This is a genomic window from Streptomyces sp. NPDC107517 (genome assembly GCF_055582645.1).
Genome location: NZ_JBVJPM010000035.1, coordinates 1 through 52,082 on the forward strand (window position 1 = coordinate 1; position 52,082 = coordinate 52,082).

52 protein-coding genes and 7 pseudogenes are annotated in these 52,082 nt (G+C 69.3%); 29 read left to right on the forward strand and 30 right to left on the reverse strand.

The window, feature by feature from the left end:
* Positions 1-189: 189 nt before the first annotated feature.
* The 3 genes and pseudogenes from ACZ67T_RS40370 to ACZ67T_RS40380 form a co-directional block, all read right to left on the reverse strand.
* Positions 190-447: pseudogene (locus ACZ67T_RS40370) on the reverse strand (IS481 family transposase); the annotation flags it as partial.
* Positions 448-533: 86 nt separating this feature from the next.
* Positions 534-905: a MerR family transcriptional regulator gene (locus tag ACZ67T_RS40375; protein WP_469991260.1), complete on the reverse strand. Its 372-nt coding sequence runs from the start codon at positions 903-905 to the stop codon at positions 534-536.
* A 26-nt stretch (positions 906-931) separates the two neighbouring features.
* Positions 932-1,699, reverse strand: a complete 768-nt coding sequence (locus ACZ67T_RS40380) for an SDR family NAD(P)-dependent oxidoreductase (protein WP_469991262.1) — start codon at positions 1,697-1,699, stop codon at positions 932-934.
* Between the two features lie 147 nt (positions 1,700-1,846).
* Here ACZ67T_RS40380 and ACZ67T_RS40385 point away from each other — a divergent pair.
* Positions 1,847-2,490: pseudogene (locus tag ACZ67T_RS40385) on the forward strand (transposase); the annotation flags it as partial.
* Between the two features lie 5 nt (positions 2,491-2,495).
* Here the strand turns inward: ACZ67T_RS40385 and ACZ67T_RS40390 are convergent.
* Together ACZ67T_RS40390 and ACZ67T_RS40395 are read right to left on the reverse strand one after the other, a co-directional pair.
* The gene (locus ACZ67T_RS40390; protein ID WP_469991264.1) at positions 2,496-2,897 is read right to left on the reverse strand and encodes a hypothetical protein; all 402 of its coding nucleotides are present in this window, start codon (positions 2,895-2,897) and stop codon (positions 2,496-2,498) included.
* Positions 2,894-3,747 (reverse strand): annotated as a pseudogene (locus ACZ67T_RS40395) (IS5 family transposase). Before ACZ67T_RS40395 ends, ACZ67T_RS40390 begins: the two are co-directional and overlap by 4 nt.
* A gap of 121 nt (positions 3,748-3,868) precedes the next feature.
* Here ACZ67T_RS40395 and ACZ67T_RS40400 point away from each other — a divergent pair.
* Positions 3,869-4,243, forward strand: a pseudogene (locus ACZ67T_RS40400) (transposase); the annotation flags it as partial.
* Entirely contained in the window at positions 4,240-4,608 is a 369-nt protein-coding gene (locus tag ACZ67T_RS40405; RefSeq protein ID WP_469991265.1) for a hypothetical protein, read from the forward strand. The pseudogene ACZ67T_RS40400 and the gene ACZ67T_RS40405, both read left to right, overlap by 4 nt.
* Before the next feature lie 538 nt (positions 4,609-5,146).
* On the opposite strand, the gene ACZ67T_RS40410 is transcribed toward ACZ67T_RS40405, so the two are convergent.
* Both ACZ67T_RS40410 and ACZ67T_RS40415 read right to left on the reverse strand, forming a co-directional pair.
* Positions 5,147-5,467: a hypothetical protein gene (locus ACZ67T_RS40410; RefSeq protein ID WP_469991267.1), complete on the reverse strand. Its 321-nt coding sequence runs from the start codon at positions 5,465-5,467 to the stop codon at positions 5,147-5,149.
* A gap of 444 nt (positions 5,468-5,911) precedes the next feature.
* A complete protein-coding gene (locus tag ACZ67T_RS40415) occupies positions 5,912-6,301 on the reverse strand; it encodes a cofilin family protein (protein WP_469991269.1) in 390 nt (129 codons plus the stop codon).
* A 206-nt stretch (positions 6,302-6,507) separates the two neighbouring features.
* Here ACZ67T_RS40415 and ACZ67T_RS40420 point away from each other — a divergent pair, with 206 nt between their 5' ends.
* The 5 genes from ACZ67T_RS40420 to ACZ67T_RS40440 all read left to right on the forward strand — a co-directional run bounded on the left by ACZ67T_RS40420 (position 6,508) and on the right by ACZ67T_RS40440 (position 9,004).
* The gene (locus ACZ67T_RS40420; RefSeq protein ID WP_469991270.1) at positions 6,508-7,128 is read left to right on the forward strand and encodes a hypothetical protein; all 621 of its coding nucleotides are present in this window, start codon (positions 6,508-6,510) and stop codon (positions 7,126-7,128) included.
* Between the two features lie 309 nt (positions 7,129-7,437).
* Positions 7,438-7,725, forward strand: coding sequence for a hypothetical protein (locus tag ACZ67T_RS40425; RefSeq protein WP_469991272.1), 288 nt, complete (start codon positions 7,438-7,440; stop codon positions 7,723-7,725).
* Positions 7,726-7,901: 176 nt separating this feature from the next.
* Positions 7,902-8,111 (forward strand): helix-turn-helix domain-containing protein, encoded by a 210-nt coding sequence (locus tag ACZ67T_RS40430; RefSeq protein ID WP_469991273.1) that lies wholly within the window; start codon positions 7,902-7,904, stop codon positions 8,109-8,111.
* A gap of 231 nt (positions 8,112-8,342) precedes the next feature.
* Positions 8,343-8,621: a hypothetical protein gene (locus ACZ67T_RS40435; protein ID WP_469991274.1), complete on the forward strand. Its 279-nt coding sequence runs from the start codon at positions 8,343-8,345 to the stop codon at positions 8,619-8,621.
* Positions 8,618-9,004, forward strand: coding sequence for a PIN domain-containing protein (locus ACZ67T_RS40440; RefSeq protein WP_469991276.1), 387 nt, complete (start codon positions 8,618-8,620; stop codon positions 9,002-9,004). Before ACZ67T_RS40435 ends, ACZ67T_RS40440 begins: the two co-directional genes overlap by 4 nt.
* Positions 9,005-9,194: 190 nt before the next feature.
* On the opposite strand, the gene ACZ67T_RS40445 is transcribed toward ACZ67T_RS40440, so the two are convergent.
* A complete protein-coding gene (locus ACZ67T_RS40445) occupies positions 9,195-9,290 on the reverse strand; it encodes a hypothetical protein (protein ID WP_469991350.1) in 96 nt (31 codons plus the stop codon).
* Here ACZ67T_RS40445 and ACZ67T_RS40450 point away from each other — a divergent pair.
* Positions 9,246-9,446 (forward strand): hypothetical protein, encoded by a 201-nt coding sequence (locus ACZ67T_RS40450; protein ID WP_469991352.1) that lies wholly within the window; start codon positions 9,246-9,248, stop codon positions 9,444-9,446. The two genes, ACZ67T_RS40445 and ACZ67T_RS40450, sit on opposite strands and share 45 nt — an antisense overlap.
* Before the next feature lie 311 nt (positions 9,447-9,757).
* The gene (locus tag ACZ67T_RS40455) at positions 9,758-9,943 is read left to right on the forward strand and encodes a DUF6381 family protein (RefSeq protein ID WP_469991278.1); all 186 of its coding nucleotides are present in this window, start codon (positions 9,758-9,760) and stop codon (positions 9,941-9,943) included.
* A 171-nt stretch (positions 9,944-10,114) separates the two neighbouring features.
* Here the strand turns inward: ACZ67T_RS40455 and ku are convergent, their stop codons facing one another.
* From ku to ACZ67T_RS40475, 4 genes and pseudogenes are all read right to left on the reverse strand, one after another.
* On the reverse strand, positions 10,115-10,789 hold the full coding sequence (ku, locus tag ACZ67T_RS40460) for a non-homologous end joining protein Ku (RefSeq protein ID WP_469991280.1): 675 nt from the start codon (positions 10,787-10,789) through the stop codon (positions 10,115-10,117).
* 314 nt (positions 10,790-11,103) lie between these two features.
* Positions 11,104-11,396: pseudogene (locus ACZ67T_RS40465) on the reverse strand (CoA transferase); the annotation flags it as partial.
* Between the two features lie 29 nt (positions 11,397-11,425).
* A complete protein-coding gene (locus ACZ67T_RS40470) occupies positions 11,426-12,622 on the reverse strand; it encodes an acyl-CoA dehydrogenase family protein (protein ID WP_469991282.1) in 1,197 nt (398 codons plus the stop codon).
* 22 nt (positions 12,623-12,644) lie between these two features.
* Complete coding sequence (locus ACZ67T_RS40475; RefSeq protein WP_469991283.1) at positions 12,645-14,210, reverse strand: class I adenylate-forming enzyme family protein; 1,566 nt, start codon at positions 14,208-14,210, stop codon at positions 12,645-12,647.
* 175 nt (positions 14,211-14,385) lie between these two features.
* Here ACZ67T_RS40475 and ACZ67T_RS40480 point away from each other — a divergent pair, with 175 nt between their 5' ends.
* On the forward strand, positions 14,386-14,982 hold the full coding sequence (locus ACZ67T_RS40480) for a TetR/AcrR family transcriptional regulator (protein ID WP_469991285.1): 597 nt from the start codon (positions 14,386-14,388) through the stop codon (positions 14,980-14,982).
* Between the two features lie 48 nt (positions 14,983-15,030).
* On the opposite strand, the gene ACZ67T_RS40485 is transcribed toward ACZ67T_RS40480, so the two are convergent.
* Positions 15,031-16,362 carry an MFS transporter gene (locus tag ACZ67T_RS40485; protein WP_469991287.1) on the reverse strand — a complete coding sequence of 444 codons (1,332 nt, stop codon included), beginning with the start codon at positions 16,360-16,362 and terminating at the stop codon, positions 15,031-15,033.
* 198 nt (positions 16,363-16,560) lie between these two features.
* Here ACZ67T_RS40485 and ACZ67T_RS40490 point away from each other — a divergent pair, with 198 nt between their 5' ends.
* From ACZ67T_RS40490 to ACZ67T_RS40515, 6 genes and pseudogenes are all read left to right on the forward strand, one after another.
* Complete coding sequence (locus ACZ67T_RS40490) at positions 16,561-17,748, forward strand: serine hydrolase domain-containing protein (RefSeq protein WP_469991289.1); 1,188 nt, start codon at positions 16,561-16,563, stop codon at positions 17,746-17,748.
* A gap of 176 nt (positions 17,749-17,924) precedes the next feature.
* A complete protein-coding gene (locus tag ACZ67T_RS40495) occupies positions 17,925-20,162 on the forward strand; it encodes an MMPL family transporter (protein ID WP_469991291.1) in 2,238 nt (745 codons plus the stop codon).
* Positions 20,163-20,277: 115 nt separating this feature from the next.
* Positions 20,278-21,771, forward strand: a complete 1,494-nt coding sequence (locus tag ACZ67T_RS40500; RefSeq protein ID WP_469991293.1) for a streptophobe family protein — start codon at positions 20,278-20,280, stop codon at positions 21,769-21,771.
* Between the two features lie 70 nt (positions 21,772-21,841).
* Entirely contained in the window at positions 21,842-22,582 is a 741-nt protein-coding gene (locus ACZ67T_RS40505; protein WP_469991295.1) for a response regulator transcription factor, read from the forward strand.
* A complete protein-coding gene (locus ACZ67T_RS40510) occupies positions 22,579-24,132 on the forward strand; it encodes a sensor histidine kinase (protein ID WP_469991297.1) in 1,554 nt (517 codons plus the stop codon). Before ACZ67T_RS40505 ends, ACZ67T_RS40510 begins: the two co-directional genes overlap by 4 nt.
* 430 nt (positions 24,133-24,562) lie before the next feature.
* Positions 24,563-25,495 (forward strand): annotated as a pseudogene (locus ACZ67T_RS40515) (L-threonylcarbamoyladenylate synthase).
* A gap of 160 nt (positions 25,496-25,655) precedes the next feature.
* Here the strand turns inward: ACZ67T_RS40515 and ACZ67T_RS40520 are convergent.
* From ACZ67T_RS40520 to ACZ67T_RS40535, 4 genes are all read right to left on the reverse strand, one after another.
* Positions 25,656-26,297, reverse strand: coding sequence for a carbonic anhydrase (locus tag ACZ67T_RS40520; protein WP_469991299.1), 642 nt, complete (start codon positions 26,295-26,297; stop codon positions 25,656-25,658).
* 528 nt (positions 26,298-26,825) lie between these two features.
* Positions 26,826-27,107, reverse strand: coding sequence for a hypothetical protein (locus ACZ67T_RS40525; protein WP_469991301.1), 282 nt, complete (start codon positions 27,105-27,107; stop codon positions 26,826-26,828).
* A 404-nt stretch (positions 27,108-27,511) separates the two neighbouring features.
* A complete protein-coding gene (locus ACZ67T_RS40530; protein WP_469991303.1) occupies positions 27,512-28,540 on the reverse strand; it encodes a nitronate monooxygenase in 1,029 nt (342 codons plus the stop codon).
* Positions 28,541-28,567: 27 nt separating this feature from the next.
* Positions 28,568-29,806: a YbfB/YjiJ family MFS transporter gene (locus ACZ67T_RS40535; RefSeq protein ID WP_469991305.1), complete on the reverse strand. Its 1,239-nt coding sequence runs from the start codon at positions 29,804-29,806 to the stop codon at positions 28,568-28,570.
* Between the two features lie 130 nt (positions 29,807-29,936).
* On the opposite strand from ACZ67T_RS40535, the gene ACZ67T_RS40540 reads away from it, so the two are divergent.
* The 4 genes from ACZ67T_RS40540 to ACZ67T_RS40555 all read left to right on the forward strand — a co-directional run bounded on the left by ACZ67T_RS40540 (position 29,937) and on the right by ACZ67T_RS40555 (position 33,143).
* Entirely contained in the window at positions 29,937-30,788 is an 852-nt protein-coding gene (locus tag ACZ67T_RS40540) for a LysR family transcriptional regulator (RefSeq protein WP_469991307.1), read from the forward strand.
* A 142-nt stretch (positions 30,789-30,930) separates the two neighbouring features.
* Positions 30,931-31,737: an MBL fold metallo-hydrolase gene (locus ACZ67T_RS40545; RefSeq protein WP_469991309.1), complete on the forward strand. Its 807-nt coding sequence runs from the start codon at positions 30,931-30,933 to the stop codon at positions 31,735-31,737.
* 33 nt (positions 31,738-31,770) lie between these two features.
* Entirely contained in the window at positions 31,771-32,175 is a 405-nt protein-coding gene (locus ACZ67T_RS40550) for a tautomerase family protein (RefSeq protein WP_469991310.1), read from the forward strand.
* Between the two features lie 62 nt (positions 32,176-32,237).
* Positions 32,238-33,143 carry a LysR family transcriptional regulator gene (locus ACZ67T_RS40555; protein ID WP_469991312.1) on the forward strand — a complete coding sequence of 302 codons (906 nt, stop codon included), beginning with the start codon at positions 32,238-32,240 and terminating at the stop codon, positions 33,141-33,143.
* Here the strand turns inward: ACZ67T_RS40555 and ACZ67T_RS40560 are convergent.
* Positions 33,140-33,613, reverse strand: coding sequence for a hypothetical protein (locus ACZ67T_RS40560; protein ID WP_469991313.1), 474 nt, complete (start codon positions 33,611-33,613; stop codon positions 33,140-33,142). The genes ACZ67T_RS40555 and ACZ67T_RS40560 overlap by 4 nt on opposite strands.
* 560 nt (positions 33,614-34,173) lie before the next feature.
* Between ACZ67T_RS40560 and ACZ67T_RS40565 the strand changes: the two genes are divergently transcribed.
* From ACZ67T_RS40565 to ACZ67T_RS40575, 3 genes are all read left to right on the forward strand, one after another.
* The gene (locus tag ACZ67T_RS40565; RefSeq protein WP_469991315.1) at positions 34,174-35,517 is read left to right on the forward strand and encodes an MFS transporter; all 1,344 of its coding nucleotides are present in this window, start codon (positions 34,174-34,176) and stop codon (positions 35,515-35,517) included.
* Between the two features lie 50 nt (positions 35,518-35,567).
* Positions 35,568-36,518 (forward strand): alpha/beta hydrolase, encoded by a 951-nt coding sequence (locus ACZ67T_RS40570; RefSeq protein ID WP_469991317.1) that lies wholly within the window; start codon positions 35,568-35,570, stop codon positions 36,516-36,518.
* A gap of 82 nt (positions 36,519-36,600) precedes the next feature.
* On the forward strand, positions 36,601-37,560 hold the full coding sequence (locus tag ACZ67T_RS40575; protein WP_469991319.1) for an NAD(P)H-dependent flavin oxidoreductase: 960 nt from the start codon (positions 36,601-36,603) through the stop codon (positions 37,558-37,560).
* A 4-nt stretch (positions 37,561-37,564) separates the two neighbouring features.
* Here ACZ67T_RS40575 and ACZ67T_RS40580 read toward each other — a convergent pair whose 3' ends face one another.
* The 3 genes from ACZ67T_RS40580 to ACZ67T_RS40590 are packed head-to-tail and all read right to left on the reverse strand — an operon-like array spanning position 37,565 to position 39,842.
* Positions 37,565-38,272, reverse strand: a complete 708-nt coding sequence (locus tag ACZ67T_RS40580; protein WP_469991321.1) for a B3/B4 domain-containing protein — start codon at positions 38,270-38,272, stop codon at positions 37,565-37,567.
* Positions 38,273-38,321: 49 nt separating this feature from the next.
* The gene (locus ACZ67T_RS40585) at positions 38,322-38,969 is read right to left on the reverse strand and encodes an FMN-binding negative transcriptional regulator (RefSeq protein ID WP_469991323.1); all 648 of its coding nucleotides are present in this window, start codon (positions 38,967-38,969) and stop codon (positions 38,322-38,324) included.
* Positions 38,970-39,005: 36 nt separating this feature from the next.
* Positions 39,006-39,842: an EamA family transporter gene (locus ACZ67T_RS40590; RefSeq protein WP_469991325.1), complete on the reverse strand. Its 837-nt coding sequence runs from the start codon at positions 39,840-39,842 to the stop codon at positions 39,006-39,008.
* A gap of 117 nt (positions 39,843-39,959) precedes the next feature.
* Between ACZ67T_RS40590 and ACZ67T_RS40595 the strand changes: the two genes are divergently transcribed.
* On the forward strand, positions 39,960-40,544 hold the full coding sequence (locus ACZ67T_RS40595) for a helix-turn-helix domain-containing protein (RefSeq protein WP_469991326.1): 585 nt from the start codon (positions 39,960-39,962) through the stop codon (positions 40,542-40,544).
* Positions 40,545-40,815: 271 nt separating this feature from the next.
* Here the strand turns inward: ACZ67T_RS40595 and ACZ67T_RS40600 are convergent, their stop codons facing one another.
* From ACZ67T_RS40600 to ACZ67T_RS40630, 7 genes are all read right to left on the reverse strand, one after another.
* Complete coding sequence (locus ACZ67T_RS40600) at positions 40,816-41,067, reverse strand: hypothetical protein (RefSeq protein WP_469991328.1); 252 nt, start codon at positions 41,065-41,067, stop codon at positions 40,816-40,818.
* A gap of 75 nt (positions 41,068-41,142) precedes the next feature.
* Positions 41,143-41,628 (reverse strand): DNA/RNA helicase domain-containing protein, encoded by a 486-nt coding sequence (locus ACZ67T_RS40605; protein WP_469991330.1) that lies wholly within the window; start codon positions 41,626-41,628, stop codon positions 41,143-41,145.
* A complete protein-coding gene (locus tag ACZ67T_RS40610) occupies positions 41,577-43,073 on the reverse strand; it encodes a DNA/RNA helicase domain-containing protein (RefSeq protein WP_469991332.1) in 1,497 nt (498 codons plus the stop codon). Before ACZ67T_RS40610 ends, ACZ67T_RS40605 begins: the two co-directional genes overlap by 52 nt.
* A 293-nt stretch (positions 43,074-43,366) precedes the next feature.
* Complete coding sequence (locus tag ACZ67T_RS40615) at positions 43,367-43,795, reverse strand: hypothetical protein (RefSeq protein ID WP_469991334.1); 429 nt, start codon at positions 43,793-43,795, stop codon at positions 43,367-43,369.
* Between the two features lie 628 nt (positions 43,796-44,423).
* Positions 44,424-44,921, reverse strand: coding sequence for a hypothetical protein (locus ACZ67T_RS40620; RefSeq protein ID WP_469991336.1), 498 nt, complete (start codon positions 44,919-44,921; stop codon positions 44,424-44,426).
* A gap of 329 nt (positions 44,922-45,250) precedes the next feature.
* Entirely contained in the window at positions 45,251-45,613 is a 363-nt protein-coding gene (locus ACZ67T_RS40625) for a transposase (protein WP_469991338.1), read from the reverse strand.
* The gene (locus ACZ67T_RS40630) at positions 45,525-46,904 is read right to left on the reverse strand and encodes an ISL3 family transposase (RefSeq protein ID WP_469991340.1); all 1,380 of its coding nucleotides are present in this window, start codon (positions 46,902-46,904) and stop codon (positions 45,525-45,527) included. The genes ACZ67T_RS40625 and ACZ67T_RS40630 overlap by 89 nt, the downstream gene beginning before the upstream one ends.
* Between ACZ67T_RS40630 and ACZ67T_RS40635 the strand changes: the two genes are divergently transcribed.
* Both ACZ67T_RS40635 and ACZ67T_RS40640 read left to right on the forward strand, forming a co-directional pair.
* Positions 46,883-47,242: a hypothetical protein gene (locus tag ACZ67T_RS40635; RefSeq protein WP_469991341.1), complete on the forward strand. Its 360-nt coding sequence runs from the start codon at positions 46,883-46,885 to the stop codon at positions 47,240-47,242. The genes ACZ67T_RS40630 and ACZ67T_RS40635 overlap by 22 nt on opposite strands.
* A gap of 205 nt (positions 47,243-47,447) precedes the next feature.
* Positions 47,448-48,074 carry a DUF1349 domain-containing protein gene (locus ACZ67T_RS40640; protein ID WP_469991343.1) on the forward strand — a complete coding sequence of 209 codons (627 nt, stop codon included), beginning with the start codon at positions 47,448-47,450 and terminating at the stop codon, positions 48,072-48,074.
* Between the two features lie 19 nt (positions 48,075-48,093).
* Here ACZ67T_RS40640 and ACZ67T_RS40645 read toward each other — a convergent pair.
* Positions 48,094-48,455, reverse strand: a pseudogene (locus ACZ67T_RS40645) (SAM-dependent methyltransferase); the annotation flags it as partial.
* A gap of 402 nt (positions 48,456-48,857) precedes the next feature.
* Complete coding sequence (locus ACZ67T_RS40650) at positions 48,858-49,391, reverse strand: COG4315 family predicted lipoprotein (protein ID WP_469991344.1); 534 nt, start codon at positions 49,389-49,391, stop codon at positions 48,858-48,860.
* A gap of 147 nt (positions 49,392-49,538) precedes the next feature.
* On the opposite strand from ACZ67T_RS40650, the gene ACZ67T_RS40655 reads away from it, so the two are divergent.
* Together ACZ67T_RS40655 and ACZ67T_RS40660 are read left to right on the forward strand one after the other, a co-directional pair.
* Complete coding sequence (locus ACZ67T_RS40655) at positions 49,539-50,138, forward strand: RNA polymerase sigma factor (RefSeq protein WP_469991346.1); 600 nt, start codon at positions 49,539-49,541, stop codon at positions 50,136-50,138.
* The gene (locus tag ACZ67T_RS40660; RefSeq protein ID WP_469991348.1) at positions 50,122-50,871 is read left to right on the forward strand and encodes a hypothetical protein; all 750 of its coding nucleotides are present in this window, start codon (positions 50,122-50,124) and stop codon (positions 50,869-50,871) included. Before ACZ67T_RS40655 ends, ACZ67T_RS40660 begins: the two co-directional genes overlap by 17 nt.
* Positions 50,872-52,082: the final 1,211 nt, after the last annotated feature.

A 52,082-nucleotide genomic window follows, 5' to 3' on the forward strand; every position in this document is an offset into this window, starting at 1 on the left:
CGAGGACGCCTCGCGAGTGCGCACCGGCACCGCACCCCGCGCCATGGCCACGCTGCGGAACCTGGCTATCGGACTCATGCGCCAAGCAGGCTGGACCAACATCGCCGCCGCAGTCGATTACTACCGGTCACGCCCCCCAGCACGCAACCGCCACGCTCGGACTCACAGTTTGAGAACGCATCGCCCCAGGGAGGCGAGGGGTTCGATGAACTTCACGTCGATCTGGACGCGGTGGCCGGGGAGTTGCTTCTTGTACCGCTTCCATCGGCGGTCGTGTCGCTTGTACCGCTGTGAGGCCGGCAGGCGGCCCATGTCGAGGCGGTTGAGGATCCGCCAGACGCCGGACTTGCTGATCGCGACGTCGTAGTACCGCTTGAGGTACATCGAGATCTTCTCGGGTCCGAAGTGGTAGTTCTGCCGCAGATAGATGATCTTTCCGACTACCTCACGCGCTCGACGAGGCCGGCGCGGCACGTGCCGCCCTGCTGCCGTTGTCCCGTCGGGTCCTCCGGCTTCTGCGACGAGAAGGGAGTTCAGGCCACTGGGCGGATCCGGTCATCGGTTGTCTGCCGCAACGCGGCTTCCAGCCGGTCGCGGGCCTCGGTCTGGGCAGCGATCCGTTCGTTGAGGACCGCCAGCCGTTCCAACGCGACCCGCAGGCCCTTGTCCGAGGGTGGTGCGGCGGCCACATCGCCGTCTAGGCACGGCAGGAACACCCGCACGTCGTCCAGGGTGAGCCCGGCGGCCAGCAGGTAGCGGATATTGCGGACCCGCACCACCGCCCGCTCGTCGTAGATGCGGTAGCCGTTAGGGGCCCGTTGCGAGGAGATCAGCCCGGCCTGCTCGTAGTGCCGCAGCGCACGGGCGGTTGTCCCGGTCGCCTTGGCCAGCTCACCGATCCGCACCCATCCCACCTCCCGGGCTACTCCTATCACGCCACGACCGCTCCGCCGTCGACTGGGAGTACCACTCCGGTGACGAACGACGCGGCTGGTGCGGCAAGCTGGGTGACTGCCCAGGCCACCTCCTCGGGGCGGCCGATCCGGGCCAGTGGGGTGTGCGCCAGCTGCCACTCCCGCACTGCAGCCATTCGCTCCGGCGTCAGGCCCTGGTGCTCGCCGATGGGGGTGTCGATCGCGCCGGGGGCGACCGCCACCACTCGGATCCCGCGGGGTGCCAGCTCGACCGCCCAGCTGCGGGTCAGCAGTTCCAGAGCGGTCTTGGTAGCCGCATAGACCGAGCTGCCGGGCCAGGCCCGCTGCCCCACCGACGTACTGACATTGACGATCACCCCGCCCGACTTCTCCAGGAGTGGCAGCGCGACCTGGGCCAGCAGGATAGGGGCGACGAGGTTGGTGGCAAGCTGAGCTGTGATCATCTCCGGCGTCAGCGTGCCGAGGGCGCCGCTGCGGACGATGCCTGCGTTGTTGACCAGCACGTCCAGCCGGCCATGTGTCTCCAGCACGGCCCGGATGATCTGATCCGGCTCGCCCTCGGTGGTGATGTCGGCGGTCAGCGGCGTGATCCGGTCGTGCCCGGCTGCGGTCTCCTTGAGGGGCTCGGCCCGCCGCCCGATCGCGACCACATGGGCGCCCTCAGCGGCGAAGGCGCGGGCGGTGGCCCGGCCGATCCCGGTTCCGGCTCCGGTGATGGCGACGATCCTGCTGCTCTGCAGTGCGGTGCTGTTCATGCCGGTCATCGTGCAACCCTGCCGCCAGCGGCAAGGTCAAGCAGCTCTTGATAGGCGGTAGTCACCGCCGGTGGCCACCGGGGGCATGGTGACGCCAAGTCCGGGTCTGTGTAGCGATCGGCCCTGTCTCACTTGCGGTGGTGACGGAGAGTCGTGAGGGTCGTTGTGCTGCCCGGCCGCACGGCCGAGGCCCTCGAGACGTGGCTGCGTGAGCATCCGGGCGTCGAGGTCGTGTGCCGCGACGGCTCGGCGACCTATGCGGAGGCCATCCGTCGCGCACTGCCCGACGCGGTCCAGGTCGCAGACCGATGGCATCTGTGGCACAACCTGTGCGAAGCCGCCCTGAGCGAAGTCAAAGCGCACAGCACCTGCTGAGCCGGCGTACTGGACGCCCCATCTACGACGGGCCCCGCGCCAAGACCACCCTGGAGCGCTGGCAACAGATCCACGACCTGCTCGACCAGTGCGTGGGCCTGCTCGAATGCGTCCGCGGCCTGCAACTGGCCCTGAACACTGTCAAACGCTATGCCCGCGCCGACCGGCCCGAGCGTATGCTCCGCGTCCCCAAGTACCCTGCCAGCCTGGTTGATCCATACCGTGAGCACCTGCGTAAACGTCGGTCCGAGATCCCTGGCGTCCCCGTCAAGTACCTCTTCGAAGAGATCAAGTCTCTCGGCGTCACGGGCTGCCTGAACGTGCCGCACAAGTACATCAACCAAGCCCGCGCGGACGCCGACCGCAGTCACATCTCCCCGCGCCGGCTCGCCCGGATACTCCTGACCAAGCCCGACAACCTCAGAGGGCGTTAAGTCCGTTTCTGGTAGCGGCCTCGTCCGGGCTGGGCGAGGAAGCCTTGGCGGAGGAGACGTCCGAGGCGGGCGCGGGTGACATTGACCGATGCCTCGTCGGTGGGCATGCCGAGGAGTTCATGCAGCTCACGGGCCCGGAACTGCTGGTCGGGGTGTTGGTTGAAGGCGTTCACGATGGCCTGGTAGGCGGTGTTCGTCTCGGACGGTTCGCTTTCGCTTCCTCCGGCCGGTGCGAGTTCGGCGATGACCTTCCGGGTAGTGGCCAGGTCCGCGAGCCGCGCTTCGGTCTCGGCCAGGGCGGCGGTCAAGTGCTCTATCTGGTCGCGTAGTTCACCGACCTGCGCCGTTGCCTTGTCGTGCTGGTCCTGGAGATCGGCGAGGAGCTCGGTGATGTTCATACGGCCAGCTCGAGGGTGTCGCGCCAGGCCGGACTCGGGGTGGTGAGGCGGCGAGTCATGTTCGCAATCGACGCCCAGTAGACGCGCGAGGCGGAGGTGTCGGGCCGGTGGTCGTACTCACGGGCCAGTCGGCGGTGCAGCATCAACGTGCCGTTGACCTGCTCCGCGATCCACCGTTTCGGCTGCGGGACGGAGCCTTTGCCCTGGTCGTCGGGGTTGCGGCGGACGACCTCAACGTCGATGTCCAACAGGGCGCCGTGAATGAGGACTTCGTCCTTAAAGCCCTGGTCGACCAGGGCCTTCTCCAGACGGTTGCCGCACCGCTCGGCCACCTGGTCGAGCAGGGCGGTGCCGGCGGCGTTGTCGTGAACGGAGGCGGCTAACACCACGACGCCGATGATCAGGCCGAGAACGTCGACGGCCAGCCCTCGCTTGCGGCCCGACACCTTCTTGTTGGCGTCCAGTCCCGTCGTGCCCTTGGGACACCCGTGGCCGCGCGGACCGACTGGGTGTCGATGATCACGAGGGACGGGTCCTCTAATCGCTTCGTTCTCTCCCGCACCTGGCAGCGCAGAAGTTCCTGGATGCGCTGGTCAAGCCCGTCCTGGCGCCACAGGCCGAAGTAGTAGAACACCGCTGACCAGCACGGCAGATCATGCGGGAGGTAGCGCCATTGGCAGCCCGTCCGGTTCTGATAGAAGATCGCGTTCACGACCTCCCGCAGGTCACAGGACCCCGGATCTCCGGTCGCCGACCGCTTCACCCGGTCCTGCTTCCAGGCCGTGATCATCGGCTCGATCAACGCCCACTGCTCGTCCGCTAAGTCGCTCGGGTACGGATCTCTCTTCACGCCCGCATCTCAGCATGAACATGCCGACCAGATGCTCCGCGCGACGATCAGTCCCACGATCGAGCGATCACGAACCGAGGAAGATCGGACTTAACGCCCTCTCAGGACTGAGCAACACGAGCTCCTGGCCAAACTCACCGGCAGCTGCCCCGAAATGACCCAACTGGCCACACGCATTAGGGACTTCGCTCCGCTCCTTGCGCCTCACGCGGACAACGCCCACTCACTCACGTGCTGGATCGCCCAAGTCCGAGCAGCCGACCTGCCTCATCTGCATGCCTTCACCCGGGGCTTGGACCGAGACCTCGACGCCGTGATCGCCAGGCTCACCCTTCCGTACAGCAACGGCCCCACCGAAGGCGTCAACACGAAGACCAAGCGGATCGCGCGCCAGATGCTCGCCGTGGTGACCTGCTCGTCGTGCTCACGCATCGTCGGCAAGTGCGGCCAGGGTCCCGCACCGGCGGGTGCCGGGCAGGGAGCATGGCCTGCATGACCACTGAGCATCCCGCCGAGCGGGGCGGCACCGGGCGCGACGTGTTCGCCGCCTTCTCCGAGCGGGCATCGAACGTCACCAGTTCGCCGCTGTTCTTTGTCCTGTGCGTGCTCCTGGTCCTCGGCGTGGTCGCCATACACCTTGCGCACCTGCCGCTGCCCTGGCTGGTCTTCGCGGGGGAGGTCCTGGCGGCCGTCAATCTGCTCTTGCTCGCTCTGCTGACGAACACTGAACGGCGTGACGTGCACGCGGTTCAGCGCAAGCTGGACGCCATCGCGGCGGCGATGCTGGAGCAGCGCGAGGGCGCGAGTCACACAGCGGCCGACGAGCTGCGGCGTGCCATCCGTCTGGAGGAGAAGCAGTAACGGGGCTGCGTCACAGGCATCCGCCATCGAGGAACGCGACCTGCTGCGGAGGGCTTAGCCGATGGCGTCGGCAAGGGCCGCCACGGCGCCGAACGCATGATCACTCCGCTTCTTGCGACTGGTGTCTGAGCTGGGACTCCGGGGCCGTTACGTCAGACGAGGCGGTCTTACGGGCGCCCGCACGCTCAGACGATGAGGTCCTTGTCGTCGCCGACATGCCGGCCGGCGCCGCCCGCACGCTACGCCTCTCCGCGGTGGGGGTGAACCGTCCGTGTCGAGGAAGCCGTTGTGTCCGCGCCAGCCAATGGATCCCGGATCAGCTCCCCATGCCCGGAGTCCAGAAATCGGACTTGTCGGTCAAGATGCTCGGCCGGGGGGGTATCTCAGAGAAGCGTCCCCGCGCCCCTCAGAAGAGACTCCCTGGGCCGTGCCACAGCTGCCTCGCAGGCGTTAGACAGCCTGAGACCGCACAGTGGAATCCAGACCGCTCGGGACGGCGACCACCCCCGGTGGCGGGCCGCTTCACGTCCACGAGCCTTCAGCCCTCCGGGTGCTCCCGGAACCAGGCGACCATCCGCTGCAACGGCATTGATACCGCCAGCGAATTGCCCTTCGTGCCCATGCTGTCCCGCCCAAAGTGGTCGGCTTGGCGCTCCGCCTCCTTCACGTCGCCGATCGGCTCCGCGTACGTCTGCCGGTCCTTCGCCTCCATCGCCTCACGGACCTTCACCGCGGCCGCCAGCTTCCGCGTCATGAACTGCTGGCAGTCATCTGCGTCCGTGCAGCCCGACACGGTCTCCTGCTCATAGGCCGCCAGCGCATCCCGAGGCGCCACCGGCTTCGGCTTGGTAGCCGACACGGAAGGCTTCCTGCCCTTCCCGCTCGAGTCGTCTCCGCTACAGCCGGCCGCACCCCCCAACCGCGAGGATCGCCACCAGGATCGACCCCACCATTCGCATACGCCTCGTGCCGGGCATGGTCCACCCGAAGACCAGCCCGGGGAACCCGAACCACAACATCGGGGATCATCAGGGCAGGCGCGGGCCCGACAACAACACATGCGGGAGCCCTTGACCGCCATGCCAGCAGACATGGTTCACGCCAGCAACGCGCGGGCGCCGAGGAACGCCGCAAGGACGTCAGTGCGATCCTGTCGGCTCTGGCGTAGTAGCTAGGGGAATACGTGAACGCCCCGAGCCGGCCACCGCTTTGGATGTCAGGCGTCGCCGTGTGTCTGGTAGCTCAGCCCTGGCGACCTCGCTCCAGCTTGACCTGCTCATGGCGAACAATCGCGGCCTGCAGGCTACGGCCGGGCGGCACGGACGAGCCGGTTGTACTCCAGGTCGGACCGACTCCTGGCTTCGACGGAGAGGTCGATGCCGTCCAGCTGATCTCTGAGGGCGACGTACACCGCGGCGTGCGCTGCTCCCAGCTCGGGACTGACACCTTGGGGCGACCAGGAGATCAGGACAATGGCCTCTCGGCGACTGCCGCTCCGGTCGGCGAAGCAGAGTTCGTAGGCCACGAGGCGTGGCTCGGACGGCAGGGCTTTGAGGAGCTCGTCGTGGGTCAGGTTCCCCTGGTAGTCCAGGGTGTCGTTGAGCCGGTACAGGATGGTGGTGATGTACCGGTCGGTTTTGAGCTCGTTGAAGGCGTCGATGCAGCGGTCTTCCACTGAGATAGCACTGGTCACGACGACGCCTTCCGAAGCGCCCAACCGCGACCGTTCATGAGTCCTCGTCGGTCTGCTGACGGGGAGGGTCTTCACTGCAGCTTCGGCGCGTGCGGACCAGGCTCGGACGTGCCGTGCCGATGCACTTCACAGGACAGCACCCGGGGAACGTTCACCGTGGCGGGGCGGATCTCGCGCTGACTGAATTCAGTTGGCACACTCAGCGTGTGATTGTGGTGGTGACGGGCCCAAGCGCGGCAGGCAAAACGACCTGGTGCCGACGGCACCATCCGAGTGACACGATTCCGGAATATGCGCCGACAGGACGGGAGCCGGACGACGGCGATCCGGTCGTGCAGGCGAACTTCTGGTGCGAGGCCAATTGCGCTCGCTGGGACGCTGCGGTGCGCCGCGAGCGGGTGTCCGGGCTAGCGGTGTGCGATGACGATCCGCTGAAGCTGCACTACGGCTGGTCGCTGGCCCGCGTCGGAGCGTCCGACTCACGGCGGTGGCGCCATGAGGTGGTGGCCAACCGCGAGGCTGTCGCCCGCCGCCGGGTGGGCTTCGCCGACCTAGTACTGGTGTCACTGCCTTCACTGGCCGAGCTGACCCGGCGCCGGGAGGCGGACACGACCCGGCGGCGCCGGAACTTCGAGCGGCACATCCGGCTGGCCGAGCCGCTGCGGGAATGGTACGAAACTCTCGACCGGGTCAGGCCGGGCACTGTCCGCTGGAATCTGCCGGCCGAGGGCGTTGGGGAACCCTGGCATCCGACGCGAAATGACCGGTACGACCTCGCGCTCTTCAATCGCTTCATTGAGGCGTTGCCACCTGTCCACGGAGCCTGAACTACCGGCACCTTGCCGACGAAAACGACACCTCGCCGACGACTGCCCCGCCGGAACACCCACCGGCGGGGCGTCGCCGTCACACCCCGTCGGGACCGTGAACGCCGCCTTCGTCGGCATTGTCAACGCCGGGCAACACCTGGCTACGGGGACACGCTCCGCGTCACCGCACAGCGCCGTTGTCTGTCTGCTGGGAGGACGCTTGTCATAGCACCGCTGCCGACGCCTTGCCCCGCCGACCAGATCCCGGACGCGACCGGGCTGGACGCGTTCGAGGCCGCGTGCAAGGCGGCCAAGGAGCAGCGCGTCGTGTTCATCGCGGTCGAGCAACAGGGCCCGCTGTGGACGGTCAAGGCCGACGCGCTCACCGCGCCCGAGCACACCGTCACCACCACCGTCTACACGCCGTGCGAGAGGCCGTCGGCCTCCTCATTCGCTCCCGGGAGATCCGCCCCGACTCCTCCGCGGGCCCCGTCGACTTTGTCCTGCACGACGTGGACAGCGAAGGACGGGCCCGTGAACTGGCTGCCGCCCTGCACGCTGCCCTGTATGGGCGACCTCGAGCCGCTGGCCCGTGCCGTGCCCCGGACGTCCTGACGACGCACCCGCGCCTGGGCCGTGAGAGTTCCGTCTCGGCGCCGCCTCCCGGTCCGCAGTCACCTCTCGCCTGCGTGCGCCCGCATGTGATGCGAACGGGCCGGCGGTCGAACCCGGCTGATTCCCTGACGGGCGGCCGTCAGGTGCGCGATGATCGTCCTTCGAACCGTGAGGGGATGGTCATGGACAAGGGCAAGCGGATCACCGGTGCGGCACGCGACCAGCTCGCCGCCGAACTGAAGGCCGCATACGAAGGCGGCGCCTCGATCCGGAGCATCGCCGACAGCACCAAACGCTCGTACGGCTTCGTCCACCGCATCCTCACCGAGGCAGGCGCCACGCTGCGCGGGCGCGGCGGTGCCACCCGCAGTAAGCCCAGCTCATGAACGGCGGGGCGCCGGCGGGCGGCTGACTTCGTCCACTTCGAGCGACATGACGTGCGGCTGCAGTGGGTGATCAATGGCCCGTCCGGATCGCTGCCCGCAGTGCGGGCACGTCTCGCCGTGGCGGCCCCGGGTCTGAACCATTAGGCCTCCGCTCCCGGAGCCGTCGCAGGTGATCTGCGATGCCGGGAAGATTCTCCTGACACCCGATTCTACCGGCGGTAGAATCGGTGCATGAGTGAGGCGAAAGCGACGACCAGCATCAAGACCACGGAAGCCGTCCGCGACCGGCTCAAGGTCCTGGCAGACGAGCGCCACATGACCCTGACCGCGCTGCTGGCGGAGCTCGCCGAGCGGGAGCCGACCGAGGCCGAGCGCGAGCAGCAAGCCCAGGACGCGGCCCGCGAGCTAGGCGTCGAGTACACCCCGAAGGTGAAGGCGACCGGGGCCTCGGCCTGGGAGAAGATCCGTGCCCACCGGGCGGCCGGCCACAGCAGCGGCCGCGCCGCGTGAGCGACCGCACCGAAACCGCCGTCCTGGACCACACAGCGCTCGTCGCCCTGTACGACGCGGACGAGTTCTTCACCGGCCTCTACATCGAGGCCAGCCACCAACGCGGACACATCGTGGTGCCGGCCGCGTGTGTGTGGGCCGCAGAGGTGGCCCGCCCGGGCGCCGGCGTCCACGCCTCCCGGCTCCGCCATGTCGAGCATCTGCCGCTGACCACCGAGCACGCACTGCAGGCCGCGGCCTGGCCGCGCACCTACCTTGCCGCTGCGCACCCGGCGGCGATTGCCTGGGAGGCCGGACTCGCCGGAACCCCGGTCACCGTGCTGTCCCTCCAGACAGAGCTGTACGCGGACACCGGCATCACGCCCCTCGACCCCAGCGAATAGTGGAGGCGGCTGCCGGCCCGCTGGATTTGACCTGCCGCCCAAGGCCATCGACACCATTGCGATCCGTTCCCGGGAGCGGACGGCGACCTTGCACACACCGGCCTGCCCCGTGCGGGCGAGCTTCGGCGAGCAGCGCGCACGGCCGCTCGCCCGGCGGGCCGCCAGGGCCGACATAGTGCGGCCTGCTGTACTAGATCGGGTCGATGTCCTGCCTCGGCACGAAGCCGAGCACCTCCACCACGTGCCTGGTCGCAAGCGGCAGACGCGCCAGATCCTGATCGCTCAGCGGCACCAGCCGCCCCTCGGGCAACTCCTAGCCACGCCCGACCTCTTCGTACGGGATCTCACGGTCCTCGGCTTCACAGAACCGCCGGTGCTGCACCCTGCCGCTGTCCGCGGCATGGATCTCCCGAAGCCGGACCTGCTGCTCGTCGGCCGCTGAGAACAGCTTCACGGGCAGCACGAACCGGATCGAATGTGCCTCGGCCCAGGTCGACCGCGGTGTATCCGGTGAAGTTCCCGGACTGGGACAGGCCGCGGCCCCGGCCGACGCCGACCGTCTCGTATCCGGTCCCGTGGGACCGGCGCCACTGGGCGCGGCACCCCGCCACGTGAGCAGGATCCGGTATGCAAGCCGGTCCGCGAGGGCTTTCCAACTGCATAGATAACAGTGGGTAGTTGATCGAGATGCAGAGGGTGGCAGGGCCTGTTTCGCTGATGTGGCCCGCTCTTCCCCGTCACCCAGGAGTGATCATGAGCGCTGCAGGCGAGCGTACCCAGCAGACCCGTGCCCGAGCCCAGGACCTGGAACAGGCCGCGGAGCGCGCCACGGACCCGCAGGAGCGTCAGCGTCTGAAGGACCAGGCCCGCCAGCTCAAGGAGCAGGGCGAGCACGCATGCGCCCCGGGCAAGCCGGACTTCGACCCGGCGTACCGGTAGTTCCCAACACAGGCACCGGCCGGTGGTCGGCCTGCGTGGCTTCTGCCGCGCGAGAGGCCCCCGGCCGGTCACTGCTGTTTGTGCTCAGGAACAACACCCCCCGCCAACGACCCCGGCTGGCGAAGGATCACCGCACTGTCGGCAGTATCGACGGGCCGCCCGGCCCGCCACTCAGCCGCTCGGGTGCGCGCGTGCGGCTCGTACCGACTCCTGAAGCGAGGCCATCAAGTCCACCGCCGGCCCGGGCTCGGGCGGCGTGGCCAGCTCGCCGCCGGTCACCTTCGTCTCGACCAGCTGCTCGAGCGCGTGCTGGTACTCGTCCCGCATCTGGTCGGCCTCGACACCCGTGCATTCGCGCGTCAGTACCTCGGCGAGCTCCAGTTCCCGGTCGGTGGCCGGTGCGGACGGGGCGAGGTTTCCCGGATCGCGCAGTTCGTCCTGCCAGAGCAGCGTCTGGAGGAATGGCACGCAGTGGCGTGGCCGCAGCAGTGCGATCCGTTCCCGGGAGCGGACGGCGACCTTGCACACGCCGACCTGCCCCGTGCGGGCGAGCGCTTCGACGAGCCGCGCATAGGGCCGGTCGGCCGCCGGGCCGCTGGGGCCGACGTAGTACGGCCTGCTGTACGAGATCGGATCGATGTCCTGCCCCGGCACGAAGCCGAGCACCTCCACCACGTGCCTGGTCGCAAGCGGCAGACGCGCCAGATCCTGATCGCTCAGCGGCACCAGCCGCCCGTCGGGCAGCTCCCAGCCGCGCCCGACCTCTTCGTACGGGATCTCACGGTCCTCCGCTTCACAGAAGTCGGGCTGGGTGTGGCCTTCGTTACCATCGGGCTTGTCCTGCACCGGCGACACGACGGCCTGTGACCCATGTGGAACGTTGCGCCTGATGTAGACCTACGCCGAGAGTTCGTCGATGAGGTCCTGAGTGTGTTCGCCGACGGCGGGAGCCGGGCGGCGGAAGGTTTCGTGGCCGGCGCCGAAGACGACGGGGAAGCGGGCCTGGGGTCCGTCGAGGCGGCCGGGGACAGCCGGAGAGGCCGAGGAAGTTGAGTTCGTGGCCGGGTTTGACGGCGTACGGACCGGTCTGTCCGTAGCCGGTGAGAGCACAGGACCAGGAGAGGGTTCCTCGCATGCAGGGTGTCGAAGCCGAGGTCGCGCCGGTCGAGGCTCCGGGGCGGAAGCTCTCGACCACAGGCGTCGGCGGTGAGGGCGAGCCGCAGGAAGGCATCCCGGCCCTGATCGGTGCGCAGGAGCGCTTGTTGCGGTTGAGCGCGTCGAACAGAGGTGGTGCGATGCGCAGCGGATCGCCGCCGGTGGGGTCCTCGACCTTGATGACGTCCGCGCCGGGGTCGGCCAGCATCGACGTGGCGTACGGGCCGGGGAGGATGCGGGAGAGGTCGAGGGCGCGCTTGTCGGTGAGGGCTGACCAGGGCGGGCATGAGGCGGTCATACCGGAGGATGCTTTCCGGACGGTACGGATCAGTGGTTGAAGGCCAGGAGCTTGGCGATGCCGTTGCGCTGGATCTCGGATGTGCCGGTGAGGATGCGGAACATGCGGATCTTGCGGAAGAGGTACTCGATCTCGTTGCCCTGGGTGAGCCCTTCCTTGCCGTGGATCTGCACGGCTTCGTCGAGGATGCGGAAGGCGGACTCGGCGACGAGCAGCTTGCACATGAAGGCTTCGGTGTGCGCCTCGCGGCCCGCGTCCAGGGCCGCCAGCGCGGCGTAGGTCATGGAGCGGGCGGCGTAGAAGTCGGTGGCCATGTCGGCGACCTTGTGCTGGATAGCTTGCATCATCAGCAGGGGCTGTCCGCCGGCGACCTTGCGTGTGCGGGTGCGGTCCAGTGTCAGGGTGATGGCGCGGCGGGTGGCGCCGAGGACGGTGGGGCAGTGCAGCAGCCGGTTGTTGGCCACCCGGCCCAGCGCGATGCGCATGCCCTTGCCCTCCTCGCCGAGGAGGTTCGCGGCGGGGACGTAGCAGTCGTCCAGGACGATGTCGCTCTCGATGTGCTCGCCCGACATGGGGGTCGCCCCGTCCTCGACTCGGCAGCCGGGGCTGTCCAGGTCCACGAGGAACGCGGAGTACCGCGGCTTGTCGCCCTCCTGTTCACCGGTTCCGGTCATGCGGGCGACCACGATCGCGAAGTCGGCGAAGGGGCCGGCGGAGGAGAACACCTTGTGACCGGTCAGCCGGTAGCCGTCGCCGTCGCGTACGGCCACGGTCCGCATGGAGCGGACGTCCGAGCCGGCGTCGGTCTCGGTGAGGGAGAAGCAGCAGGCCCGCTCGCCGCGGATCAACGGCAGAAGGTATGTGTCGAGTTGGTGCGGGGTGGCGTGCTTCAGGATGTCGCCGGCGCGCAGCGGTCCGCCCATGTCGCCCAGCACGCTGTGGGCGAGCACGCGCCCGCTGGCCCCGATCTCCTCCTTCAGTGCGGCGAGTTGGGTGTAGGTGAGGCTTTGCCCGCCGTACTCCTCGGGCAGGTGGATGCCGTAGAAGCCGAGTTCGCGGCTGCGGCGCCAGACCGGTTCGAGGTCGGCGCGGGTGAGCCGGGTGGCAGGGGTGATGCCGCGCTCTCGTTCGTAGTCGGCGAGTTCGTCGTCGAGGTAGTCGCGCAGGCGGTTGACGAGTTCGGCGGTGCGCGGGTCGTCGTAAGTGGGGCGCAGGGAGAAGGTCACGAGGAGCTCCGGGGGAGACGGGTCAGTTGACGCGGCGGGCGGCGTTCGCCCAGTGCGGTTCGCGGACGGCCTTGCGGTCGAGCTTGCCGTTGCGGTTGTGGGGGAGTTCGGTCACGAAGTCGACGGAGCGGGGCTTCTTGAAGCGGTCCAGCCGGTCCGAGCAGAAGGCGATCAGCTCGTCGGCCGTGACGGTCGTACCGGCGTGGGTGACGACGACCGCCTTGATGGCCTCGCCCCACTGCTCGTCGGGCACGCCGACCACGCAGGCTTCCCGCACGGCGGGGTGCTCGTACAGGGCTGCCTCGACCTCGGTGCAGTAGATGTTGAAGCCGCCGGAGATGATCATGTCCTTCTTGCGGTCGACGAGGAACAGGTAGCCGTCCTCCCGCATCCAGGCGAGGTCGCCGGTGCGCACCCAGCCGTCGCGGAAGGTCTCGGCGGACAGGCCGGGCTCCTTCCAGTACTCGCGCACGCAGTCGGGACCGCGCACGATCACCTCGCCCACCTCACGCGGACTGAGCTCCCGGCCCGCCTCGTCCACGACCCGTATCTCGGTGTCGTACGAGGCGCGCCCGCACGACTGGAGCAGTTCGGCGTCCTCCGTCACCGCGTGGGCGATCTCGTCGCTGCTCAGGCCCGCGACCACGCTGGTGGTCTCGCCGAGGCCGTAGCCCTGGGCGACGACGGGCCCGAAGAACGCGACGCTGTCGCGCAGGCGTTGGGGGGATATGGGCGCGCCGCCGATCCGCACGCTCGTCAGGGAGGAGAGGTCGTACCGTAGGGCCTCCGGGTGGGCGAGGACCATGTTGACCATGGCGGGTACGAGGAAGGTGGAGGTGATGCGTTCCTTCTCCACGGTCTCCAGGAAGCTCTGCGGGCTCCAGGCGGGTAGGACGTACGTCGTGGAGCCGCCGAACACGCCGGCCAGCAGGCCCATGCCGGTGGCGTGGGTGATGGGCCCGCAGGCCAGATAGCGGGTCCCGGGGCGGGGCCGGGACTCGTCGGCCATCAGCAGCTTGCGCATGTTCGCGAGACGGTTGCCGACCGTCTGGACCGCCGCCTTCAGGGCCCCGGTGGAGCCGGAGGTGAAGTTCAGGACACACGGCTCCGACTCGTCGACCTCGAAGAGGAACGGTGCCTCGTCGCCCTCGGCGAACAGCGCGTCGTAGGACACCTCGCCCGGGCCCGCCCCGTGCGGGGCGTCGAGCGGGACGGGCAGGCAGGCGGTGCCCGCCGCGGCGATCGCGGCCAGGGCGTCCTCGCGGTGCGCCGCGTCGAAGACCAGGGCCCGCACGGGTGCGTAGCGCAGGATGTGCTCGATCTCGCCCCGCCCGAGCCGGGCGTTGATGGGAGCACGCGTCAATCCCGCCTTGTACAGGGCGAATTCGATCTCGACGAGCTCTCCGCGGTTCCATGCGAGCGACGCCACGGCGTCGCCGGGGTGCAGCCCCCGGGCGGACAGGGCGGAGGCGAGACAGTCGGTCGCGCGGTCGAGTTCGGAGAAGGTCCATGACCGGTCGCCGCACACGAGGGCGGGGGCCTGGGGCCAGTAGCGGGCGCTGCGCGACAGATAGGTGCCGAGGTTCATCAAGTGACCTGCTTCCGAGCGGAAGGGGGCGGAAACGCCGGGGCGGCACAGCGGCCTACCCCGCAGAGGTATTGAACAGACTACTCAATTACAGACAGCTTGTTCAATAAAATGTCGGGTGTCAAGAGTCTCTAGACTGGGCGCACACGCCGAGCAGTGATCGAGGAGGGGCCCGATGGCCGAGGACAGACGGACGAGACGGTCACGCCGCGCCCTGGGGGCGGCTTTGGTCGAGTTGGTCCTGGAGCGCGGATTCACCGCGCTGACCGTCGAGGACATCACCGAGCGGGCGGACGTGGCGCGCGCCACCTTCTACGCCCACTTCCGTGACAAGGAGGACCTGTTCGCCCGGGTGACGGGCGACCTCCTGGACGAGCTCGGCGAGCGGCTCGCCCCCGCCGTCGCGGACAGCGTGATCGGCTTCACGGGCAAGCCGGTCCTGGAGATGCTGCGGCACGCGCGCGAGGAGCGCGACCTGTATCGGATCGTGCTGCGGGGTGACGGTGACGGCAAACCGCTGCAGATGTTCACGGACGCCTGCGCCGAGGCGACCGCGGAGGAGTTCCGTGCCCGTGCGGAACGCAACGCAGTCCAGCCGCGCATCGACCCCGATCTGCTCGCCCGGGTGTGGGTGGGCGAGCAGATCGCCGTACTGCGCTGGTGGGTCGAGCAGGAATCGCCGTCCCTGCCCGCCGAGGAGGTTGTGCGCATGCTGCTCGATCTGGCGCTGCACGGGCGGTACTGGGCCAGCGGTTTCGAGCCGCCGGTCTGAGCGGACGGCCGGCGGGACGCCGTCGGACCACCGCGCCGCCCGACTGCCTCAGTGCAGGGGATCAGGCGTGGCTGCCGGAGCCAGTCGCCGCGCGTCGCGCTCCGGTCGGATGGCGACCAGAGCCGCGAGTCCGCAGACCGCCATGACGGCGGCGGACAGGAGGAAGGCCTGGGTGTAGCCGGCACTGGGGGAGGCAGCCGAGTCCAGCAGGTGTCCGGTGAGATACGGGGCGACAAGGCCCGGGAGCGTGCCGGTCGCGGCGACGATGCCGAAGACCGCCCCCCGCCGGTGCGGTGGTACAACCGCGGACGCCGTCATGTAGTGCAGGGGGAAGACGATGGCGTGCCCGCCGAACGCCAGGGTGAGCAGGGCGAGCTGGATCCCGCCGTCTGCGAAGGGGAAGGCTGCCATGGCCAGGGCCGCGACGGTCACGGCGATACCCTGCGGGGCGCCGCTCGACCATCGACGCGAGAGGCCGCGCCGGTGCAGCAGATCGAGGACCGGAGGCACCGAGAGCAGCAGGACGAGGCTGAAGGCGGAGACCGCGCTGATGAGCGTGGCCGCCGCGCCGGGCGTCATATTGAGCTGGGTACGCAGGTAGACCGGCAGCCAGGCGTGGCTCAAGGCCATCGCCCAAGAGCCGCCGAACGCTCCGGCGATGCTTCCGAGCACCGTGCCGTTCAGTAGCAGGCGCCGATACGGGAGCCTGTTCCCTCGATCGTGCGCCTCCCTCTCCGGCGTGCGCGCGTGGGTGTGCGGGCCGTCGTGGCCCACCCTCCACCACACCAGGCTCCACACCAGGCTCGCTGTCGCGAGCGCCGCGAACGCGGAGCGCCAGCCGAAGCCGGTGATCAGCCACGTCAGGGTCGGCGCCGCGATCAGCACACCCAGCGCGGCGCCGCTGATCTGCAGAGCGGAGGGCAGGCCGCGCCGGTCTGCAGGGAACCACTTGTACAGGGCGTGCATGGACATGGAGGCCGCGGGTCCCTCCGCCGCCCCGAGCAGTACCCGCCCCGCCACCAGTGCCGGGGTCGACGCCACGAACAGCACCGGCAGCTGAGCCACTGCCCACAGCGCGGCCAAGGCGAAGAGCAGGACCCGGCTGGACACCTTCGCGGAGACGAAGCCGACGATCAGCCCGGTCAGGCTGAACAGCAGCGCGAACGAACTGGAGATCAACCCGTATGCGCTGTTGCTGATGCCCAGCTCGTCCATGATCGGCACGGCCGCGAGTCCCAGGACGGCCTTGTCCGCGTAGTTGACAAGCATGAACGTCACGATCATTGCGGTGATCAGCCAGGCCCGCCGCCGGTCGAACACGGGACGCGGTGGCGATGCGGAGGTCTCGCGGGGCGGTGCGGGAGAAGACGGTTCGACCATGGGGCACTCCTGCGGCTCGGAGGGGAAGGGTGCGGGGGAGGACGCGAACGGGCCTGGCCGTTGGGGCGGTCGACGGTTCACGCGGGCACGCGCACGGCAGGCGTACGGGGATCAGCGTCGCGATCTGTCGCCTGCTGCTGAACAGGTTGTACGTTAACGGTGTACTTGTTCAAGACCTATATGGCGACGGAGTGCCCCATGACCGACCTGGCCCGACTGGGCGATCTCCTGTGGACCCGCGGCTACACGGATCCCGCGTGGATCCGCCGCTTCACGTCCGCGGGCCGCGAGCTCACCCCCAGCCGCCGTGTGTGGCGCGGCCCGGAGCCCGCCCAGGTGCTGCACGACCGCCCCGCCGACCTCGACGCGCTCGACATCGAGCTCGGCGGCACCACGATCAAACTGGAGGACCTGTTCACGTCGGCTCAGACGGACGCGTTCCTCGTGATGCACCGGGGTGCCGTCGTGTACGAGACGTACCGGCACGGCACCGAGGCGCACACCCCGCACTTCAACGCCTCGGCGGCCAAGTCGTACATCGGCCTGATGGCGGCGACGCTGGCGCACCAGGGCCTCCTCGACCGGTCGGCCCCGGCGGCCGCCCACGTTCCCGAGCTCACCGGTACGGCCTTCGGCGACGCCACGATCGAGGACCTGCTGCACATGGGTACCCAGGTCAGCTACGCGGGCCGGCCCTTCGACAAGGCGATCGAGGCCCAGCGGTACTACGCCGTCATCGCCCCGCAACTGCGGCCGCTCGGCTACAACGGCCCCACCACCATCCGCGAACACCTGCTCACCGCCCGCGCCACAGGGCGGCCGGGCACCGAGTTCCGCTACGAGAACGGCAACGTCGAGACGCTGGCCGAGGTCCTGCGCCGCGTCACGGGACTCACCACCTCCGCGCTGCTCAGCGAAATGATCTGGTCGAGGATCGGCGCCGAGGAGGACGCCTACTACATCCTCGACGGCGACGGCGTCGAGGCGGCGTGCGGCGGCTTCAGCGCCACGGCGCGTGATGTCGCACGCCTCGGCGAGATGCTGCGCTGCGGCGGGGCGGTGGGCGATCGGCAGATCGTGCCCGAGGAGGTTGCGACGACGATCACCAGCGGCGTTCCCGACGGCTACGCTCGGCGCGTCCGTTTCCCCGCCGCACCCCCCGACTCGCCGGCCACGCTCTCGTACCACGACCTGTGGTGGATTCCGAACGACCTCTACGGCTCCTACCTGGCCAGCGGCATCCACGGCCAGCGCCTCTTCGTCTCGCCCGGCCTCGATCTGGTCGCCGTCCACCTCGGCTCGCAGGTCATCTCCCCTGACGTGCCGGTCGCGCCGCTCGTCCAGGCGTTCCTGCGGATCGGGGTCCACCTCGGGGCGTCCCGGTGAGCTTCCTGTGAATCGGGCCATGGCGGCGGCGACCTCGCCCGGCATCCGCCGCCCCGGCCCCGCCCCGGCGCTCGGATCTCCCAGAAAGTTCCCAGAATCTCTCCGGGGGCGATCAGAGCGGGCTGACAGCGTCGGTGCCTGTTCCGATGAGCCTCGACCTGACTAGGAGCCCTGCTGTGGCCACGTTCCTTTCCAGGCTGGGCCGGTTCTCCTTCCGGAGGCGCTGGCCGGTCGCGTTGTTGTGGGTGGTGCTGCTCGTGGGGACGGGAGTGCTGGCGGGCAGAGCTCCCGCCGCACCGCCGAACGACTTCTCGATGCCCGGCACGGAGGCACAGCAGGCGTACGACCTCCTGGAGAAGAACTTCCCGGAGCTGAACGCCGACGGTGCGACGGCCCGGGTGGTCTTCCGGGCCGAGGACGGCAAGGTCACCGACCCCGCGGCGAAAAAGGGCGTCCAGGAGGCGGTCCGGGAGCTCGGGAACGATCCGCAGGTCGCCCGGGTCACCGATCCCTTCGCAACCCGATCGGTCAGCAAGGACGGCTCCACCGCCTACGCCCAGGTCTCCTACCAGGTGCCCGCCTCGGATCTGGCGGAGAGCTCGCGCGGCGCGCTGCAGGACACCGTCGAACAGGCGGGATCGCAGGAGCTGACCGTCGAGGTCGGCGGCAACGCTGTCAACGCGGTGGCCGGCGGCCACTCCTCCGAGGCGCTGGGCCTGGCGGTGGCCGCCGTGGTACTCGTCCTCACCTTCGGCTCGCTGCTCGCGGCCGGTCTGCCGCTGCTCACCGCCGTCCTCGGCGTGGGCATCGGCGGCCTGGCGATCAAGGTGCTTGCGGAGCCGCTCGGCCTCGGCTCGACCACGAGCGGCCTCGCCACCATGATCGGCCTTGCCGTCGGCATCGACTACGCCCTGTTCGTCGTCTCCCGCTACCGCGCAGAACTCGCCCGGGGCCGCAGCCGTGAGGAGGCGGCCGGGCACGCGGTCGGCACCGCGGGATCGGCTGTGGTGTTCGCGGGGCTGACCGTGGTCATCGCCCTGGCTGGGCTGTCCGTGGTCGGCATTCCGCTGCTCACGCAGATGGGCCTCGCCGCGGCCGGCACGGTCGTCCTCGCGGTGCTCATCGCCGTCACCCTGATCCCCGCGCTGCTCGGGATCTGCGGCCGCCGGATCGGCCCGATCCGCCCGCGGCGCCGCAGGCAGGACGGCCGGCCGAAGCTGGCCATGGGCGTGCGCTGGGCCCGGTTCGTCGTCCGGCGGCCGATCGGCGTCCTTTTGGGCGGGGTCGCCCTGCTGGGTGCGATCGCGGTACCCGCGGCGTCCCTGGAGATGGGTCTGCCCGGCGACGAGTCCAAGCCCGTCTCGACAACGCAGCGGCAGGCATACGACCTGGTCGCCGAGGGCTTCGGCCCCGGCTACAACGGACCACTGACGGTGGTCGTCCAGGCCGACGGCGGCGGCGGTGCCCAAAAGGCCGCCCGGGATGTCGCCGAAGAGATCCGCGGCAGGCAGGACGTCGCCGCCGTCGGGGAGCCCCGGCTGAGCGAATCCGGTGACACCGCCGTCCTCAACGTGGTCCCGGCCACCGCGCCCGCGAGGGCCGAGACGGCCGACCTCGTGCACGCGCTGCGCGAACCGGCACTCGCGAGCAAGAACGACGCCCACGTCCTGGTCGCCGGGTCGACGGCGATGAACGTCGACGTCTCGCAGAAGCTGTCCGACGCCCTCGTTCCGTACCTGGGTCTCGTGGTCGGACTGGCATTCCTGCTGCTCATCGCCGTCTTCCGGTCCCTCCTCGTCCCGCTCAAGGCCGCCTTGGGATTCCTGCTCTCCGTCCTCGCCGGCCTCGGCGCGGTGGTTGCGGTCTTTCAGTGGGGCTGGTTGTCCTCGGTCTTCGGGGTCGCGGTACCGGGACCGGTGATGTCGATGATGCCGATCTTCATGGTGGGTGTCATCTTCGGACTCGCCATGGACTACGAGGTGTTCCTCGTGACGCGGATGCGCGAGGCGTACGTGCACGGCCACTCGCCGAAGGACTCCGTGGTCAGTGGCTTCGAGCACAGCGCGCGTGTGGTGACCGCCGCCGCCGTGATCATGATCTCGGTGTTCGCCGCATTCATGGGCTCCGACGAGCAGATGCTCAAGACCATCGGCTTCGGGCTCGCCGCCGCCGTCCTCTTCGACGCCTTCGTCGTCCGCATGACGATCGTCCCGGCCGTCCTGACCCTGCTCGGCCGACGAGCTTGGCGCCTTCCCCGCTGGCTGGACCGACTTGTGCCCGACCTGGACGTCGAGGGCGAGCGGCTTGAGCGGGACCCGGGCGATCCCACGCGTACAGGCGTCGAAACGTCCCCCGACGGCGGCCGGGACCTGGTCGTCGAAGCCGCGGGAAGCGGTGGCGGCAGCGGCCACTGAGTCCGCGCACGTCATCGGGGCCCGTGCGCCCCGATCCCGCGTCCGTGTCCACGGGGCGGCGGCCCCCTCCCGCCGCCCCGTACCCCACCCCGCCCCCGCACTCAGGAGCCCACCCATGTCCTCTGCCCCGCCGCCCTCCGTTCCGCCTGGCTCGCCCTGGCGTCAGGCCCTCGAAGGATCCCTCTCCGTCGTGACCGCGATCATGACGATGGCCGCCGCCGCATGGGCGGCACTTACCGTCCTCGGCGCCGGAGCGCTCGCCCCGGTGTCCCGCCTCGTGCCGATGATGGTGAGCATGGCCGTCGGCGGCGGCGTCACCGTGGAGTCGGCCCCCTCCGCCGAGTCAGCCGCGGACGGTGGTCTTGGCGGCGGCCTCGGCGGTCTCGGCGGAGGCGGGGGGCTGAGCCTCGGCCTGACCGGTGAGGCGGCGCTGACGCCGCTGACACTGACATTCCTCGGCACGGCCGTCCTGGCGATCGGCTTCTTCCGCCCCCTCCGCCGACGGCAGAGGCCCGCCCCGGCGCAGCTGTGGGCCCGTTGCAGCGGCGCACTGGTGACCACGGCCGTGGTCCTCCCGATCCTGGCCAGCATGGCTCAGGGCACCGCCCGGCTGCCCGAGAGCGCGACGGAACGGTTCGGCAAGGGCGCGTCGTCCGGAGCGCTCAGCCGGTTCGGAGGTGGCGGGGGCGGAGACCTCACCAAGGGCCTGTCATCGGTGATGTTCGAGACCGATACCGGGGCGACCGTCTTTCTCGGCCTGCTGTGGGTCAGCGCCGTCCTCGCCCTCGGCTGCCTCGCGGCCCGCCGTACGACACTGCCGCGCCCTATCGCCCTGGGCCGCCTGCGGCTGAAGTGGAACGCCGTCACGTCCACCCTGACCGGGATCGCCGCCCTGCTGTGCTGCTCGGCCCTCGGCGTCGCGCTCCTGGCCGGGGCCGTGGCTCTGACTGGCCGGGATCAGGCAGCGAAGGCGGCGGGCCTGCTGCTGCTCGTCGGCCCCAACCTGATCGCAGTGCTGCTCACCGCCGGCCTCGGTACCTCCTGGGAGGCCGGCGTGCACCGCCTGCAGTCCGCGGGCGGCGGCATGCTCGGCGGCGCTGCCCAGGGTGACGCGGCGGGCACGGACAAGTCTGTCAACCTCGGCGGCTGGTCGGGCGCCGGCCTGCCGCTGTGGCTGATCGCCATGGCCCTCCTCCTGCTCCTCCTGCTGATCGCCGGGTACGTGGCCGCGGCCCGGACCCCGGCCCGCACCCCGCGCGAGGAGTCCGAGGCCGTGCTCGACCGCCACACGGAGATCGCTCTGCGCATGGGCATCGCGGTCGCCGTCGCTGCCCTGGCACTCCCCTTGGCGGCGCGGGGATCCGTGCGGATCGGCATCAGCCTCATGGGCAACAAGATGGGAGGCATGACCGCCGGTCTCGACGGCGGGCTCGGGCTGTCCGCGCTCACCGGCTTCGTCCTGGCCGCCCTCGCCTCGTACGCCGGCAGCCGTCTGTGGGCCCGGCGGGCCCGGCGCCCGGGCCGCGCCACACAGCCACCGGGCATCACGCGCCAGCGCCCGCCCGGCGCCCGGCCGCGACCCCGGGTCCCGTCCGACTCAGCCTCCTGAGCGGCGTGTGATCTCCTGAGAAGACCCTGTCAGCCCCGTCCCCAGTCCGTGAAGGCGGCGATCCCCTCCCATGGCGGCACCGACACCTCCTCCGCACTCAGCGCGTCGCCCCGACCACCTGCTCGTCGTCGATGACGAGCCCACCGTCCGGGAGCTGCTGCGCACTGCACTGAGCTACGCCGGCTTCGACGTCGACGCCGCCGCCACCGGCCATGAGGCCCTGGACCTGGCCGCGCGGCGCACGCCCGATCTCGTCCTGCTCGACGTCATGCTCCCGGACATGGACGGCTTCGAGGTGATCCGCCGCCTGCGCGCGCAGCCTCGCTCGGGCCTCCCTGGCCGCGGCGGCGACGTGCCCGTCCTCTTTGTGACCGCGCGCGACGACCGCCAGGACCGCCTCCACGGCCTGCGTCTCGGCGGCGACGACTACGTCACCAAACCCTTCGACCTCGAAGAGCTCATCGCCCGCATCCACGCCGTGCTGCGCCGTACCAGAGGCGAGCTGCCCGCCCGGATCACCGTGGGCGATCTGGCGCTCGAACCCGACAGTCACCATGTCACCCGGGCGGGACGGACCGTGCGGCTGTCCCCGACCGAGTTCCGCCTCCTGCATTTCCTGGTCGCCAACGCGGAGCACACTATGACGAAGAACCAGATCCTGCAGAGCGTGTGGGAGTACGACTTCGGCGGCGACCCCAGCATCGTCGACACGTACATCAGCTACCTGCGCCGCAAGGTCGACCGGGCCGAGCCCAAGCTGATCCACACCGTCCGAGGCGTGGGATACGTGATCCGCGAGCCCCGACTGTGAAGCGCCCCGCCCTGCGGCTGCCCAGGCACCGATGGCTGCACCCGCTGTCGCTCCGCACTCGACTGCTGTGCCTGTCCATGGCGCTGGTGGCCGTCGGCCTCCTCGGCACGGGAGTGATCGTCACCACGGCCCTGCACGGCTACCTCCAGGACCGGGTCGACGACCGGCTCGTCCTGACCGGCCAGATCGCCGCCCGCCTCACCCCGCCCTCCGCAACCGGCACGCCGCCGAGCGTGCAGGCCCTGAGCGTCCTCGGCGACACCACCGTGACGTATCTGGACAACGACGGCGCCACCCGCAGGGCGTTCGACGCGAGCACCGTGCCACCTGGCGGCGGTCCCGAACTCCCGGCCCTCGACCACGCGGCCGTCCTCGCCCAGCACGGCCGCCCCTTCACGGTGCCTGCGAAGGACGGCGACGGCAGCTGGCGGGTCATCGCCCTCACCCAGCCCGCTCAGGTCTTCCCGGCCGAGCGCGCTGACCTTCAGGGCAGCGTCGTCGTGGCCACTTCCCTCGACGAGGTCGACCGCACTGTCACCAAGACCTGCAACCTCTCCCTGACCGTGGGCGCCGCCCTGCTTGCGGCTCTCACCGCCGCCGGCTGGTTCGCCGTACGCTCCGGACTGCGCCCCCTGACCCGGATCGAGGAGACCGCGACGGCGATCACCGCCGGCGACTACTCCCACCGGGTCCCCGAACTGGCTGCCCCCCACACCGAGGTGGGACGCCTGACCGAATGCCTCAACCAGATGCTCGCCCGGATCGACACGGCCTTCCAGGCCCGCGCAGCGGCCGAGGCGAGGACCCGGCGCTTCTTCGCCGACGCCAGCCACGAACTCCGTACGCCCCTCGTCGGCATCAGGGGCTACACCGACCTCTACCGCATAGGCGCCCTGCCCACCCGCGAGGACGTCGACCAGACCATGACCCGGATCGCCGCGGAATCCGAACGCCTCACCCGGCTGGTGGAGGAGATGTTCCTCCTGGCCCGCCTCGACGAGGACACCGGGGACGCGGACCCCGACCACGAACCGGCCCTCGCCCTCGACCTCGCCCCCATGGACCTCCGCACCCTCGCCGCCGACGCGATCCATGACGTGCGGGCCCTGGACACCACCCGCCCGGTCACCTTGACCGGCCCCGGCGGCGGAAAGCCGTCCACCGCCCCTGCCGTCGCCGATGAGGCCCGACTGCGCCAAGTCGTCACCAACCTCATCGGCAACGCCGTCACCCACACACCGCCCGGCACCCCGATCCGCATCGGCGTCGGAACCGTCGGCCCCCACACCGTCCTCGAAGTCGCCGACCAAGGCCCCGGCCTCACCCCCGAGGACCGCGAGCACGTCTTCGACCGCTTCTACCGCACCGACGACTCCCGCACCCGCGCCACAGGCGGCTCCGGCCTCGGCCTCGCCATCGCCCACGCCCTCGTCACCGCCCACGACGGCCGGCTCACCCTCGGCACCGCCCCCGGCCAGGGCTGCACCTTTCGCATCGAACTCCCGCTGCCCGATGCGTCACATCAGGCAGGCGCCGACGGGAGGGCGTGAGGCGGACCGCCGGACCACGCGCCTCACGCACGCGGGCTGCTCGGGGCAGCGGCTTTCAGGTCGTCGATGCCGGGCGTCCGATCGCCCACGTCGCGGCAGAAGCCGGGATCTCCTGCCGCTATCTGGCCAAGTGGTCTTCTGCGCGTCGCTGACGGCCTTGCGGCAGGACATCTCCATGAACAGCAGAAGGCTGTCGGCGCTGAACCAGTTCTCGCTCATTTCGAGGACAGGCTCAACGCCGACTGAAGCCCAAGAACGTTCACAGAGTCACTGACGCCTCCCCGGCCTCGCAGACCCGCTCGGCGGTCCGGTCGGTTCGGACCAGCGCATCACCGGGCCGCCCAGCCGGTGTTGACGTGTGGCTGCACAGGGTGGAAGGGCTGCCGGCGTGACGGCATGCACCATTGACATCGAGAAGGCGGCCGGTGTGATGGGCGCCGGCGGGCTGGTGGCCCTCCCGACCGAAACTGTCTACGGTCTGGGCGCGAACGCCGAGGACCCCGCGGCTGTTTCGCGCATCTTCCAGGTGAAGGGGCGTCCGCCTTCCCACCCGCTGATCGTCCATATCGCCGGGGCGGGGCACTTGGACGACTGGGTGGAGGACGTGCCCCCGGCGGCGCGTCTGCTGGCCGAACGGTTCTGGCCGGGACCGCTCACGCTGGTCCTGCGCCGCGGTCGCCGGGTGCCCCCTCGAAGCCACGGGCGGCCTGGAGACGGTGGCGGTGCGCGTGCCGGACCATCCCGTGGCACTCGCGCTGCTGGCGGCTTTCGGCGGCGGTGTCACGGCTCCGTCCGCGAACCGGTTCGGCTCGGTCAGCTCCACGGCGGCGGACGACGTCCGTGCCGAGCTCGGTGATGGCGTTGATTTCGTGCTGGACGGCGGTCCGTGCGAGGTCGGTGTCGAGTCGACCATCGTCGACGTGACGGGCGATGCCCCGACCATTCTGCGGCCGGGCGGGGTGACACGGGAGGACCTCGAAACGGTACTGGGGTGCCCGCTCGCGGTCCCCTCGTCCAGCCGTGTCCGAGTGCCGGGCCAGCATCCGTCCCACTACGCGCCGCGTGCGCAGGTCGTCCTGGCCGAGCCGGAGAAGGTTGTCACCGAAGCCGAGAGGGCGCAGGAGTTGGGACACCAGGTGGGCGCCTTTCTGCCTGCCTCCTTCGCCGGCACTCCGGTGAAGGCGCACGCCGTGGTTGCAGTCCCCGCTTCGATGGACGCCTTCGCGCGCGTCTGTACGGATTCCTGCGGGAGCTCGACCAGCAGAGGTGCGACCTCATCGTCGCCTCCTTGCCCGCTGAGGCGGGGCTGGGACTCGCGATCGCTAACCGCCTGCGCCGCGCCGCAGGGCCCCGGCCCGCGTAGCACCAGGTCCGAGACCCCGTCCCCTGGGGAATGTGCGCTGAGGGGACGGGTGTCCCTTCGCCGGAACCGTGCGGGCCCCGATATCGCTGGGTGGGGCAATGGGTGCCGGGTCCGGCAAGCCGCACACGCACTGTGCCCGGAGTGCCGGGCCCAGCCTTGTTCAGCGTGCCGGGGTGCCAACCCTGCTCAGACCGCGGGTGGTGACCACTCGGGCGCTGCCGTCGGCCAGCCGGTAGGACAGGCCCGCCACAGCCAGGCTGCCTTCGGCCACCCGGTCGGCCAGGACACGGGAGCGTTCCAGCAGCAGATCCACGGTGTGCTCTATGTGCTCGGCCAGGATCTCGTCGGCCGTGTCGCGTCCGGCGGCGCGGGCCGACAGGACGCTCGGCGTCACCCGTTCCACAACGTCTCGGACGAAACCGCCGGGCACCCTGCCCCCGTCGGCGGCGTCACGGGCGGCGGCAATGGCGCCGCAGGAGTCGTGGCCCAGGACCACGACAAGGGGGCAGTTCAACAAACTCACCGGGTATTCGAGACTGCCCAAAACTTCGGAACCGACCACGTGCCCGGCGGTGCGGACCACGAAGAGGTCGCCCAGGCCTCGGTCGAAGATGATCTCGGCGGCCAGTCGGGAGTCGGAGCAACCGAACAGTACGGCGAAGGGATTTTGGGCCGGGGCGGTCTGGGTGCGGCGGGCCGCGTCCTGGTTGGGGTGCTCGGGTGATCCGGTGACGAACCGCTGGTTGCCAGCCAGGAGCATTTCGAAGGCGTCATCAGGCGTCGGCATCACAATCTCGGTCATGGCCGAAGACTATGACTAGGTCCCTGACGCCGTGTTCAGTGGTCTGGCCCGGAACGACCGGCTCGTGGCGCGCAGCAATGATCAAGAGGAACCTCGGGACCGGCCGCCTCTGGGCGTAGAGGCACGTGCCGCGCTGCGGAAGCGCCGGAGCCGCTCAGGGGTGACCTCAGCCGGATTCGCGCGTTAGAACGGTGTGATCACGACGACTCGGCCCGCTGCGGTCACCGGCCGCGAGGAAACGGTTCCGCCCTCGCCGGGTGAGCCGATCTTTGCGGCGTTGGCTGCCTGCTGGAGTGAGCAGGGGCGTGTCGTGCCCGGGCAGGTGGACCGGGAGTGGGTCAGGCTGGCAGGCAGCTGCCCGTGGCCCACCCGATAGGCCAGCGTGGTGCGGTGCTCTCCACCCTCATCCCCGCACCCGCTGTACCGGCCGGCAGCCTCGACGCCCGCCCGGTCACGAGGCTGCCGGACCGGCCGGTCAGGGTTGGGCCCCTCCCGGTCCGGCAGCCGGGGGAGGCTTCAAGGCGACTTCTAGGCGATGTTCGTGGTGAACAGTCGTTGGGCGGCGGTGGTGGCTCCGGTCAGGCTGAGGGGGATGTCGAGGCTCTTGCACAGGCGGTGGGCGCGGACGACGACGCTGAGCGTGGCGGGCGTCGGATCCCCGGCGGGGACCTGGACGGTGACGCGGCGGGGCCGGTGGGTGTGGACGAGGGCCTCGATCTCCACGCCGGCTGCGGCCCGGGTGTTGACGTCGACGCTGGGGTGCAGGGTCACGCGCAGGGTGTCGCCGTCGACGCTGTGACTGATCAGCATGCTGGCCTCCGCTCGCCGTGTCTTCGGGCCGTACTCCGTCCCGGCAAGCCGGAGCGCGGCTGGGCTGTCCGGCGTTCCAGGATGACAGTTGCGCGGCGTTATCGCAGTTCACGGCCGCTCTCGGCAGGTCGCGTCGCACTCCCGGGCCACGCAGGGGCCGGTGATCGGGACTCTGAGAGTGCGGTTGTTCGCTCGCGTGTGCGGCGATGGCTGTCCGCGCGGTGCGGCCCCGGCCCCCACCGCGCCCGCACCGCACCCCCGAGGAGCCGTGAGGCGCCCGCGTTCGTCTGTGCCGGTGGTGCCGCTTGCGGCACTGAAGTCGTGAGTGCGTGGTCAGTAATCCAGGTCGGTTGCGACCGGTAAGAGACGACCTCAAGAACGTCGCCCGCGCACTCCCAACAGGCTCATAGTCGGCTCGAGAGGCGAGCGAAGGTGTCGGCGGCGGGTTCGGTCTTCGCTTGGCGGTGGCCGGTTCCTGCCCACAGGTGGATTAGACGTGTGTCGCCTGCTGCAGTTGCTGCCTTGCGGAGTGGCCCCGTGAGGTGGTGGAGGGCGGGGTAGCCGAGTGGGGCGATGGGGGCGGCGTGGTCGGTGAAGTGATTGGCCAGGGCGCGGGCAGGGCGTCCGGTGAAAGCGTGGGTGACGGTGGTTGTGGTGAAGGCCGGGTCGGCCAGGGCCGACTTGTGCGGAGCGGAGGCTCCGCTCTCGTGGGTGCGCAGCAGGGCGGTGCCGATCATGGCGGCTTCGGCGCCCGCGGCTAGTGCGGCGGTCACGTCGGTGGCTGTGGTGATACCGCCGGTGGCGATGACGGGCAGGGGGGCGGCGCCACGTACTGCTGTGATCAGGTCGGTGAGGTGGATGGGCTGGGGTGGATGGGCGGGGGTGAGCGTGGCCGAGTGTCCGCCGGCGGCAGGTGCCTGGACGATGAGCGCGTCGACGCCGACTTCGGCGGCCTGGCGTGCTTCGTCGGCCGAGGTGACGTTCTGCAGAACGATGGTTCCGGCGGCGCGGAGGGCGTTGATGATCGTGCGGTCCGGCATGCCGAAGGTGAAGGACACCCAGGGAACGGGGTCGGAGGTGAGCAGGTCGATCTTGTCTCTCCAATGGTCGTCGTCCTCGACCGGATGCTGGGGCAGGGTGAGGCCGTAGCGGTCGGCCTCGGCCTGCACCGCCCGGGCATAGCTCCCGTATGCCTCGTCGGAGATGGGGAGCGGGTTGGGAGCGAAGAGGTTGACGCCGAACGCGACACCTTCGGTGTGCGTGGTGTGGATCTGTCCGGCGAGGGCTTGCGCGGTCTTGTAGCCGCCGGCGAGGAAGCCGAGGCCGCCTGCTCGGGCGGCGGCGGTGACCAGCGCGGGGGTGCTCGGTCCGCCAGCCATCGGGGCAGCGATGAGGGGCAGGACAGCTCCGAGGTCAGATAGCAGAGTGGTCACGACAACTCCTTTCGAGGACAGGGGTGTTCAGGCGGCCGCGGGTGCGGGGGAGAGGTGGTGGGGGAAGCGGATACAGACGGCGGCGGAGGCAAGAGCGGCGAGGATGACCATCGCGCTGCCGAGGAGGAGGGCCTGCTGGTAGCCGTGGCGGAGCAGTGGGGCGGCCAGCAGCGGACCGAGGATCTGGCCGATGCTGTATCCGGCGGTCAACAGCGCCACGGCACGGGGTATTTGAAGGTGGCTGCCGATGGACAGGGCGATCGTGCTCACGCCCATGAAGGTGGCGCCGAACAGGATGGCGGAGACGAGGGCGGGCATGGCGCCGCCGAGCAGTGCGGGCAGGGCGATGCCGATGGCCTGGATGGTGAGCGAGGCGAGCAGCAGGGCCGGCCTGGTCCAGCGGCGCGCCAGGCGGGTCCACAGGGCGCAGGAGGGGAGGGCGGCGAGGCCGACCACGATCCAGGCGCCGCCGCCGAGCCAGCCGCCCACGCCCTGTTGGATCGCGGCTACCAGGAAGGTGCCGGCGATGATGTAGCCGATGCCCTCGAAGGTGTAGCTGGCGAGCAGGGCGAGGAACCAGCGGTGGGTACGGGGTCGATCGGCCTGCGCCGCCGCATGAGACGCGGAAGGAGCATCTTCCCGCCGCGGGGCGAGTCGCCAGGACAGCGCGCTGAGTACGGCCGCGAGCGCGGCGCAGGTCCACCAGGCGGCCTGCCAGGTGGAGGCGGCCTGCACGGCGACGACCAGCAGGCCGGACAGGGCGATCCCGGCTCCGACCCCGCCGAAGGCCCAGCCGACCAGGTGGTGAGGGTGGGCGCGCAGGCGGGTGAGCATCGCGCTGACAGCGATCACGAAGACCAGGGCGCTGGCGGCCCCGGCGACCAGGCGCAGCACGAACCAGGCGGTGCCGTTGTGCGTGAGTGGCATGAGGGCCAGCGTCGCCACCATGACGACGAGCGATCCGCGCAGCGCCAGGGCGGACCGTACGAGGGCAGGGGCGGCGATGCCGGCCAGGGCGCTGGCGAGGTAGCCGATGAAGTTCGCCGTGGCCAGGTTCGCCCCGAGCGCGGAGGAGAGCCCGGCCTGCTCCTGCATGAGGGGAAGGATGGGGGTGTAGACGAACCGGCCGATCCCCTGTCCCGCGGCCAGGGCGGCGGCCGCCTGGGCGACGATCCACCAGGGCGACGGTGTTCGAGGGCCGGGCGGCAGGGCCGATACCTCTACCTTCTGGGTAGTCGGTGACTGTGCGGCTGCTGATGGCTTCACTGCTGGGGACCTTCCTGGCGGCGCTCACGGGCTGCTTTCGACGCTAGGCAGCACACGCACGGCTGTGAAATGCCGGTTACGCTGGCGCTATGCGCCGCAGGCATGGATCAGTGAGAGGGGCGTCAGGGGTATGGATGTCGAACTGCGTCACCTGCGGGCTTTTGCGTCCGTGGCGCGGCATCGCTCGTTCTCCCGGGCCGCCGAGGAACTGTTGATCACACAGCCGGCGCTGAGCCGCACGATCGCGCAGTTGGAGGGCAAGCTGAGCGTGCGCCTGCTGGAGCGGACCTCCCGACACGTCGAACTGACCGACACCGGCGCCGAGTTCCTGGTTCAGGCCGAGCGCGTCCTGGCGACGCTGGATGAGGCGCTGGCCGTGGTGAGCCACCGCATCACGCTGCGCCTCGGCTTCAGCTGGCTGCTGCCCGACCCGTGGGCACAGCAGACCGTCACCCGCTTCGAAGAGACCACCGGGGCATCGCTCGCCCTGACCCGCACCGACGACCCGCTCCAGGCACTGCGTCAACACGCCGTCGACATCGCACTGGTCCGCGGCGAAGTCGACGTCCCCAAGGGCGCGGGCATCGTGCGCCTGGACAACGAGCCGCGCATCGCGGTGTGCTCCGAGCACTGCGCCCTGGCGCGCCTGGGCGATCTGGCTTGGTCGGACGTGCAGCACTGGCCGCTGGTCGTGAACACGGTCAGCGGCACCACCGGCCCGTGGTCCTGGCCGGACGACCAGCGCCCATATCAGATCATCGAGACGTCCAACTACGACGAGTGGCTCGAGACCGTGGCCGCGAACCGCGGGATCGGCATCGTCCCCGAGGTCGCACAGCGCCGCACCCAGCACCCGGCCCTGCGGTTCGTTCCACTGACCGACGCACCGCCGAGCCCGGTCAGCCTCATCTACCTGCCCGAGGCCCAGCGCACGCTGATCCGCCGGTTCCTGGACGCCGCCCTCGGGACGAAAACACCGTGACGCCCGTGGCGGCTCACCGGTGAGCCGCATCCATGCCTGCTATGCATACATGCGTCGCGCCAGGCATTTCCGCCCAGGTCAGGCTGTCAGTAGCGTCGATGGGGCGACAGCACCATCCCCGGACCATGCAGCGAGGACACCGATGAGCACGACCAGTCTGCCTCGGCAGGACAGCGCGATCACGATCCTGGGCGGCCCCACCGCCGTCATTGACCTCGGGGGCCTGCGCATCGTGAGTGACCCGACCTTCGACGAGCCCCGTGATTACGGGTATCTCGTCAAGACTGCCGGGCCGGCAATCGACGAGGACGGGGTGGGGCCGGTCGATCTCGTGCTGGTGAGCCACGAGGCGCACGCGGACAACCTCGACGAGCGTGGCCGCGGCTTCGCCCAGATGGCCCCGATGGTGCTCACCGGGCCGGTGGCCGCGAAGAAGCTGGGCCCCTCGGCCATCGGACTGCACCCGTGGGTCAGCCACGCCCTGCCGCGCCCGGACGGAGGCGGCGACCTCAGCGTCATGGCGGTCCCCGCGGTGCATGGTCCCGAGGACGGCGAACGCGACGCCGAGGGGAACGTCAACTGCGAGGTCATCGGGTTCGTCCTGTCCGGGAAGGGCCTGCCCACCGTGTACGTGAGCGGCGACAACGCCTCGATCCGCACGGTCACGGAGATCTCCCGCAAGGTGCCGGACATCGACGCGGCCGTCCTGCACGCGGGAGCGGCACGCGTCCCGGCGAAGTTCGACGGCCGCCCGCTGTCCCTGGACAGCCGCCGCGCCGCCGCCGCCGCAGCCGTCCTCGGCGCCGACCTCATCGTCCCGGCCCACTACGACGGCTGGGCCCACTTCTCCGAAGGACGCCCCGAACTCGAACTCGCCTTCTACGAGGCCGGCCTCTCCTCGCTGCTGTCCGTCGCCGACCACGGCACATGGGTGCAGCTGCCCCGATGACCGCCCGCACCACACCGACAAGGAACAACAGTCATGCCCTTGGTACGCATTGAACTCATCCGCGGGCGTCGTCCCGACGAGCTGCGGGCGATTGCCGACGCGACGCACCGCGCCCTGGTGGACGTTCTCGGGATCCCCGAGCGGGACCGATTCCAGATCCTCACCGAGCACGACGCCGACCACGTCATCGCCCTCGACGCCGGCCTCGGCTTCGAGCGCAGCGACCGGCTCGTGATGATCCAGATCTTCACCCAGGAAGGCCGCACGACCGAGGACAAGCAACGCGTCTTCCGCACCATCGCCGAGCAGTTGGAGCCCCTCGGCATCGCAGGCGAGGACGTCTTCGTCTCCATCACAGAGAACGGACCCCAGGACTGGTCGTTCGGCTTCGGACGCGCCCAGTACACCGAGGGCCTGCTGCCGGTCCCCGAACGTTGACCGTCCCGGGGTGTCGTTGCGGCCCGCAAGTATGCTCCTGCCCCGTTCCTGTGGAGGTCGACATGGAGCTCTCCGACCTGCGGGTCTTCCTGGCTGTCGCGCGTACGCGCGGGATCACCAGGGCCGCGGTGAAACTGCACACGGTGCAGTCGAACGTCAGCGCCCGGATCCATGTGCTGGAAAAGGAGCTCGGCGCCGCGCTGTTTCGCCGACACGCACGGGGTGTCGCCCTCACGCACGCCGGGGAGCAACTGCTCCCGTACGCCGAGCGCATTAGCCGCCTCGTCGACGAGGCGCACCATGTGATCGGCGACGAGAGCGATCCGTGCGGGCCGCTGCGGATCGGCTCCATGGAGAGCACCGCGGGCCTGCGCCTTCCGGCGGCGCTTGCGGCCTTCACTCAGGAGTGCCCCCGCGTCGACCTCTCGCTGGTTACCGGTCCGACCGACCAACTCGTCCGCGACGTCCTGGAGTACCGCCTCGACGGCGCCCTGGTCAGCGACCCGCTGCGCCGGGCCGACCTGCTGCAGACCCCCGTGTTCGAGGAGCGCCTCGTCCTGGTCACCGCACGCCGGGTCACCGGCCTGGACGCCGTGCTGGACGATCCCCGGATCCTCGTCTTCCGCACCGGCTGCTCCTATCGCAGACGCCTGGAGAGCATCCTGCACGCCCGGGGCGCCCTGAGCGTGCGCTGCATGGAGTTGGGCACCTTGGACGGGATCCTCGGCTGTGTCGGCGCCGGAATGGGCATCAGCCTGCTGCCCGCCGCCGTCGTCGAGCAGCACACCTCATGCGAGCAGATTCGGGTGCACGAACTCCCGGACGAGGAGGCCCGCGCGCAGACCGTGTTCGTCCAGCGCATGGACACCCCACCCCCACCCGCCCTGGCACGCTTCCTCGCCCACGCACGGACCGTGGCACAGCCCGGCCTGGTGGAGGTTCCGGGAGCCTCCACCACGATCACCTAGTTCCCCTCCCATACTGATCGTTTCGCAGCGGCCAGACGGCGGTACGGGCCGGCGCGTGCTGCGCCGCTGCCAGAGCGAGGACGCTCTCCGCCAGCTCTTTCAGGACGTCGGTCGGCGTCCGCGTCGGCGTGGTCCAGCCCCAGCCGCGTCAGGGCTCTGAGCATCAGTTCTTGGTACCGCACCGTGCGGGCAAGGATCTTGTTGAACACGATGCGCCTGTGATCAGGCCGCTGGTCGTCGTGGCTGTCTGCGTGCCTGCGGAGGGTCAGGACGCCTTCATCCGCGGTGAACCGCATGGCGGCCGTAGGCGGCACGGTGAGCGTCGCGACGCTCGCGGGCCACAGTCCCGACCCCTCCAGCACGAGGCCCGGCCCGTCCGTGCTCGCGCGGGCGTGAGCCGTGATCAGTTCTTCGATCCGCGGCCACAGCCCCTGGTAGCGGCTGAGCACCGACGCGATGAGCTCGTCCACCGTGGGGGATCGAAAGTGCTGATCGACGTGCGGTGGTACTGCCACTGCGGTGTCGGCTGCCACGGTCTTCCGGGGTGCCGCGCCAGTCTGTTCGTGGACAGGCAGTCGAAGCCGAGCCGGTCCGCCACCGCCCGGGGCCGCGGTGGGCTTTCACGTTGCGAGGTCCGCCGATCAGTGCCACTCTCACGCCATTCACGGCGGTGACGTGGCGGTGTCCTGAAGTGGTCGCAGTTCCGAGGACTCCGCGTCCGCGACAAGCGATGAGCGGATCTTGATCGCGGGCTACTCGAACTGGCCGGCAGCCTCGTATGCCTTCGCCCCCCCCCAGGGCACTCGCTGGGTTCTCTGCAAGCGATGGCTGCCATCGCAACCAATCGTTAGACCGGAACTCTCGCCCTGCCTAATGTCTCCCTGACGCCGCTACAGCAGCCGCACCCGCAGGTCAGGCGTGCGAAGAGGAACTTCGCCGCGGCCGGCACACCGTGCGCGCGCCTTCGCATTCCAGCCCCGCCCCTCAGCCGCTCCCACGGCCAGGGGAATTGGTGAAGATTGGACAACACATGACGAGTTCAGACCTGGAGAACGCCGGGACGAGCCAGCCGAACTCGACGCCCTCGGCCGCTGACGTCACCCCCGCCCTGACGGGCGGGTCTGGAGAGCAACCGCCGTCCGCCGACGAACTGCCACCGGTGGGCAAGTCGTTCATCTTCGCGTTCGCGTTCGCCTATGCGGGATTCTGGATCGCCTGCCTGATGCCCGGCACGGTGTCCCTGGCCCTCAAGGTCCAGGCCCTCGTCGGCCCCAAGGACGCCGCCGGCGCCCTGAGCGTCATCGTCGGCGGAGGCGTCCTGCTCCCTCTGGTCGTCATGCCCGTAGTGGGGCGGCTAAGCGACCGCACGACGGCGCGCATCGGCATGCGCCGCCCGTACCTACTCGTCGGCGCGGCCGGATGCATCGCGCTGGGAGCGGTGATGGGCCAGGCACCGAACGTGCCGGTCCTGCTCATCGCCTACGCGCTGTACAGCACCACCGCGAACCTGATTGGCACCCCGCTGCTCGCGGTCATCGCCGACCAGGTACCGCCCCAGCAACGCGGCCTTGTGTCCGGCCTGGTCGGACTGACGCTTCCGCTGGCGATGATCGGCGGTACGTTCATCATCCAGCTGGTCGCCACCAGCACGCTGCTCATATTCCTGCTGCCGCCGCTCATCGCGGCCGTGAGCGTTCTGGTCTTCATCGCGGTGGTCAACGACCGCCGGCTCGCCAAGGACGCGCCCCGGCCGCGACTGTCGGTGCGCGAGATCGCGGGGACGTTCTGGGTGAACCCTGTGCGGCACCCGGACTTCGCGTGGGTCTGGTTCAGCCGTCTGCTGTTCGTCCTCGGCTATGGCTTCCTCACCACCTACCAGGCGTTCTTTCTCCTCAAACGCCTCGGAACGAAGCCCGGCCAGGTGCCACACCAGATCTTCGTCGCGAGCCTCGTGCTGTCGATCACGACGATCCTCACCAGCGTCACCGGCGGCAAGCTGTCGGACTTCCTGCACCGCCGCAAGACGTTCGTGCTCGCCTCCGCGGCGATCTACGGCATCGCGCTGATCATCGCGTCGCTGACCACGGCCTTCGACGGCTACCTGTTCGCCATGGCCATCGCGGGCATCGGCTACGGCGCGTTCCTCGCCGTCGACCTCGCTCTGGTCACCGACGTCCTGCCTGACAAGTCGAACGCCGGCAAGGACATGGCGGTCTTCAACATGTCCAGCACACTCGCCAACGCCCTCGCGCCGGCCGCCGCCCCCTTCATCCTCCTTCTGGGAGGCGGAAGTTACACCGTGCTCTTCGCCACCGCGGGCGGCGTGGCCGTCCTCGGCGGCCTCGCGATCCTCCCGGTACGCGGCGTCCGCTGACACCCACCCCCGATCAGCTCCCCTTCCCCGCGCCACCCAGGAGTCACCCCATGCCGATAGACCCGCAGCTGCACCCGCTTCTCCCGTTCGCCCACCCCCCGAAAGTCATCGACAACCCGGAAGTCTTCCGTGCGGAGACGAACCAGAACAACGACACAGCCTTCGACACCTTCGGCCGCCCCGGCCCCGACGTCGCCGAGCGCCGCGTCCTGCGCATCGACACAGCCGACACGGCCATCGAAGCGATCCTGTACCGGCCCGCCACCGCCGGACCGCACCCGGTGCACGTCTACTTCCACGGCGGAGGCTGGGCGATCAACAGCGCGTTCTCCAAGGACGCGGAGGCCCTCAGCCGCCACCGGTGCGTCCACGCGGACTGCATCGTGATCTCCGTCGACTACCGCAAGGCACCAGAGCACCCCTTCCCGGCGCCCGTGCGTGACGCGCTCTCGGTCATCGACTGGGTACGCGACCAAGCCGACATAGGCGCGCTGCCCGGCGCAACGACCATCGGCGGCCAGTCCTCGGGCGCCAACATCGCAGCTGCCGCCACGCTCGCGCTGCGCGACCAGGACCGTACCGACATCGCACACCAACTTCTCGAAGTCCCCGCGCTGGACCTCACCTTCAGCCGCCCGTGCGAGGAAGGCGACGACCTGCCCCTGTCGATGACCGACGTACGCACCTTCACCAGGCTCTACGTCGGCGACAGCGGCAACTGCCACGACCGGCTCGCCTCCCCGCTGCTGGCCCAGGACCTCACCGGGCTTCCGGCGGCGTACATCGCGGTGGCCGAGTACGACGTGCTGCGCGGCGATGGCGAGTGGTACGCGCACCGCCTGCGCGACGCGAACGTTCCCGTCGAGCTCTACGTCGGAGAGGGCCATGTTCACATGTCCCCTTCCTTCACCGGGCTGTTGGCCTCGGCACGCGACTGGCAGGAAGCGGCGACGGCGGCGCTCAGGACCGCCAACCTCCGCTTGCGGGGCGCAGCCCGGTGACCGTCCGAGGCGACCACACCGGCGCATCTCCTGACTTCAGGTGAGCCACCACAACTGAACGAAACGGATGGGGAACGCAACGATGAAGACACGCCTGACGACACGATTCCAACTGACCGCGCCCCTCGCTCTCGCCCCGATGGATCAGGTCTCAAATGCCGTGCTGGCCAACGCCGTTGCCCGCGCCGGTGGCCTGGCGTTCCTCGGCGGAGGTTACGGTGATGAGACATGGCTGCGCTGCGAGCAGGCGGCCGTCGATCCCGCGGTCGCGGCGCGGGTCGGGGTCGGATTCATCACCTGGTCGCTGGCCCGCTCCCCCTACCTGCTCGACCTCGCGCTGGAAGCGTCCCCCGCGGCGGTCTTCCTCTCCTCCGGCGACCCGGCCCCGTTCGCCGAGCAGGTGAAGTCCAGTGGAGCTGCTCTGGTCTGCCAGGTGGGCAACCTCGAACACGCGGCCCGCGCACTCGACGTAGGCGCCGACGCGGTCGTCGCGCAGGGGACGGAAGGCGGCGGGCACGGACTGGGCACCCGGTCCACGTTCACGCTCGTACCGGAAATCGCCGACCTGATCGCTTCTCGCGGGCACCCCGCCCTCCTGCTCGCCGCGGGAGGTGTCGCCGACGGACGGGGCCTGGCCGCGGCCCTGGCACTGGGCGCAGACGGCGCCGTCCTCGGCACACGTTTCTGGGCCGCGCAGGAGGCGGCGGCGCCGTCCACGGCACAGAACACGGTTGTGGACCGTGACGGTGACCAGACCCTCCGCCAGCACCTCTACGACGTCGTACGGGAGAAGAACTGGCCGCACGCGTACTCCGGACGCGTCCTGCGCAACAGCTTCCTGCAGCGTTGGCAAGACACGGCAGACAAGAGCGACCTCGATGCGCTGCGCGCCCAGTACCGCGTCGCGGTGCGCGCCGAGAACTTCGATGTCGCGAACGTCATCGTCGGCGAGTCCATCGGACTGATCCGCTCCATCGACAGCGCAGGGTCACTTATCGAGACCATCTCATCGGAGGCGGCCCGCATCCTCGCACGCGGTTGAACGATCAGACGGTTACCTTGGGCTGCTGCGGGTTGAGGTAGTACACGCGCGTGTGCTCTGTGTGGGGCTGGAGCAGCCCGTGTAGCTGTTCGGCGGCGGTCGTCAGGAGGTCGCCGTCGCGGGTGGCGTGGAGGGTTTCCAGGACGAAGGCGACGCGGGTGGAGTCCTCGGTGACGCGGGTGCGGTGGGCGTCGCGGTGATTCCAGTGCCGGGTCAGGACGCCGGCGGCGTCGGTGTAGATGATCTCGCCAGGCTTGGGGGTCTCGGTGGTGTCCGGTTCGCCGAGCGGGGTGAACTCCTCGCTCCCGTCCGCGTAGCGGATGTCGACGTCGCCGGTGACCTGGTCGAGGTCGAAGGCCCCGGCGGGCAGGCCGTGGCGTACGGAGACGGCGTTGTAGGAGTCGACGGACGGATTGATGCGCGGCAGCGTGCCCTTCTTGGCCATACGGCGGCCGAGCGCGTCGACGCTGGGGCGGATGCGGCGGGGGTTGGTCCCGAAGGAGCGGTAGGCGGTGTGCCACGCCTCGATCCGCGGGTCGCTCTCGTCGGCGGGGGACCAGGTGCCGGCGGTGAGCTGCTGTTCGAGGTCGTCGAGCGCGGCGGCTGTGTCCGGCCAGGGCTCCTGGCCGCGCAGCCCGGTAGCGGTGACCACGGCGATGAGGCTGTCGGGGAAGGCGTCAGCGACGGCGGGAGCGATGTGGAAGACGGTCATGGGGACGGGGCTCCGTTCCGAGGTGGTGCAGCGGGGAGGGGAAGAGGGGTCAGGTCTTCCAGGGGCCGATGCGGTCCAGGCGGCGCCGCTGCTGGCGGGCGGTGGGCTCGTCCAGCGCCTGGCCGCGGGCGGTGAGGCGGTCGGCAACGGCGGTGCGGTGGTCGACGGGCTTGTGATCGTCGTACTTGAACTTTCCCCGTACCTCGGTCACGTCAAGGATCAGCCCGCGGATACCGGGCAGCATCCGACCGTACGGGGGCTGGTCGACCTCGACCGGGGCGTGATCACCCTCCGGTTGGAAGTGGGCCAGCTGACGGCGCAGCAGCTCGGCCTTCGCCACGGGTACGTCGACGATGCGGGCCTGGCAGACGAACTGCACAGCGGCGTAGTAGCTGGTGGGCACGCCGTCGGTGGCCGGAATGCCGGGCTTAGCGCGCCAGGGGCCGGGGACGAAGGCGTAGTCGCCGATCACGGTGAAGGTGACGTTCGGGTCGTACTCAAGCGACTCCCAGACCGGATTGGGGCGGGCCAGGTGGATCAGCAACTGACTGCCGTCGAGGACGAAGTGGGTCGGTACGACCGAGGGCGCATGTCCGAGTAGGCCGTTGACGCTGAGCAGCCCGAAGTCGTGACCTTCGGCAATCCACAACTGCCACTCAGACTCGTCCAGGGCCGCGTCCCAGGGCTGGATGAACATGCAGGGCTCCTTGAATAGACGGACTACGGAGATCGCTCAGGTCAGAGCGAGGAGGCTGACCGCGACCGCGGCGACACCCAAGCCGACGAGCTGGCCCTTGTGGATGCGCTCGGCGAGCACACTGCGGGCGAGCAGCACCGTCCCAGCCGGGTAGAGCGCCGTGATCACAGCGACGACGGTGAGGTCACCGCTGCGCGCCGCGACCAGGAACAGCAGGTTCGCCAGCGAGTCCAGCACACCGGCCGTGGCCGACAGAGCGTAGGCAGGCTTCTCCGGTCCGAGCCTGCGGCGCAGGATCCCGGCCGCGGCCAGCGTGACGGCTGAGGAGACCGCCCTACCCATGATCAATGGAGCCACGCCGCTGTCGGACGGCGCCTGGTGCAGAAAGATCAGCTGCAGGGCGATGGCGGCGCCCGCACCGACGGCCAGCAGCAGGGCCGTGCGCGACGGACGGACGGCCCCCGCGCCGTGACCGGCGCTCACCAATACCACCGCGACCAGCGCGAGCGGCAGACCCAACAGGCCGACCAGACCCAGGTGCTCGCCCTGCAACAGGCCCACCGTGACCGGGAGCGCGGCGGACACCAGCGCGGTCACCGGCGAGAGCACGTTCATCGGGCCGATGGCGAGGGTCTTGTAGAGCAGGGCGAACGCGGCGGCCGAGGCCACCCCGGAGGCGGCACCCCAGCCGAGCGCGGAGGAGCTGAAAGAGGCGCCGAGCACGGGCCACAGCACCAGCTCGACCGCCAGGCTGGCCGGGGCGGCGACCATCACGGTGCGCAGAACATGGGCCTTGCGGGCACCCAGGCCGCCGAGGAAATCGGCGCATCCATAGGCAAGTGAACTGCCCAGGGCCAGCAGCAGAGCTATCACGAGACGATCCCTTACGATTACAGTGGAACGACTAAACCGTACAACGGAATGACCACTCTTTGTCAACCAACCGACCGAGCGGTGCATTCCACTGTCGATGGTGAGGATGATGATCAGGTGACCGAGACACAGGCGGCCCTGCGTACGCTCGCGCACAACGTCCGGTCGGCACGCACCCGCGCGGGCCTGTCCCTGGACGAGCTCGGCCGCCGCGCCAAGGTCAGCAAAGGGGCCCTGGTCGGGCTCGAGAAGGCCCAGGGCAACCCGAACTTCGCCACCCTCATCCGCCTGGCCGACACCCTAGGCGTCTCGGTCTCCACCCTGATGGAGGGACCGTCCCAGGGCCGTGTCCGCATCGTGTCCGCCGACGCTGTCATGCCCCTGTGGGCGGGAGAGCGGGGCAGCGAGGCCCGGCTCATGCTGACGACCTCGAACCCTGCCCCGGTCGAGGTGTGGCGCTGGCGCCTGGAGCCGGGCGAGGAGTACCCGAGCCACCCCCACCAGGCCGGAGTCGTCGAAACCGTCAGCGTCACCGCGGGGCGCATGGTCCTGGTCGTCGACGGCACGGAACATCCGGTCGAGGCCGGCCAGACCGCCACCTTCGACGGCGACACCGCCCACACCTACCGCGGGTCGGGCAGCGAGACCTGCCACCTGCTCATGACGGTCCACCTGCCACCCGGCCCGACACCCACGCCCTGATCCCGCCACCGCATCCGAACCCGCGGCGGCCCGCCCCGCACAGCCCTTGCGCGGGCCAGATCCGGTGCTTGTGCGGGTATGAGCGGCGCCGTCCGCCCCGAACACCGCCTCGGAACAGGCAAAGCGGCAGCCGCAACACTCGGGGCAGCTCACCTCTGCGTGGGCGACCAGGGCGATCCGCAGCCGGTCCTCCATCAGCTCCCGGTAGTCGATACCCGGGCCTGGGAAAGCGGGTGGTGGAGAACTCCTCGACGATCACGAGATCGAACTCTTATGCCGTCATGCGCGGCAGTGCACTCTGCGACTCGTCCAGGACGACTTCCACCCGCAGCTGCGGATACGTCCGGTGGACATCAGTGAGGACTTCATTGACGACGGCAAGGTCACCGACATATGGCTCTTGTGCCAGGAGCTCGGCCGGCCGGCTGGCCGAGGTCGACCTGCTGGCGAACAATGCCTCCCTTGCCCGTTGGGACACGGTGCGGCCGACGGACAGCAGCTTTGCGGCAGCGCTGGAAACCATTGTCCAAGGGCTATGCGCCCGGCTCAGCTGACGCACGGCCGAGCCGGTCCGCGGGCCCGGTTGACGGCCTGAGCGTCAGAGCTTTGGCACCTTCAGCCTTGCGAAGAGCTCTAGGGTGGCCGGATCGGTGGAGTAGAGAACAGTGCCACGAATCGAGCGTGTCATCAGGACCCCGTAGGCGTTGCGGAGACGTTCGGTGAGGATCTCGTCGGAGTCGATGCGGATCGCTTTGCTCTTCACGTACTCCCGGTTCAAATGCCAGGAGCTGCTGTTCCAGGTCAAATCGGGGCCCATGATGACCCCGCCCCACTCGTATTCCAGGCCCTGCGCGGTGTGTACGCAGCCGATTTGCCCGAACCCGCCGTCTGCTGTTGCCCAGTAGTGGCGCTTGGGGACGCCCGGTGTGCTGTGGGAGTCCTCGGCATTCCATGGCCGTGCCCAGTCCTTCTCCGGAGCGACGTCCGGGAACGTGCCGGATGTATCGGTCCACTCCCAGCACATGCCGGCTGTCATCCGGGCGCTCGCACCAGAGTCGAGCTTGGACTGCAGAAACTTCTCCATCCGTGCGGCGCTGTCGCTGTAGTACAGCTCGAAGGGCTCTGATTCGGTGCCGTCACCGGCCTTCCACTCGAGGGGGCGCTGTCGAGCAGACGCTTCACCCAGGTGTCGAAGGTGGAGCTGCCTACCGCGCGCAGTGGCCGGTCGAAGCTGATCTCCACGACCTCCGCAGGCAGCTTCAGGATCTCTTCGATGAGCAGGTCCTCGGACCAGACCTCGTCAGCGAACAGCCGCTGGTCTCCGTCGATGAAGAAGACAGGGACCCTGGCGCGCGACGCGACGACCTCGACGGACGACTCGCCGTCCCGCATGTAGAAGGAGCCCTTCATCGGGCGTTCGGTCAGCCGGTGCGCCTCGTCGCACACGATGAGGTCGAGTTCGTCCGGAGCGTGTTTGTCGGCAAGCTTGTTGAGGGTCATGAACTTTTGGCCGTAGCCGCGTGCGCCGCTTCGGAAGTTCTCGCGGGACGCCACACCTCCCGATACGAAGCGTGCGTCGTAGCCCTCCCTGATCGCGTCGCCCAGCAAGGTGAGCGCGACAAGAGACTTGCCCGTGCCTGCTCGTCCGCGCACCACATAGACCTTCTTCAGGCCGACTGACGGCGTACGGACGCAATCTATGACCTCTTTCACGGCCCTCAGCTGGTTCTCCACCAAGCTGAAGCGGGTGTGACCGTTGACGACTGCCCCGGTCTCCGAGGTCAACAGCGCGGTGGAGCGACGCCGCTCCAGCAGTGCCTCCGCGGTATCCGCGCCGCTGACCGGACTGAAGGTGGCTTTGAGGAACGCCCGCAGCTTCGCTGGCTGACGGGCTGTGAAGGTGCGGATGCCGGGGCACGGCAGGACCTGGCTGATCCACTGTGACTGCGGATCCTTCAGGTTGTGCAGGTAAGCAGCGCCCGCGATGCGGACGTACCGGTCGTCGAACATGCTGTGGTGCTGCTTGAGGGATTCGAGGTTGTCCCGCACCTGCACGGCCGGGTGCTTCTTGTGCGCTGAGAAACACGGCGCGTAGACGCGTTCGATCACGCACTGAGCACACAGCGCTGCTGCGCCCGGCTTTCGGCACTCGGCGCACAGTCCTTTGGCGGCGTGAGCCAGGCCCGGGCGTTCGACGGAGCTCCACTGCTTGAGTTCGACGGCCGCGAAACTGAGCCCGCCTTCTGGGTGGTGGCCGGCCAGGAGCACGTCGATCGGGTTCATCTTCGGATGTACCCGGTACTCCACGAAGACCCACACCTGGCCCAGCCCGAGATCCTTGAGAGCCGTGGCGACCTCGTAGACGCTCTCCCGCCATGAGTCGATGTCACCGGTCGATGGCTCTTGTCCGGTGGGGTGTGCGGCGCGGTAGCACGCGGCGATCTTGTCCTTGACGCGTTCCCGGTCCCGGACCATCTCCTCGGCGGGCCAGTACGCCTCGAGCTCCGACCACTCCGACCCGCTTGCCATGATGTCCACGCACTCCCCGTTGCCGACTGCACAAATCACGTGGACGCCAAGGGCGTTGACAGTGGTGCCGTTGGTGTCAACGAGATGGACGAGTATCCCAGTGGTTCAGGATGCCGACAAGCGATCTTTGGCCTTGGTCGGCTGCCACCGGCAACAAGCCAGCGGCCGGCCACGCCAACGAGCCTCGCTCCACGACTCGCTTCGGCGCCGCCGGCACCTGCCGTGCTGCACGGCGCGGCTTACGGCCTGGAACACGGTTGAGAGGCCTGAGGGCACGAGCGCGATGCCTGGACTCAGCCTTTTCGCGCAGCCGACGCCAGCGCTTCGAACTCGCCGAGGGCAGCCTGCAGATCTGCGACGATGTCCTGTGCGATCTGCTCCGGGGGGCGCAGGTTGCCGGGATCCTCACTCGGATCATGATCCCACCAGAGATCGAGATTGAGGTGGTCGCGCTGCAGCAGTTCGTCGACACCGAACGCGCGAAAGCGTCCGGTGTCACGACGTTCTGTGCGTGGCCTGCCGGGCAGGTATGCCTGGGCGAAATCATCCAGGTGTGTACATTGCAGCGGCTTGCGGCCTGGCGAGAACTGGCTGCCGGAGCGGAGATCGTAGACCCACAGCTGTGAGGTCCGGGGCCCGGCAGCGGCGGACTGCCGGTCCTTCTCGAAGAAGAGGACATTGGCAACGACATCCCCGTGCGGCGAAGCCTGCCGAATGATCATCCGTCGCCTGCAGAAGGCGATGAGCTTGCGCTGGTCAGCCCGTACCGGCCGACCAGCGCTGGGCCCTTTCTCGCTAGTTACAGACCGAGCCAGGAACAGATGAGCTGTCCCAGTACGTAGACGCCCACCTTGGTCACGGCCTGCCCGGCGTGCCGCAGAACGGTCCGCCGCTTGGTGTACTTCTCCGCGTGCAAGAGGATTCCTCTCTCAGCAATGGCCCGCCCCAGTCGGCACGGAGGCGCCACCCGGCGCCGCCGGGAGGACGAACCCGCAGAACGAGTAGGGCAGTTGAAGCTTGAGAAAGGGCTTGAGCGACAGATTACCTGTCCATGGATGCCCACGTGATCGAATCAGGCGATCTAGAGCCGTCGACCCGCAAAGTGAGCGGGGCGCGCGCACCCGGGACGTCAGTACCGGGTACGACCGTGAACCGCATGACCGCCACCACCGTGAGGGCCACGCCAGCCGACTCGGCTGCAGGCCCACCGATGCCGGAGACGAGCAGCGTGACGGCGATGCTGCAATGGCCCTTCGTTCCTGCAGGCTGGCGACTAACGCTGAGCCGAGGGTCTGCCCATGCAGGTGCCGGAGCGACTGAGAGGGGCCGTGCCGTGGGGACAGCGATCCGTCAGGCCGCGGGCAACTGCTGCGTGTCGCCGGGGGCTCGTCCGAAGACAGTATCGAAGGCGAGTGCGTGTCTGGTGGGCAGGAGGTGGTAAGGGCTTCCGGAGCCGCGGACGGTGTGGGGGCCTGTGCGGCCGGTCGTGAGGAAGTCGAGTGGGGTGAGGACGTCCAGGTTGTCAAAGACGTAGCAGACCGGCAGCCCCGTCCAGGCCGCCAGCTGCAGGTGGGCTTTGACAGCTGCGGTCTCGACCGCGTGCCGGCCGGTGGTGCTGCTGGTCATCCGGCTCTTGCAGTCGATCATGAACAGATGCCGGCCCTGTGCAGCGATGAGGTCGGGGGCCCAGCGCAGGAAGCTGTCGGTACTGCGCAGTGCGGCACTGACCATGGGGCTCAGTACGCCCTGGCCCCACTCGTCGACGGCCCACCCGCGGATGCCCAACTCCCGTGCGACGCGCTGTTCGTGGGCGTCGCCGATGTCCTTCCTTCGTTGAAAGCTCGTCATACCGGGGAGTGTTGCGCAGCGGCGACGTGCCAAAACCACGCAGGTACAGCCGTCGGCCAGTGCCGGTCACGGGCGTTGGCAGTCATCGTTGTTCATTGGTGTCCGTTGTGGTCCGCTGGTGTCCCACTGCGTCCCACTCCGGGCGGTGAGAGTTGACGCGAATTCGCCCCCCGGCAGGCCCGGAATGAGGCGGTGACGGGTCGTGCCCTTCCGTGCCGTACTCAAGGCCTTGCTGGCCACTTTCCCGAGTAGACCCCGGCCTCCGTGCCGGGAGTGCCGAGCGGTGATGGCGATTCTTGAAATCGGTTCTGACCGCAGTTTCGTGAAGCTCATGATCGAGTGAGGATGCGGATCCGGAGGAGTCTGAAGGATGCCCGGTTGTACATGCTCCTCTTGATCGTTTTCACTCTGTTCACATTGCCTTCGACGACGCCAGAGCTCCATTCGAGGGTGAGGCCGGCGGTGACGGCGTCGAGGTCCTGGCGGAGAAATCCGGCGAACCCGCGAACAGGTGCGGGGGCGTCCTGTTCGGCCTGGCGGATCCAGTCCATCAGCAGATACCCGCGGCGGTGGGTGACCAGGTCGTGGAAGGTGCGGGCCAGGTCACAGGCCCGGGTGATGTCCGGGCAGGCGAGCCGGACTTGGAGGAGTCGTTCGTCGTCCTTCGGCCGGAGGTCTTCCCTGCGGCACATGATCCAAGAGGTGAATCTTCCGAGGGCTGGGGATGGCGGCCCGGACGGGCTCAGCGGTGCCGTCGCGGAGGGCGGCGAAGTGTTTGCGGATGGCGTGGACGCTGCCGCGGTAGTCCTGTGCGCGGATCTCGGCGAGGACCTGGGGTGCGGTGATGCTGCCGCCGGTGTCGGTGAAGCGGGCGGTGGCGTATGCCTTGAAAGGGGCGAGGACGCCGGTGGGTCGGCGGTCGCGGGCGGAGGCCAGGAGGGTGTCGAGGTCGGTGTCGCGGAAGCGGCGCACGGTCTTGCGGTCCAGGTGGAGGCGGCGGGCGATGGCGCTGATGGTCCAGCCGGCACTCACGAGCCGGTGGACGTCGGCGTGTCGCTCCCGGGTCCGCTCGATGATCTGGGTGCGGGGCAGTTCGGCGGGCGGCAGCTCGGTGATCGTGACGGTCGCCGCTACCGGCACCTCGGTCTCCTCCTCTGTATGTTTTCGCAGGCAGGAGCGGTGTTGGTGGCAGGTCTTCTCCACGGCCGCGCCGAGGTTCTGCAGCAAGTGCCACCGGTCGGCAACCTCCAGGGCGTCCGGTGCGACCTCCTTGATGGCCTTGCTGTAGGCGGTGGCGCGGTCCCTGCAGATGATCTCGGCGCCGGGATGCGCGGTGAGCCAGGCGGCGAAGGTGTCGCACTCACGGTCGGGCAGGACGTCGACGACGCGGCCGGATTCGACGTCGACCAGCACGGTGCCGTACCGCTTTCCCTTGCGGAAGGCGAAATCGTCGACACCGAGGACGCGCGGCGCCCGTTCCGGGACGGCCGGCTCCGTGAGCAGGGCCAACAGCCGCGTCCGGCCCGCCTTCAGCCGCATCCTCCGGCACAGCCGTTGACCGGGACGACCACCGAGCTCGACGGCGACCGCGTGCTGCCACTGCTTCAGCCCGAGGCTGGAACGCCTGTAGCGCTCGCTGAGCTGGGCGACTTGCTCGACGAACGTCCGTCGCGAACACCGACCACGGTCGCAGAAGAACTGCCGGACCCGTAACCGAACGGTCGGACTCCGGCCGTTCACCGGCAGTCCGGCCAAGCCTCGCTGGTACGACGAATGCACCCTCGACGCCTGCGAGTTGCATCCCGGACAACGTGGTGGCGGCCCGCACGCGACCGCCTCGACGACCAGCCCCTCGGCGGCCTCGGTGACGTGCGTCAACCGCACATCGAAACCGGAGAACAGAACATCAGCGAGCGATTCGACCCCCATACGCAGGATGTCCCGCAAAGGAACGTTCCTGTATGCCGCCCCTGACCTGGGCATTCACGAAACTGCGGTCAGAACCAGGTTCAGAGAGCGCCATCAGCCGGGCAGAACGTCGTGATCCATCTGACGGACCGGCGATTCATCTGCAGCACGGCCAACTGCCGCGCCGCACGTGCGCCGAGCCGTTCACGCGGCTGACCGCCCCGTACGTACGCTTCACCACACGGCTCGACCACGTCATGGAGCGTGTCGGCCTCGCACTCGCCGGGCGAGTCGGCGCCCGACTGACTGCCCAACTGGGCTTCAGCGTTGGACGGATGGCCATGTTGCGTAAGGTCTTGGCGTTACCCGACCCGCAGCCCACCACGCCGCGCGTGCTGTGCGTGGATTCGTGATCCGCCGAGGGCAGACCTACTCGACGCTGTGCAGGAAGGCATCGGCCTGCAACGCTACTTCCTGTCATAGGAGTTCACCGAGAGCGTCGTCCGCCGCACCTTCCACGACCTCATTCCCCAAGCACACAGGGCCCGCATACCTTGAACCAGACACCCACGTTCCGGCGTTGTGGCTTGCCAAGGTCAGCCCGCAGGAGGAAACGATATGACCACCACCCGTAACGTGCCCGGCCTGCCCTTCACCCTCTCGACGTCGTCCGACGAGGCGTGGACCACCGACGAGGCGACCGCCACGCTGACAGCCGCAGCGGCCGCTCACAGCGACATCTTCATCGACCCGGGAGCAGACTCTCAGCTCAACGCCGAGTCCATGCTCAACGCCGCGACCCTGCTCGGCGTCCCCCCGGAGGGTGACTTCCAGTTCAGCGCACGCGTCACCGTCAACTTCGAGTCCACCTTCGACGCCGGCGTACTGCTCTTGTGGATCGATGACCGCAACTGGGGCAAGCTCTGCTTCGAGTTCTCTCCCGACCGCGAGCCCATGATCGTCTCCGTGGTCGCCCGCGGCGTCGCGGATGACGCCAACGCCTTCGCTGTCGACGGCCGGACGGTGTGGCTGCGCGTCTCCCGAATCGATCACGCCTTCGCCTACCACGCATCCCTCGACGGCAAGACCTGGCGGTTGATCCGCTTCTTCACCCTCGACGACACATCCACGTCCGCCTCCATCGGCTTCGAGGCGCAATCGCCGACCGGTGACGGCTGCGTAGTCACCTTCGACGACATCCACTTCACCCGCGAGCGTCTGCACGAACTGCGCGATGGCTCGTGACTCAGGGCCCATTGGCGGGCTAGCCGCCTGAGCCGGTGGCCGACGGCGGTACCTGGACGACGAAGAACAGGAAGTTGGGTTGGTCGACAGGTCCTGGAAGCCGTCCGGGAACATTTCGCGGGCGGCCGGTTCGGGCTGCGGCTCGCTGATGGCGGAAAGGCGGAAGCCGACCGTGGTGAAGGCATCGGTCATCGCGTGCAACGGCCTGCGCCACAACTCCATCGGGACGGAATGCCCGTTGAGAGGATAGCTGGTTGTCGCGTGGTAGTCGGGTCGGGGATCCCGGTGGGCGTAGGCCGTGAAAAGGTGGTTCGCCGACGCGATCAGCCGGCCGCCGGGCTGGAGTACTCGCCGCAGCTCGGCCAGCGTCGGCCCCCAGTCCGGAGCACCAGGCGCATCGGCTCGTCGCGCGTGGCCGGGCCGCGATTGCGGCCACCTGAGCCGCCCCGCCCCACGATCACCAACCGAGTCATCGGTGTCGTCCCGCTCAGACGCCCCGAGTGGGCTTCGGCTGACCGTCACCGATCACTGGGCCTGCCGACCTGAGGGTCGGTGGGCTCACAACGTCAGGTCACCGATCGAGACTGGTCCAGTCAGCTGCCGATCGCATCCCGCGACACGTCATGCCGCGGGCCGATCCTGAACTGCTCGTTGTTCCACCGCTCATGTGGTTGGAGCGGGCCGGGAGTGTCCACCGCATCGGCCGGGTTGTCTGGGATCGAGGGGCGGAGCGGTGGATGGTGCAGTGTCGGCGGTGGGTGGGCCGGGGGAGGTCGGGCTGGGTCAGTAGCCGTAGCCGCCGTTGCTGTTTTGCTGCGTTGAAGGGGCCGCCGGGGTCGTTTTCTTGACTGCGGTGCCGTGTGCGTCCAGGGTGAACCAGATGTTGTCGATGCCTTGTCCGTTGATGTCGTGGGCTGTCCGGTCGCCCGTGTAGTAGTACAGCGGGTGTCCGGCGTACGTCGCCTGGGTCTGTTTGCCGGTGTGCGTGGTGCCTATCAGGGCGGCGTGGGTGCCTTTGCCTGCCTTCGGCTTGCCCTTCATGGGCGGCCAGAGTTTGAGGCAGGCAGCGTCGCAGTTCATGGAGTTGCGGTTCTTCCTGTCCCTGGTGAACAGGTACAGCGTCCGTCCGCCGCCGTCGACGAGCACGGTGCCCAGCGGTGAGTTGTTCGCCCTGATGGTGGTGGCGTCCATGGCCGCTTGTGCCGGTGCCTTGCTCCGGGTCCCGCTGCCGCTGGCACTGTTTCCTGTGCTGCAGCCGGCCAGAGAGAGGGCCGCCACGAGCGCGAACCCGGTTAAGGTGATCCTTCCTCGGTTCATGATGTTTTGGTCCCTTCTCGCAAGGTCTTACGGGCGAGTCTTGGGGGTTGTACGGGCGGGCCCGGCCGAGGGATTGCGCCGCGCTCCCGGAATTTCCTGGCGACTTTTCCAATCCCTTGACCCGACTCGTACGTACACACCGGCGTGGTGCTGTTCTCACGCGCGGACCGGGTCGACGACGTCACGCTCGTCGCCGGCTTCGCGCTGGGCGACGAGCAGGCGTCCGTCGCCTTCGTCAGGCGTTTCCAGAACGCCGTCTACGGCCTCGCACTGTCGGTGACCCGGGAGCCGGCCCTCGCCGAGGACGTGAGCCAGGAGGTATTCGTACGGGCCTGGCGTGCGGCGGGCAGCTATGATCCCCGGCGCGCCTCGGTACTCACCTGGCTGCTGACGATCACCCGGAACGCCGCCATCGACGCCGTCCGGGCCCGCCGGGCCACGCCCACTCCAGCCGAGACCATGGAACGGCTCATCGACGTGACCCTGCGCTGCGACGCCGGGTCCGGCGATCCCGAGCGCCTGGCCCTGACCGTCCTGGAGAGCGAGCGTGCCCTGTGCCGGCTGCGTGCCCTGCCGGCCGAACAGGCCCGCGCCGTGGCGCTCGCCGTGATCGGCGGTTGCACCGCCGCCGAGGTCGGCCGGCACGAGAACATCCCCCTCGGCACCGCCAAGACCCGTATCCGCACCGGCTTGCGAAGGCTGCGCGACTTACTGAAGGAGGAACGCCGCGATGGAACGCCACCCTGATGAGGGCGCACTGATCGCCCTGGCGCTCGGTACCCTCCCCGGCCAACCAGCCGAACTGCTGCGTCACCTCGCCCACTGCCCTGCCTGCCACTCGGCCTACGGCGATGTCTCGGCGGCCGTGGATGCGGTACTGCCTGCCTCGCCTTCGGTCGCCCCTCCGGCCGGGTTCGAGGCACGGGTCCTCGACCGCCTGGAGCTCGGCCGACCCGCCGGTTCGCGTCGGTCCTGTGCCGCACGCGATTCGTCCCCGGCCCCGCAGGACGGGCAGTGCGCTCCGCCCGGCCCGGACCGGGCACCGATCCGCCGCTTTTTCGGCCGTCGCCGCTCCTACCGGACGCCGCTGCTGGTCGTCGCGGCCGCGGCCGTCGGGATCTGTCTGGGGGGCGTCGGCGGGGCCGAACTTGGCCGTGACGCGGCCCCGGTCCACGTGGTCCCGAGCGATCACGGAGCATCCCTGATCACCGCTGCGGGAGTACCGGTCGGCACGGTCGAACCGAGCCGGGCCGGTGACGACCGCGTCGTGGTCATGCAGATCACGGCAGGCCGCCCTGGCACGCACTACACCTGTCGGCTCCAGCTGAACGACGGTTCCACGCGCGACGCGGGCGCTTGGTGGATGTCGGCTTCCGGACGGGCCACCTGGACCGCCTACGGGGCTGCCGACAAGATCGACCGTGTCGAGCTGGTGACGGACGACGGCCGAGTCTGGTCGTCGGCCGCCCTCAACGGCTGACGCCCTGGAAGGAGGTGGGTTGGCCGTGTGGGTTGGCTGTGGGCGGTCGCGGATGGGTTGTAGCTGGTCCTGCGTGTGGTCTGTGCTGGTAGTTGCTGCCATGCAGTGACCAGATGGTTGCCATGGAGTGGACACAGGGCAGGGAGTGCGGCCGGGTAACGGTGTCGTCAGGCGGCGTGGTCGTCCTGCCGCTGCCGCTGCCGCTGCCGCGTCAGCCGGGTCGTGGTGGCTCCATCGCGGGCAGGGTCGTCTTGGGCGGCCTGTTGCGGGGTTGGCATGATGCGCGATGTTGTAACGGTCAGCGCGGTGAAGGGCGTGTCCGGGGCGGCGCTGGGCGAGGCGGGGGAGTGGGCGGGCTTGTTGGGGGTGACGGCCGTTAGCACGTAGATTTCGCCGCTGCTCTCACCATCGGTCTGTCCACCAGGGCCCTGGTGCCGTCACGAGGCAGTAATCCCGTTGTGGTGAGTGCCCGGTCATCGCCACTCACCACGGCGCGGCGGCATCACTGGCTCGCCGGACCGGTGGCTGGGCAAGCACGGTGCTGCACGATCCGAACGGGTCTGTGGCCAGGGGTACGCGGCGAGAGCCGTCCCGTTCGGTGAGTGCCGGGAACCGGTCACGCGGGGCCGTGACCGAACCGCCTGGATCCGGTCGTGACGGTGACCGATTCCATGAAATCGGTCACCGGCTCACGCCCCGGAAATCAGTCAGGCGCAGCCGCCTGGAAATCGGTCACGCCCCCGGGACCGGTCATGCGCCCACTGGCCTGGATAACGCCGTGAGGCCCGTTGACCGATTCGGTGAACGGGTCTCACGAGTGAGGGGTGGCCAGCTCTTGACCGTCCGGAGATGCGAGCGGCCGGCGGCGTGATGCAGCTCCTCACGATGTGTCTTCGCCTCCCTGAGGCGATGCTGTCCCGTACTCGGCGACGTCCCCCTACGGCGACCTGCCTTGGCACCGGACGGCTTCTTCTTCCGGGACTCGAACTCTATAGTCCAGCCGATGATGGTCAGCAGTTCCTGCTGCTGCTCATCCGCCTGCTCCTGGGGCTGCGGCGCGCGCCGCAGCCTCGCCCGGCCGTGACGGTCGCGTCCCGGTCGCCGGCCTGCGAGGCCTTGCCGGGCCAGTGGCGATCACGGGCTCCGGAACATCCTCGATTCCCCCGTGCGCGTGCGCCGGGACGGCTGCGGTGACCGGGGTTTCGGAGTTG

Coding starts and splice junctions, on each gene's coding strand:
- ACZ67T_RS40485 (WP_469991287.1), bottom strand. CDS start 16,362: ATGGTCGAACCGTCTTCTCCCGCACCGCCCCGCGAGACCTCCGCATCG.
- ACZ67T_RS40380 (WP_469991262.1), bottom strand. CDS start 1,699: ATGACCGGCATGAACAGCACCGCACTGCAGAGCAGCAGGATCGTCGCC.
- ACZ67T_RS40610 (WP_469991332.1), bottom strand. CDS start 43,073: ATGGCAAGCGGGTCGGAGTGGTCGGAGCTCGAGGCGTACTGGCCCGCC.
- ACZ67T_RS40615 (WP_469991334.1), bottom strand. CDS start 43,795: ATGATCATTCGGCAGGCTTCGCCGCACGGGGATGTCGTTGCCAATGTC.
- ACZ67T_RS40430 (WP_469991273.1), top strand. CDS start 7,902: ATGGTCATGGACAAGGGCAAGCGGATCACCGGTGCGGCACGCGACCAG.
- ACZ67T_RS40545 (WP_469991309.1), top strand. CDS start 30,931: ATGAGCACGACCAGTCTGCCTCGGCAGGACAGCGCGATCACGATCCTG.
- ACZ67T_RS40580 (WP_469991321.1), bottom strand. CDS start 38,272: ATGACCGTCTTCCACATCGCTCCCGCCGTCGCTGACGCCTTCCCCGAC.
- ACZ67T_RS40620 (WP_469991336.1), bottom strand. CDS start 44,921: ATGACGAGCTTTCAACGAAGGAAGGACATCGGCGACGCCCACGAACAG.
- ACZ67T_RS40500 (WP_469991293.1), top strand. CDS start 20,278: ATGTCCTCTGCCCCGCCGCCCTCCGTTCCGCCTGGCTCGCCCTGGCGT.
- ACZ67T_RS40555 (WP_469991312.1), top strand. CDS start 32,238: ATGGAGCTCTCCGACCTGCGGGTCTTCCTGGCTGTCGCGCGTACGCGC.
- ACZ67T_RS40650 (WP_469991344.1), bottom strand. CDS start 49,391: ATGAACCGAGGAAGGATCACCTTAACCGGGTTCGCGCTCGTGGCGGCC.
- ACZ67T_RS40505 (WP_469991295.1), top strand. CDS start 21,842: ATGGCGGCACCGACACCTCCTCCGCACTCAGCGCGTCGCCCCGACCAC.
- ACZ67T_RS40525 (WP_469991301.1), bottom strand. CDS start 27,107: ATGCTGATCAGTCACAGCGTCGACGGCGACACCCTGCGCGTGACCCTG.
- ACZ67T_RS40635 (WP_469991341.1), top strand. CDS start 46,883: ATGCCGCCCCTGACCTGGGCATTCACGAAACTGCGGTCAGAACCAGGT.
- ACZ67T_RS40405 (WP_469991265.1), top strand. CDS start 4,240: ATGACCACTGAGCATCCCGCCGAGCGGGGCGGCACCGGGCGCGACGTG.
- ACZ67T_RS40435 (WP_469991274.1), top strand. CDS start 8,343: ATGAGTGAGGCGAAAGCGACGACCAGCATCAAGACCACGGAAGCCGTC.
- ACZ67T_RS40565 (WP_469991315.1), top strand. CDS start 34,174: ATGACGAGTTCAGACCTGGAGAACGCCGGGACGAGCCAGCCGAACTCG.
- ACZ67T_RS40625 (WP_469991338.1), bottom strand. CDS start 45,613: ATGTGCCGCAGGGAAGACCTCCGGCCGAAGGACGACGAACGACTCCTC.
- ACZ67T_RS40570 (WP_469991317.1), top strand. CDS start 35,568: ATGCCGATAGACCCGCAGCTGCACCCGCTTCTCCCGTTCGCCCACCCC.
- ACZ67T_RS40640 (WP_469991343.1), top strand. CDS start 47,448: ATGACCACCACCCGTAACGTGCCCGGCCTGCCCTTCACCCTCTCGACG.
- ACZ67T_RS40390 (WP_469991264.1), bottom strand. CDS start 2,897: ATGAACATCACCGAGCTCCTCGCCGATCTCCAGGACCAGCACGACAAG.
- ACZ67T_RS40520 (WP_469991299.1), bottom strand. CDS start 26,297: ATGACCGAGATTGTGATGCCGACGCCTGATGACGCCTTCGAAATGCTC.
- ACZ67T_RS40630 (WP_469991340.1), bottom strand. CDS start 46,904: ATGCCCAGGTCAGGGGCGGCATACAGGAACGTTCCTTTGCGGGACATC.
- ACZ67T_RS40455 (WP_469991278.1), top strand. CDS start 9,758: ATGAGCGCTGCAGGCGAGCGTACCCAGCAGACCCGTGCCCGAGCCCAG.
- ACZ67T_RS40540 (WP_469991307.1), top strand. CDS start 29,937: ATGGATGTCGAACTGCGTCACCTGCGGGCTTTTGCGTCCGTGGCGCGG.
- ACZ67T_RS40585 (WP_469991323.1), bottom strand. CDS start 38,969: ATGTTCATCCAGCCCTGGGACGCGGCCCTGGACGAGTCTGAGTGGCAG.
- ACZ67T_RS40480 (WP_469991285.1), top strand. CDS start 14,386: ATGGCCGAGGACAGACGGACGAGACGGTCACGCCGCGCCCTGGGGGCG.
- ACZ67T_RS40575 (WP_469991319.1), top strand. CDS start 36,601: ATGAAGACACGCCTGACGACACGATTCCAACTGACCGCGCCCCTCGCT.
- ACZ67T_RS40660 (WP_469991348.1), top strand. CDS start 50,122: ATGGAACGCCACCCTGATGAGGGCGCACTGATCGCCCTGGCGCTCGGT.
- ACZ67T_RS40600 (WP_469991328.1), bottom strand. CDS start 41,067: ATGGTTTCCAGCGCTGCCGCAAAGCTGCTGTCCGTCGGCCGCACCGTG.
- ACZ67T_RS40490 (WP_469991289.1), top strand. CDS start 16,561: ATGACCGACCTGGCCCGACTGGGCGATCTCCTGTGGACCCGCGGCTAC.
- ACZ67T_RS40550 (WP_469991310.1), top strand. CDS start 31,771: ATGCCCTTGGTACGCATTGAACTCATCCGCGGGCGTCGTCCCGACGAG.
- ACZ67T_RS40605 (WP_469991330.1), bottom strand. CDS start 41,628: ATGGAGAAGTTTCTGCAGTCCAAGCTCGACTCTGGTGCGAGCGCCCGG.
- ACZ67T_RS40475 (WP_469991283.1), bottom strand. CDS start 14,210: ATGAACCTCGGCACCTATCTGTCGCGCAGCGCCCGCTACTGGCCCCAG.